The sequence below is a fragment of the Streptomyces sp. NPDC057950 genome (genome assembly GCF_042887295.1).
In the GTDB taxonomy this organism is placed as follows: Bacteria; Actinomycetota; Actinomycetes; order Streptomycetales; family Streptomycetaceae; genus Streptomyces; species Streptomyces kaempferi.
In genome coordinates, this window is the sequence record NZ_JBHVPP010000019.1 from 168,837 (window position 1) to 212,847 (window position 44,011).

The following is a 44,011-nucleotide window of genomic DNA, read 5'->3' on the forward strand; positions in this document are numbered from 1 at the left end:
GGTGCCGGGCCGGCGCGTCCGTCAGGATCTCCGGGAGCCGGTCCACGACCGAGGGCTCCCCCACCGCCCCGCGCCCCACGGCCGAAGCCGTGGACGCGGACGGGGATGTGGATGAGGACGGGGATGTGGACGAGGATGAGGACGGGGAATCGGACGATCCTTGCGAGTCGCCTCCCTCACCCTCACCCGCACCGGAGCCCGCGCGGGGCGCCCGCATACCCCCGCGTCGCGCCAGCTCCGCCCGCAGGATGTCGATACGGCCCTGGAGCAGCCGTCGCACGTAGCTGAGGTCGGCCTCGTCGCGCTGGGCGTCGCGCCGCAGGGTCCGCAGTTCGGGCAGTCGCGGCAGGGTCAGATCGGGCTGGGGCGGGTCCGGGCGCAGCGGACTGTCGGTGCGCTGCGCGGGAGGGCGATGGGCTCCCGCACGACCGCCTCCCGTCCGTGGATTCGTCCGGGTCAATGACACGACTCCGGGCGGCTGCCCGGTACTCGGTGTGCTCATGTGCCTCTTCCGTCCCCTCAACCGGCGCGGTCCACCCCACGGTTGCACCGCAACACACGCATCGTGCCACCCCAAGTGGACGCTATGTGACCGAGTGCCCCTGATCGGACCTAGATGGGGGGTTAAGGATAAAAAAAGAAACCCCAAAGGGCACCCCGGGCACCTTCGGAGGACTTCGCGGGACCCTCCGGAGCGGTCTTCGCCGCGCACGGCATGATGGTCTCCATGCGTGCGGTGGTGCAGAGGGTGGACGGCGCGAGCGTCGTCGTGGACGGCGAGACGGTCGGGGCGATCGACGGCGAGGGCCTGTGCGTGCTCGTCGGCGTCACGCACGACGACACCAAGGAGAAGGCGGCCCAACTGGCCCGCAAACTCTGGTCGATCCGCATGCTGGACGACGAGAAGTCGTGCAGCGACGTCGACGCGCCGCTGCTCGTGATCAGCCAGTTCACGCTGTACGGCGACGCGCGCAAGGGCCGCCGCCCCACCTGGAACGCGGCGGCCCCGGGCGACGTCGCCGAGCCCCTCGTGGACGAGGTCGTCGCCCAGCTCCGCGCACTGGGCGCGACGGTGGCGACGGGCCGTTTCGGCGCCCGGATGCGCGTGTCCCTCACCAACGACGGCCCGTTCACCGTCGTCGTCGACATGTGACGACTGCCGGCGGATGACGGCCGTCGACGGGTGACGAGCGTCCGCCGGCGGGTGACGAGCGTCGACGGGTCACGAACGTCCGCCGGCGGGTCACGAACGTCCGCCGGCGGGTGACGGCCGTCGACGGGTGACGAGTGCCGGCTGACGAGTGCCGGCTACGGCTCGACGACGACCTCCTGCGCCGCGGCCGTGGTGTCCGCGAGCAGCGGCGCATCGAGCGGTACGTTCCGCTTCACCAGCGCCAGCGCGATCGGGCCGAGCTCGTGATGCCGTACGGCGGTGGTGATGAACCCGATCTTCCGGCCGTCGGGGCCGTCGCCCGCCAGGCGGAGTTCGGCGCCGTGCGGCGGAAGGTGGACCTCGCTGCCGTCCAGGTGCAGGAAGACCAGCCGGCGCGGGGGCTTGCCCAGGTTATGCACCCGGGCCACCGTCTCCTGGCCCCGGTAGCAGCCCTTCTGCAGATGCACGGCGCTGCCGATCCAGCCCAGCTCGTGCGGGATGGTGCGGTGGTCGGTCTCGAAGCCGAGGCGCGGGCGGTGGTGTTCGACGCGCAGCGCCTCGTACGCGAGCAGCCCGGCAGCCGGACCGGCCTTCTCCGCGTACGACTCCAGGTCCGTGCGCGGCAGGAGGAGGTCACGCCCGTACGGCGTCTCGCGGACGACGACGCCCTCGGGGACCTCGGCGATCGAACCCGCGGGCAGGTGCACGACCGCGAAGTCACCGGTGCGGTCGGCGACTTCGACTCGGTAGAAGAACTTCATGGACTCCAGGTACGCGAGCAGCGCGTCCTGGGTGCCGGGCTCCACGTGGGCCCAGGTCGTGGTGCCGTCGTCCACGAGGTACAGCGCGTGTTCGATATGGCCGTGCGCGGAGAGGATCAGCGCCTCGGTGGCACGCCCCACCGGGAGGTCCGTGACGTGCTGGGTGAGCAGCAGGTGCAGCCAGCTCAGCCGGTCCTCGCCGGTGACGGCGACGACGCCGCGGTGCGAGAGATCCACGAAGCCGGTGCCGTCGGCGAGGGCGCGCTGTTCACGGAACAGGTCGCCGTAGTGGGCGGCGACGTCTTCGTCCACGCCTTCGGCGGGGACCGCGCCGGGCAGGGCCAGGAGGGGGCTCTTCATATCCACACAGCCTACGACCCGGCAGCAGCCGAATTTATTTCTCATTTCCCGGAAGCAGTGCTTCCGGCCCCCGGCCGGCCACCGCGCCCGGCCCCTACTTCTTGGCCGCGCAGTCCTCGCAGCGGCCGAAGATCGCGAAGTGCTTCATGTCCGTCTCGAAACCGAAGGTGTCGCGGAGCTTCGCGGTGAACTCCGCGGCGACCGAGATGTCGGCCTCGATGACGTTCGTGCAGTCCCGGCACACCAGGTGGATGTGGTGGTGGCGGTCGGCCAGGTGGTACGTCGGCGCGCCGTGCCCGAGGTGTGCGTGGCTGACCAGGTCCAGCTCCTCGAGCAGCTCCAGCGTCCTGTAGACCGTCGAGATGTTGACACCGGAAGCCGTTTTGCGCACCTCGACCAGGATGTCGTCCGGGGTCGCGTGCTCCAGGGTGTCCACGGCTTCGAGCACAAGCTGCCGCTGCGGAGTCAGCCGGTAACCGCGCTGCCGCAGATCGCTCTTCCAGTCGGTGCCTACCACGCCGCCCAGTCTAGGCGGCCAGGATCTCCCTGACGCGTGTCACGACGTTCTCCAGGCTGAAGGGCTTGGGGAGGAGGACCACCGGGACCTCGCGGCCGGCGTCGCGCAGGATGCGGGCGACGTCCGCGCCGTCGAAGTCCGGGAGGCGTACGTCGAGCACCACGAGGTCGGGGGTGTCGGCGTACGCGGTGTTCAGCGCGGCGACGCCGGTGCCGACCGCGGTGACGGCGAAGCCCGCCAGCCGGAAGGTCTCGGTGAGCAGCTCGCGGACGTCCTGCTCGTCGTCGACGACGAGCACCCGGGCGGGAGCGGCCGCGGGTACCGGAGCCGGTACGGGAGCAGGCGCGACGGCACGCGCGGATACGGGTGCGGCTGGGTTCGGGGGTACTTCGGGAACGAGAGCGGGGCCGGTCACCCTCGTAGAGTTACCGGCCCCACATCAGAGAAGCGTGAACTTTCCCTGTACATCGCTTGAGAGAGTCGCGACCGGCGCCGCGACCGGCGACGGGCCTACTTGAAGAACGCGATCCCGTCGTCCGGCATGTCGTCCGGGAGGGCCTTGGCCCAGCGCTCGACGTCCTCCGGGGTGACGACCTTCTTCAGGTGCGCGGACATGTAGGGGCGCAGCTCGACCTCGGGGGTCTGCTTCTCGCCGACCCACATCAGGTCGCTCTTCACATAGCCGTACAGACGCTTGCCGCCGGTGTACGGACCGGACGCGGCCGTTCGCGCCACCGCGTCCGTGACCAGGTCGATCTGCGGCTTCTTGTCGGCCAGGTCGCCGTACCAGATCTCGACGACACCGTCGTCGCGGGTCATGACGACCTCGACCTTGCGGCGGGCGTCGATGCGCCAGAAGCCCGACTCGGACTCCAGCGGCCGGACCTTGTTCCCGTCGGCGTCGAGCACCCAGGTGTGCGAGTGGTACTCGAGGAAGTCGCGCCCGTCGTGGCTGAAGGTGACCTCCTGCCCGAAGTTGCACTTCTCGGAGCCGGGGAAGTCGTGGACACCCGCGCCGGCCCAGTTGCCGAGCAGGAAGGCAAGGGGGAGCAGGTCCTTGTGGAGGTCGGACGGGATCTCGATCATGAGCAGCTTTTCGTCGTCGACGTCAGAGGCGGGGTCAGCGCTGGCCCTGGTACAGCTTCTTCACGGTCAGCCCGGCGAAGGCCAGAACGCCGACGCAGACCAGAACCAGCAGGGCTTCGAAGAATGCCTCAAGCACGGGGTGCTCCTCGGGTGACGCGGTGGTGGGCGGTGACAGGCGGTACAAGAACCGGACCCCACTCTAGTCGTGCGGGGCCCGGCTCTCTCTGCGAGGTACACCCTGGCGGCTCAGCCGAGCAGCTGGCTCTGCAGGACCACCGTCTGCTGGAACGGGACGGCCTTCGCGACGCCCTCGCGGGACTGCACGATCACGGCGAGGGTGTCCCCTGCCGTGAGGTACGCCTCGCGGACGTGCTCGGCGCCGTACGGCTTGGTCTCGACGTACGCCATCCGCACGACGTCGTCGACCCCGGCGCGGTCGGGGTACTCGTCGTCCCTGGACATCGCCGCGGCGCCGCCCATCGCGTATTTCGGGCTGTTGTAGGAGGTCAGATCGACGGTGCCGAGTTCGTCCACGACGGCCGCGGTGCCGAAGTGCAGCAGATAGATCCGCGTGTGCGTGCCGTCCGGTGTCCGCCAGCCGCGCGCGGCGATGTTCCGCAGCCCGTCGTCGGTCAGCAACTGTCCGAGGGTCTCCCGGTCGTCCTTGGAGGCGTACTCCGCCAGGAAGGTCTTCGTCGCCAGCCAGCCGTCCTCGCCGCGCAGCGCCGCGTCGGGCTTCGCGCCCCTCGGAGCGGGCAGTACGAGTCTGCGCAGGTCCGCGTAGTGGGTGCCGGCCTTGTTCGCGTCGTCGAACGGTCGTGGGCTGCCCTCGGGCAGCGGCGGCATGGTGATCTCCGGGTAGTCCCAGCGACCGTCCGACTCCGTCGCCAGACCCGGGACGTCGGTCCGCTCCATCCGGGTGATGCCGTACGCGGCCGAGGTGCCGACCGCGGCGAACACCACGGCGGCGGCCGTCCAGCGCAGGACGGCGCGCAGGACGCGGCGGTCCTTCTTCACCTTCACCGGCGGTTCGGCGGGCGTGACGACCGGCGGTTCGGCGGGCGGCTCAACCGGCGACTCGGCCGCCGGATCGACGGACGGGTCGGCGGGCGACTCGGCCGCCGGACCGACGGACGGGTCGGCGAGGGGCTTGTCCGTCGGTCGAGGTGCGGGCGGCAAGGGAGCCTGCTCCTCGACGGAAGTCGTCTGCTCGGTCATACCGCCTCCCCCGGCTCGGCGATGCGGTCGAGCTGCTCGCGCAGCAGCATCGCGACGCCCTTGGTGTTCAGTGGCTTGGCTCCGTACGCGGTGGCGCTGACCAGTACGTCGCCCTGATAGGCGGAGCAGACCATCGCGTCGAGCTTCTCCTTCTTGTCCTTGGGCGGCAGGAAGCACTTGGCGTTCTTGTGGCCCTCGATCTTCGGACCCGCGCGGAAGATCTTGAGGGCGTCGAGGAACTCGTTCTGGAACGTCGACATGTTCCGGACCGCCGACCTGTCCTCGATCTGGGCCAGCTCGATGCTCACGGTGAAGGCCCTGTCCGCGTAGAGCGTGGAGTCCGTCGCGTTGTCGGTGCTGAGGTAGCTGCGCATCGCGATGCCCTTGGTGTGCTGCTTGTCGATGCGCTTCTCCATCTGCCGCCGCTGGGTGCGGGGCAGCTCGCGCAGCGACTCCTTGCGCAGGGCGGCGGCCTCGGGACCGCTGAGCGAGGCCTCGTTGCCGAACTCGGCGATGTCGGGTCCCCGGCTCCAGCCGTCGGTGCCGTACGGCACGAGCATGGCGGCGAGCCCCGCGGGCGCCTTCGCCGTTCTGGCGTCGTCGTGCGCGGCCTTGGGGAAGGTCCAGGTGGGCGCCCCGGGGTCCCGGTCGGCGTCCTGGACGGTCACCACCGTGAAGGCGCCGCCCGCGACGACGGCCCCGACGAGCAGGACGGCACCGGCGACGGCGGCGATACGTCCACGGCGTACGGGCTTCTTGGCCGGAGCGGGCTCCGGGTGCGCGGCCGGCTCGGTCACGGAGGGCTGCTCCGGCACCACCGGCTCGGGCGTGGCGGTCGGCTCGGGTGCCTCGGACGCCGGGACGGCCCCCGTGTCCGACGGGTTCGCCGGTTGCTCGTTCACAGCCGCTCCATCTGCCGCTTGGCCAGGTCCATGATCGTCGCCTTCGGGATCGGCTTGCTGTCGTAGATCCAGATCTCCATGGCGATGTCGCCGCGCCATGCCTGCGCTTCCGCCCCGTAGATCGGCACGTAGCCGGGTTTCGTGTCCGGCTTGCTGTGGACGTACACCATGCCGTTCCCCGTGCCGGGAATGGCCCAGCTGCGCGTGCCACTCTCCTCGTCCGCCCAGTACTGGCCGTTGTCGGACGCGTCGCCGGCGGCGAGTTTCTCCTCCTGGCGGTACTGGAGGAGCCTGACTTCCACAGTGCCGGCGCTGCGCTGCTTCCAGCCCGTCACGGCCGCGCGCCGGAACTCGTCGGCGACCAGGTCCCTGAAGGCGCCGGCGGGCTTCGTGAACGACTCCGCGTACTCGCCGACGTCCATCCAGCCGTCGCTGCCGATCCAGTCGGCCTCCCGCGCGCCCTTGGGCCGCTTCAGCAGGAGCTTGCGCAGGTCTCCGTCGGTCTTCACCTGGCGGTCCTGCGCGGCCGAGAGAGGCTCGGGGGCCGCTCCGTGCGCCTGGGCCACCACGGGCTGCGAGAGCGACGGCAGCTCGGTGGGCTCACGGTCGGCCTGGACCAGATAGCCGGCGCAGGTACCGGCGACCAGCCCCAGCACGGCGGCCGTGGCGATCAGAAGGGTCGTACGCCCACGCCGACGCGCGCCCGGTACGCCGGAGCCGTCAGGTGCGTCCGGTCGCTGCTCGGACGACTGCTCGGGCGACTGCTCGGACGACTGCCCGGACTTCTCTCCGGGCGGCTGCGGCGCTCGGAGTCCTTCCCCAGGTGCGTCGGCCGCTTCGGGTGTCTCAGGTACTGCCTCGACTTCCAACCGTCCCCCACAGAACGCGAAGCACGGATTCCGTATCCGCGCGCACAGGAGACCCATGCGCAAGCCACGGGGTTGTAAGGGCCTTGATCACGATTCGGACTCCGCCGACTACGATGCATCCATGGCGAAGAAGCTCCTGATCAAGGTGACGGCCGGATCCGACGCCCCGGAGCGCTGCTCACAGGCGTTCACGGTGGCTGCGGTGGCCGTGGCCAGTGGCGTCGATGTCTCCCTCTGGCTGACCGGGGAGTCCGCGTGGTTCGCCCTGCCGGGCCGGGCCGCCGAGTTCGAGCTTCCGCACGCGGCTCCGCTGCCCGGTCTGATCGACTCGATCCTCGCGGCGGGCCGGATCACGCTGTGCACGCAGTGCGCGGCCCGCCGGGACATCGCGGAGAACGACGTGCTGGAGGGCGTGCGCATCGCGGGCGCCCAGGTGTTCGTCCAGGAGGCCATGGCCGACGAGACGCAGGCGCTCGTCTACTGACACCGCGCCGGGCGGAGAAGGGCGCGGGACCGCTACGGCCGCCGCTTCTTCCCGTCCAGTTCGTCCCACCACTCGTCCGACTTGGGATCCCCCGACGGGTCGTCCCACCAGCGGTCCTCGGGGCCACGCCGGTTGGCCACCATCGCGGCGAGCGGCGGAATCACCATCGCCACCACGCACATCCCCACGGCCGCGGGAATCGACCAGATCCGCACGACTCCCCAGGCCAGGACGAAGAGACCGATGCACGTCCCCATCATGGCGAAGTACACGTGCCGCCGTCGTGCGTACATACGTCCAGAGTAGGTCCACGGAAGCGGTCCGGCGCGGGACCGTACGGACATGCCGAAGGGCCGCGCCCCGAGCGTTCGGCCCGGGGTGCGGCCCTTCGGCCGTTCAAGGTCCTGCGGGTGCCGTCAGACGGCGATGGCGACCTCGGCGAGGCCGCCTGTCTGGGCGACGACCGTGCGGTCCGCGGTGCCGCCGGGCACCAGGGCGCGTACGGTCCACGTGCCCTCGGCCGCGTAGAAGCGGAACTGGCCCGTCGCGGAGGTGGGGACCTCCGCGGTGAACTCGCCGGTCGAGTCCAGCAGACGCACGTAACCGGTGACGGGCTCGCCGTCGCGGGTCACCTGGCCCTGGATGGTGGTCTCACCGGGCTTGATCGTCGAGGCGTCGGGGCCGCCGGCCTTCGCTCCACACATATTTCGATTCCGTCCTTCTGGCCTTGGGGGTTACTTGTTGGCGCCGAGCTCGATCGGGACGCCGACCAGGGAGCCGTACTCGGTCCAGGAGCCGTCGTAGTTCTTGACGTTCTCCACGCCGAGCAGCTCGTGCAGCACGAACCAGGTGAGCGCGGAACGCTCACCGATGCGGCAGTACGCGATCGTGTCCTTGGCGAGGTCGACCTGCTCGTCGGCGTAGAGCTCCTTGAGCTCGTCGTCCGACTTGAAGGTGCCGTCGTCGTTGGCGTTCTTCGACCAGGGGATGTTGCGGGCGCTCGGGACGTGGCCCGGACGCTGCGACTGCTCCTGCGGAAGGTGCGCCGGGGCGAGCAGCTTGCCGCTGAACTCGTCGGGCGAACGGACGTCCACCAGGTTCTGCGAGCCGATCGCGGCGATCACGTCGTCACGGAAGGCGCGGATCGCCGTGTTCTGGGCCTTGGCCTTGTAGTCGGTCGCGGCACGCTCGGGCACCTCGTCGACCAGGTCGCGGGAGTCGAGCTCCCACTTCTTGCGGCCTCCGTCGAGGAGCTTCACGTTCTCGTGGCCGTAGAGCTTGAAGTACCAGTAGGCGTAGGACGCGAACCAGTTGTTGTTGCCGCCGTAGAGGACGACCAGCGTGTCGTTGGCGATGCCCTTCGACGACAGGAGCTTCTCGAAGCCCTCCTGATCGATGAAGTCACGGCGTACCGGGTCCTGGAGGTCCTTGGTCCAGTCGATCCGGATCGCGTTGGTGATGTGGTTCTTCTCGTACGCGGACGTGTCCTCGTCGACCTCGACGATGGCCACGCTCGGGTCGTCCAGGTGTGCCTGGACCCAGTCGGCGTCTACCAGGACGTCGCTGCGGCTCATGCTCTTTCTCCTCCGGGGCAGTTGCGGCGCGGGGCGGTGCGTTAGGGAGAGGGTGCGCGGTCGGGCCTGTCTCGGCTGCGCGGCGCGCACGGGGGTCCCTGGCGAAGAAGGGCCAGGGCAGGGCGGATGGGCGAACGCCCCCGCTAGAAGGTGCGACAGAGCATGGCGGCGACGCGGCACAGGTCTACTGCCCGCCGCTTCGTGAGGTCCGCCTGTCGCTTCATGGGTCCGATCGTAGGGACGGACAGCCGGACATGTCACCGGTGTGTCGCATCATGAGATGGGATCGTCCGGGATGTGGGATGAGTTGACCATCAGAACCACTCCCGCCCGTTCACCGGGCCCCGGCGTCCCGCATCGTGTCCGCCGCGCATCTGCCGTACGGACGGGCCCGTCTCGCCTTTCGGACACGCGCGCTCCGACCGCCGCCGGGACCGCGACCCCGGCGGGGGCCGTCGACCGTCCTACCCGACCAGCTTGACGTCCGAACCCTTCACCGAGATGTCCACGCCGTTCGCGGCCGCCTCGATCCTGTCGAGCTTGATGCCGCCCGGCAGCCCGTCGATCCTCTGCTCGAAGTCGGTGACCGTGCGGATCCGGCCCTCGACGAGATCCACTCCCAGCTTGGGCACCCCGTCCGCGCGCACCTTGACCGTGTTGCCCCCGACGACGGTGGCGGAGCTCAGCACGGAGACCGGCCGCAGTTTCTTGCCGAGGACGGTGGCCGCGATCTCGACCTTGATCTTGCCGTTCCCGCCGTCGGAGAGCCCGACGACCTGCGCCGTGACCGCGGGGGCGACCTCCGTGGGCCGGCTCTTGGCGGCCTTGAGCAGCTCGGCGTAGGACACGGTCGCGGAGCCGGAGGCGCTGTTCGCGGTGGCGGAGCTGTAGTCGCCGTCGAAGCGGACGCCGTGCATCTCGGCGTTCAGGGTGTCGATGCGGATGGTGCCGCCCGCGGCGCCCTTGGCGCCCTTGGCCGACGCCTCGTAGTCCTTGATGCCGATCTTCACGTCGTCGAGCTCGCCGCCGACCACCTGGGTGAGGAAGGGGAAGCCCTCGATGGACACGTCGGGGGTGCCGGCGAGTCCCTCGGAGCTCCTGATCCGGTCCGCCGCCTTGTTCTCCGCGAAGCCGACCGCCACGCGGTCCGCGATCACGAACAGCCCGCCGAGGATGACGGTGACGACCAGAATTATTCGCAGTGCGCGCATGCTCGGGGTTCCCCCACCTTGACCGGGTCCGGGCGGCCGACAATGGCCGTCCAGCGCGAACCTAACTCCGAAGGGCCCCGCGCAGGGGCCCTTCGAAGCGGTTGTCGATCACCTGTGACGAACGGCGCGGCCCGGCGCCGCCGGCGGGACCCGGACCACGCCCTGGCCCAGCGCCCGGCCCGGCACGCCCTAGCCCAGCGCCCGGCCCAGCAGATAGACCGCCGGGGCGGCCGCCGCCAGCGGGAGAGCCACGCCGGCCGTGAAGTGCACGAAACGCGACGGGTAGTCGTAACTGGCGACCCGGTGGCCGATCAGCGCGCAGACACCGGCGCCGAGACCGAGGACGGCGCCCTGGCCGCCCAGGTCCGTCATCCCGCCGACCACGAATCCCGCTCCGGTGGCGGTCAGCAGGGCCACCGCCACGGAGGCGGCGGTGGGCAGCGGCAGCGCGCGGGCCAGGATCGCCACCGCGACCGCGGCGGCGCCCACCGTGACGGCGTCCGGCTCGGCCGCGAGGTGGCCGGCCGCGATGATCGACAGAGCCGCCGAGACGACGGTCGCCATCAGGCCGTACATCCGGGTGTCCGGGTCGGCGTGGCTGCGCAGTTGCAGGACGAGCGTGAGGAGGACCCACACGCCGAGGGTGCCGAGGATCGCGGCGGGCGCGTTCTCCCGGCCGGCCGCGAGCAGCGCCACGTCGGCGGTCACCGCGCCCAGGAACGCCAGCGCGATGCCCTGCCGGGCGGGCCACATCCCGTTCAGCCGGAACCAGCCCGCCGCGGTGACGGCCTGCAGCAGCACCAGCGGGACGACGAGGGCGTACTCGCCGATCGCCGCCGTGCCGGAGAGCAGCAGCGCGAGCACGGCGGTGAGCGCGGCCGGCTGGATGCCGGGTTCGATGACGGGCGAGCGGCCCTCGGCGCGGGCGCGTTGGGCGTCGGTGACACGGGCGTTGCCGGTGACGGTCGCGGGACCGTAGCCGGGCGCGGCCTCGGCGCCCGATGCGTTGGCGGCGGCGGGGGCGGCCGCCGGCACGGGCGCGGGTGCCTCGGGGTGCTGCTCCGGCCGGGCGTGGTCCCAGCCCTGCGCGGCGGGTTCCTGGGGCAGCGGCCGGGCCGCGGCACCGTACCCGTACGCCTGGGCGCGCGCGCCGCCCTGCGAGTGCCCGGAGTCCTGCGGATGCCCTGTGCCGCCCTGCGGCTCCGCGTACCCCTGGTGGGCCTGCTGGTGGCCCTGCGGCGCCTGCCGGCCCTCAGGGGTCCGGGGTGTCCGGGGCGGCGCGTAGGCCGGGTCGGCGGCGGGCGTCGTGGGCTGCACCTGGGTCTCCCAGGTCCGGCCCTCCCACTGCTGGGTCTGCTGCTGCCAGTCGGCCTGCTGCTGAGGCTGCTGGTACGGGTCGTGCCCCTCGTGCGGGGGCTCGAACTGGGGCTCGTACGGCTGCTGGTTGCTCATCGTCTCGCTCACCCTCCTGCGAACGGCGGGAGCACCTCGACCGTGCCGCCCTCGGCCAGCGGTACCGTCTCATGTCCGCGGGTACCCACGGGGTCACCGTCGATGAGGAACGAGCATCGCCGCAGGACGCGGACGAGTTCGCCGGGGTGTCGCTCACGGGCCCCGTCGAGTGCCTCGGCGAGCGTGCCCGCGTCGTACGGCTCCTCGGCGACACCTGCCGCGGCCTTGGCGGCGGCCCAGTAACGCACCGTGCCCTTTGCCATGTCGTTCCTCAATCGGTGGACCAGCGGATCCAGTGGACCAGCGGATCGGTGGGTACGTGCCATCAGTGAATACGTGCGTCGATCGACGCGTGCGTCAGCGGACACACGCGTCGGTGGTTCCTGTGAACACGGTCAGGCTAGCCCGCGGCCGAACCGGCCCACGCACCGATGCGGGCCAGCAGCTCGTCGCGGGCCGCGTGCTCGGCGTGGCCCATCCCGTGCTCCACCCAGAGTTCGGCGTGGCCGCCGGATGCCTCGGCGAGCATCCGCGGGTGGTCCAGGGGGAAGTAGCCGTCCTGGTCGCCGTGGACGATCAGCAGGGGGGTGGGCGCGATGAGCGGGACCGACTCGACCGGCGAGGCCGGCACCGGGTCCCAGTCGCGGGAGTGGATGCGGGTCCGCAGTCCGTAACGGCCGACCACCCGTCCCGCCGGCCGGGTGACCAGCCAGTGCAGACGCCGCATGGGCGCCGTACCCCGGTAGTACCAGCGGGCCGGCGCGCTCACCGAAACCACCGCGTCCGTACGCGCCTCCGTGCGCCCCTCGTGCTCCCGGCCGGCTTCCCCGCGCATCGCCGCGTGCCGGAGCACCACCGACCCGCCCATCGAGAAGCCGACGGTGGCCACGCGCGCGTGGCCCAGCTCGCGGGCCCATTCCACGGCGGCGCCGAGATCGTGCACCTCGCGGTCGCCGACGGTGGAACGGCCGCCTGAACCGCCGTGGCCGCGGAAGGAGAAGGTGACCACCGCCGCGTCCCGGCCGAGGACACCGGCCACCCGGCGCACGTGCGGACGGTCGAGACCGCCCGTGAAACCGTGCGCCACGACGATCGCCAGGCTCCCGCCCACGTCGTCGCGGGCGCCCCTCGCGGGGTCGTACGCCGCCTCGATCGTCACCCCGTCGACGGTGCGCAGAAACCTCCGCAAAGGGGCGCGCGGGGCCGTCTCAAGGGGTGGACGGAGGGAAGATCCCGTCACTTGACCTGCCGGACCTGAGCTCATGTGGGCTATTCTGCTGGGCAGAGGACTCGGGCAGTGAAGCCCCCGGGTCCTTTTGTGCTTTCTGAAGCGTTGTATACGAAACGGGAAACCGCCGGTGTACGAAGCCTCCGAAGGCACGGCGGTTCCCCAGGACGCGGGAGCCGCGCCGCAGGACGACGAAGAAGCAAGGAAGCAGTGCCGCAAACTCCCCCACCGCCTTGTGGGCGTGGGAGGTACCCCCATACAGGGACCGAGGAGGAACCAGACGTTATGGGCGAGCGAACCGTGCACGATCGTAGGACGACCCGGGCAGGTGGGGCGCGATGAGTTCTCTGCTGCTCCTGACCAATGCCCTTCAGCCGTCGACGGAGGTGCTTCCCGCTCTCGGCCTGCTCCTGCACAACGTGCGAGTGGCTCCGGCGGAAGGACCCGCCCTCGTCGACACTCCTGGTGCCGACGTCATCCTGATCGACGGCAGGCGTGATCTCCCGCAGGTGCGCAGCCTGTGCCAGCTGCTGCGCTCGACGGGACCCGGCTGTCCCCTCGTCCTCGTCGTGACGGAGGGCGGCCTCGCGGCCGTCACGGCCGACTGGGGCATCGACGACGTACTCCTCGACACCGCGGGTCCGGCCGAGGTCGAGGCCCGGCTGCGGCTCGCCATGGGCCGCCAGCAGATCGTCAACGACGACTCCCCCATGGAGATCCGCAACGGCGACCTCTCCGTGGACGAGGCGACGTACAGCGCCAAGCTCAAGGGCCGGGTCCTCGACCTGACCTTCAAGGAGTTCGAGCTCCTCAAGTACCTGGCACAGCACCCGGGCCGGGTCTTCACCCGCGCACAGCTGCTCCAGGAGGTCTGGGGCTACGACTACTTCGGCGGCACGCGGACGGTCGACGTCCACGTACGCCGGCTGCGCGCCAAGCTCGGCCCCGAGCACGAGTCGCTGATCGGAACCGTGCGGAACGTCGGTTATCGATTCGTTACACCCGAGAAGGTGGAGCGGGCCGCGGACGAGGCGAAGGCCAAGGCCGCACAGCCAAAGGCGGCGGATGCGGACGAGACGGCGCACCTCGGTGCCGCGCGCGCGGCCGAGGCCGGGGCCGAGGCCCGGTAAGCCTCCGTACGCCCTGCCCAGAGGCGGGTCCATCCGCGTAGACTCCGCGCGTGGCCAAGGTGACAAGGGACGATGTGGCGCGACTGGCGGGTACTTCGACCGCCGTCGTCAGCTATGTCATCAACAACGGACCGAGGCCGGTTGCCCCGGCCACGCGCGAGCGCGTTCTCGCCGCGATCAAGGAGCTGGGGTACCGGCCCGACCGGGTCGCCCAGGCCATGGCGTCGCGGCGGACCGAGCTCATAGGCCTGATCGTGCCGGACGCGCGCCAGCCGTTCTTCGGCGAGATGGCGCACGCGGTCGAGCAGGCCGCCGCCGAGCGCGGGAAAATGGTCCTGGTCGGCAACTCCGACTACATCGCCGAGCGCGAGGTCCACTATCTGCGCGCCTTCCTCGGCATGCGGGTCTCCGGCCTGATCCTCGTCAGCCACGCGCTCAATGACAACGCTGCCGCGGAGATCGACGCCTGGGACGCCCGCGTGGTCCTGCTGCACGAACGCCCCGAGGCGATCGACGACGTGGCCGTCGTCACCGACGACATCGGCGGCGCCCAGCTCGCCACCCGCCACCTGCTCGAACACGGTTACGACTACGTGGCCTGTCTCGGCGGCATCGCGGAGACCCCCGTCGTCGGCGACCCGGTCTCCGACCACGTCGAGGGCTGGCGGCGGGCCATGCAGGAGGCCGGGATCCCCACCGAGGGCCGTCTCTTCGAGGCGCCGTACAACCGCTACGACGCGTACCAGGTCGGCCTGCAGCTGCTCGCCGGACCCCACCGGCCGCCCGCCATCTTCTGCTCCACCGACGACCAGGCGATCGGCGTGCTGCGCGCCGCCCGTGAGCTGCGCATCGACGTGCCGGGTGAGCTGGCCGTGGCCGGCTTCGACGACGTCAAGGAAGCCGCCCTGACGGATCCGCCGTTGACGACGATCGCCTCCGACCGGTCGGCGATGGCCCGCGCGGCGGTGGATCTCGTACTGGACGACGGGCTGCGGGTCGCCGGGTCGCGGCGCGAGCGACTGAAGGTGTTCCCGTCCCGGCTGGTGGTGCGGCGGTCCTGCGGCTGCGCGTGAGACCGCCGGCCCGGCTCCGGCCGGCCGCCCGCCGCCCCCCTGGAACGCACGTCGGCCCCGCGGATCGCGGGGCCGACGCGTTTGCCGTACCGGCTGGAACAGCAGGTGGTGCTGCTAGAACAGCAGGTTGTACTGGTTGAAGCCGGAGCCCAGGCCGACCGGCGAGCCGAAGAGGCTGCTGGAGGCCTTGTTGGTGCCGGGGTAGAGCCAGAGCTTGCCCGCCGAGTCGCGGGTGATGACATCGGCGATGCCGTCGCCCGTGACGTCGCCGTTGGAGACGTACGAGGTGAAGTTCCAGCCCGTACGCGCCTGGATCCGCGCCGACCACGGGGTGTGCTCGACCTGCGTGCCCCGGTAGAGGTACAGGACGCCCGAGCTGTTGCGGACCAGCAGGTCGGCACGGCCGTCGCCGGACAGGTCGCCGTGGCCGAAGATCTTGACGTTCTTCCACGCCTTGTCGACGACCTTGACGCGGCCGTAGAACTCGCCGTTGCCCTTGCCCGGGTAGAGGTAGACCGAGCCGTCGGCGTCCACCGCGACCAGGTCGGGGCGGGCGTCACCGGTCATGTCGCCGGGGATGGCGTACGACTTGTAGCCGCCCCACACCGAGGTGATCTGCATCCACTCGAACTCGTTCGAGCTGTGGTTCAGGTAGCTGCGGTACAGCTTGCCGTCACCCTTGTCGCGGATGATCAGGTCCTGGAAGAAGTCCCGGTCCAGGTCGGCCTGCAGGCCCCAGCTGGCGTTCTGCCAGCCGCTGCTCTGGAAGGCGCGGGTGGCGAGCGAGGTGCCCTTGCTGTCCTGCTCGAAGAGGCCCCCGGAAGGGGTGCGCTCGAGCAGGTCGGCCTTGCCGTCGAAGGTCAGGTCCGCGTCGTCGATACGCGGCTGCGCGGCCCAGGTGTACGAGGACACCTTGGTGAAGACCGGGTAGGCGCCCTTCGCGGTGCAGCCCGCGACACCCCACGAGACGATGCCGACGACCTTGCCGCCGACGATCACCGGACCGCCGGAGTCACCGTTGCAGGGGCTCTTGGTGCCCTCGTCGGTGCCGGTCGCCGGGGTGCCCGCGCAGAACATCGAGCCCTCGACGAAGTCGTCCTCGTCGAGGACCGACTGCATCGCGCTGTTGCAGGTGGAGTCCGCGACCACGGGCAGGGTCACCTTGCGCAGCGTGGCCGACAGGTCGGCACCGTCGGCGCCGGAGGTCAGGCCCCAGCCGTAGACGGTGGCGGAGCCGCCCGCCTTGTAGGAGGCGCTGTCACCGGCGGCCACCAGCCGCTGCCACTGCTGCTCCAGCGGGCGGTCCAGGGTGAGGACCGCGATGTCGTTCTGGACGGTGTCGCTGTTGTAGTGCGGGTGGTTCCACTGGCGGTAGACGCCCGCGACCGTGCCGGTCGTGTCGTCCAGCAGACCGGTGGCGCCGGCCACCACGGCGCCGTTCTTGACCCAGTTCAGGCCGGCGACGCAGTGGGCGGCCGTCAGGACCTTGTTCGGGGCGACGAGGGTGCCGCCGCAGAAGTAGCCGGTGTCGGCCGCGCTGTCGTAGTAGGAGAGCTGGACCATCCACGGCGCGGAGGAGATGGTCGTCGGGCTGCCGCCGATGATGAACGGCGTCTTCTTGGGACTCGTCGCCGGGGTCGCCTGGTCCTTGACGGCCTCGGCGACCCGGTGGCGCAGTTCCTTGTCGGAGACGGTCGGCTTCGCGGGCTGGGCCTGGCCGACGGCCGGCAGCGACGGTCCGTCCGCCGCCTGGGCGGGCTGCGCCGCGAGGGCGCCGGCGCAGGTCAGCGCCAGCGCGAGGGCGGCCGTGGGCAACGCCGTGACGGGGCGTCTCCAGCGGTCGCGCAGAGCACGTATCACTCAGGGCTCCTGGAATGGGTGCGGGTGGGTCATGACGTGAGTGGCCCGAGAAGGGGCGTACGACGCACCGGCCCGACCGACGTCGGCGGTCTCCGGCCATGACCGGCCGACCGCACGCATCGATTCAGGCACCACCGCGGAGCCCCCCTCCGGCGCGGTGATCGTAGGCACCACCCGCCCCAGAACACATGTACTACACAGCGGATATTCAAGTATTCGTCCGTCGCATTCCGTGACATCACCCCGGCGCAACCCTTTGTTCGCACGACCCGAGCGGAGTCCGGGCGCCTTTATATCGGGCATACGAGGTTCTGTCGGGCTTCTCAGCGGGGACTCAGGGAGCTCTCATGATCGCGCGGGAGTCTCATTTCATGACCGAGAGCTTCCGCCGCAGCGGCGAGTACCCCCAGGGCGACGACCACCAGTCCCCGTACCTCCAGCAGCAGCCTGCCTCCGCCCCCTCCCCCGTGAACCCCGAGTGGCCGCCCCCGCCGGCGTACGCGCCGGCCCCGCCGGTCGCCGTCGAACCGGGCACCACGGTGTGGCCGGGCTCCGGTCAGGTCGGCAACGGCGCGGCCGGCGGTCATGGCGGCGGAAGCGGTGCCCACCCGGGACACCCGGGCCCGCCGGACGGCTCCACCGCGGTGCGGTCCGCGGCTCCCGTGCCGCCCGGGACCGCGCGGAAGAAGCCCGCGAGGGGCCCACTGGCCCTGATCGCCGCGGTCGCGATCGTCGCCGCCGTCATCGGGGGTGGCACGGCGTACGGCATCCAGGAGCTGACCGGCAAGGACACCGTGTCCAGCAGCACCAGCACCACCGTGGTGCCCACGGCCAAGAGGGGCACCGTCGCCGGCGTCGCCCAGGCGGTCAGCCCCAGCATCGTCGAGGTCAGCGCGACCTCGAACGCCGGTTCGTCGACCGGTTCGGGCGTGATCATCACGTCCGGCGGCGAGATCGTCACCAACAACCACGTCGTCTCGGGCGCCTCCGCGATCAAGGTGCGGCTGAACGACGGGAAGTCCTACACCGCGAAGGTCGTCGGCACCGACAGCAAGAAGGACCTCGCGCTCATCGAGATGGCGGACGCGCCCTCCGGTCTGAAGGTCGCCACGCTCGGCAACTCCGACGGTGTCCAGGTCGGCGACGACGTCGTCGCGATCGGCTCCCCCGAGGGCCTGACCGGAACCGTCACCAGCGGCATCGTCTCGGCCCTCGACCGGGACGTGACCGTCTCCACCGACGAGAGCCAGGGCCGGCAGCAACAGCAGGGCGGCGACAGCGGCCAGTGGCCGTTCTCGTTCGGCGGCCGTCAGTTCAACGGCGACACCGGCTCCTCGACCACCACGTACAAGGCGATCCAGACCGACGCGTCCCTGAACCCCGGCAACTCCGGCGGCGCGCTGATCGACATGAACGGCAACATCGTCGGCATCAACTCCGCGATGTACTCGGCGGCTTCGGACTCCTCGTCCGGCTCGTCGGGGGCGGGCAGCGTGGGCCTCGGCTTCGCCATCCCGGTCAACACCGTCAAGGCCGACCTCGCGAACCTGCGGGCCGGCGGCTCCGACAGCTGACGAGAGCACACACCGGCGAGAGCACAGCACAGCACACCAGGAGGTCGACATGATCAGGAAGCGGATCTCTCGGATTTCCCCGGTCACGCACTCCCGCGAGGGCGGCGACCCGGCCGGGCTCGACCTGGCCCTCGCCGTGGCCCGTGAACTGCACCTGCCGGTGCCACGGGCGCCCGAGGTGGCGCTCCCGGCCGCCGTCCCGCAGCTGATGGGCCTGCGTACCCCCGCCACCCGCCCGCACCGCCGCAAGGTCCCGCTGAACAGGCTCACCGCACTGTCGGGCTGAACGTTTCACGGCGGTACATGACGTTTCCGCCCCATCCGATCCCTTTACTCACCGACTCGGACGTTTCTTCACCCGCTGATGCTTTCCGCCCCCGCCCGGAAACGTGCGACGCTGAAGGCCGTAGGACCCACCACCCCACCGCACCCGAGGACTCCCGCCCATGAGCCCCGCCGAAGGCGACCGTGAACCCCAGCGCATCCTGATCGTCGACGACGAGCCCGCGGTGCGCGAGGCCCTCCAGCGCAGCCTCGCCTTCGAGGGATACGACACCGAGGTCGCGGTCGACGGCGCGGACGCGCTGGAGAAGGCGACCGCCTACCGTCCCGAGCTGGTCGTCCTGGACATCCAGATGCCCCGGATGGACGGCCTGACGGCCGCCCGCCGGATGCGCGGAGCCGGCACGACGACCCCCATCCTCATGCTCACGGCCCGTGACACGGTCGGGGACCGGGTGACCGGCCTCGACGCGGGCGCCGACGACTACCTCGTCAAGCCCTTCGAGCTGGACGAGCTGTTCGCCCGGGTCCGGGCCCTGCTGCGGCGCAGTTCGTACGCGGCGACGGCGGGTGCCGCCCCGGACGAGGACGCGCTCACCTTCGGCGACCTGCGGATGGACCTCGCGACACGCGAGGTCACCCGGTCGGGCCGGGCCGTGGAACTGACCCGCACCGAGTTCACCCTCCTGGAGATGTTCCTCGCGCACCCCCGCCAGGTCCTCACCCGCGAGCAGATCCTGAAGGCCGTCTGGGGCTTCGACTTCGAACCGTCCTCCAACTCCCTCGACGTCTACGTCATGTACCTGCGCCGCAAGACCGAGGCGGGCGGTGAGCCGCGGCTCGTGCACACGGTGCGAGGGGTCGGGTACGTGCTCCGCTCGGGCGGCGCGGAGTGATCAGGCGGTTCAGATCCCTGCCGATCCGTTCCCGGCTGGCGCTGCTGGTGGCGGCCGCGGTGGCCTTCGGGGTGGCGGCGGTCTCGGTGACCTGTTGGTTCATCGTGCGCGGGAAGCTGTACGACGAGATCGACAAGAACCTCCAGGACCAGCGGCCGGCCCAGCAGTACGCCTTGGTCCAGGCCGTCCTCAACGACTGCCACAAGGAACCGCGCAACGACAACGGCTTCCAAGGACGCTTCGACGACTACGCCCAGGTGATCGGCTCGGACGGAACCGTCTGCGTCTTCGACTTCTCGGCGGGCACGGTGCAGGTGACCGACGGCGACAAGGCCGTGGCCAAGCACCCGCAGCCGCAGCTCCACCAGGGCACGCCGCGGAACGGGACCGACAACAAGGGCAACGACGTACGGGTCCTGACGATGCCGCTCCTCGTCAGGAACGTTCCCGGCGAACTCCCCGACACCCGGGTGCTGTACAGCGACCGCGCCTACCTCGTGGCCGTTCCCCTCAAGAGCACCCAGTCCACCCTCAACGACCTGGCCCTCGTCCTGCTGCTGGTCTCCGGGATCGGTGTGGTCGGCGCCGGCGCGGCGGGCCTCGCGGTCGCGCGGGCGGGCCTGCGTCCCGTCGACAAGCTCACCGAGGCCGTCGAGCACGTGGCCCGCACGGAGGACCTCTCGATCCGCATCCCGGTCGAGGCGGACAACGAGGACGAGATCGCCCGCCTCTCCCGCTCCTTCAACTCGATGACGTCCGCGCTGGCCAGCTCCCGCGAGCTGCAGCAGCAGCTCATCGCGGACGCCGGCCACGAACTCCGTACACCGCTCACGTCGCTGCGTACGAACATAGAGCTCCTCACCCGAAGCGAGGAGACGGGCCGTCCGATCCCCCCGGCCGACCGCAGGGCACTCCTCGCCTCCGTCAAGGCCCAGATGACCGAGCTGGCCTCGCTCATCGGCGACCTGCAGGAACTCTCGCGTTCGGACGCGGGCCAGCAGGCGAACACCGTGCCGACGGTCCCGCTCCAGGACACGGTCGAGGCGGCCCTGCGCCGCGCCCGCCTGCGCGGACCCGAACTGACCATCACGGCGGACCTCCAGCCCTGGTACGTCCGGGCGGAGCCCACCGCGCTGGAGCGGGCCGTCGTCAACATCCTCGACAACGCGGTGAAGTTCAGCCCCGAGGGCGAGGCCATCGACGTCACCCTCAAGGCCGGCGAACTCACCGTCCGCGACCACGGACCCGGCATCCCCGCCGAGGAACTCCCGCACGTCTTCGACCGCTTCTGGCGCTCCCCGTCCGCCCGTGCGCTCCCCGGCTCGGGTCTGGGGCTGTCGATAGTGGCGCGGACGGTGCAGCAGGCGGGCGGCGAGGTCTTCCTGCGGCCGGCCGAGGGCGGCGGCACCGCGGTGACCGTCCGGCTCCCGGGAGTGCCCACACCGCCGCCGGAGACCGCCCTCGACCAGGAGTGACCGCGGCGGCCCGCTCACGGACCCACCCCCGGGCCGGCCCGGCGAGACGCCGTTCGGCACGGGCCGGCCCGTGAGCGCGTCCAGGAGGACACGGTCGCCGTTTGCACGAACGGCGCGGCGCGGGGTTCTCGTCAACGCCCGACCGACAGTCCCGTCCCCGTCACGTCGACCCGTATCCCGTCCCGCCCCACCCGTACGTCCCGCAGCCGGATCCGTCCGTCCGCCGGACGCGGCAGGCGGAAGCCGAGCGAGAGCCGGTCGACGAGGACGGGGCGGGTCAGGCGGGAGAGGCCGTCGAGCAGAGCCGGGTCCAGCCCCAGCCGCTTCAGCAGCTCGGGGTGGGCCGCCGCCACGTCGAGGAGGTTCAGGCGCATCGCCTGCCGGACGAAGGTCCGCGACCCCGTCAGGGAGGCGAGTTCGGTGTCGTCGCGCAGCGCCCGGCGCACCGCCGTGTCCGGGACCCCGAGCCTGTGGACGACCGACGGGACGGACAGCAGCGCCCTCGCCCTGGCGGTCTGGCCGGCGAGGCGGGCCGCCGAGCGCGGGGTGAGGTGGAGGCCCTCGGAAGCGCGGGCGCCGGGGCGGTACGTCGCCAGGTCACCGATGTCCAGCCGCATTCCGTCGATGTGGGTGGAGATGCCGCGCGTCCCGTCGCGGCGGATGCGCGCGTCGGCCCTCAGTCCCAGGTCGTGCCCGGCGACCGGCAGGGTGCCGCGCGCACGCACCCGGTCGCGGCCGTGTCCGGTGAACGTCACTTGGGAGGAGCCGAGTTCGCGGTTCAGGTCGTCGAAGGAGAGCAGTGCCTCGCCGTGCAGCTCGGGGATGCGGGCGCCGTGCACGTCGGCCGGTCCGTCGCTGTCCAGCCGTACCCGTGTCGCGGTCGCCGACACCTTCGCCAGGGAGACCCGGTCGGCGGCCACGTCCGGCACGGTCACCCGCACCGAGTCCAGCCGGTCGTCGGCGAGTTGGGTCAGGAAGGGGAAGCCCCCGATCTCGACCTCGGGCGCGGCGGTCAGGTGCAGCTGGTCCTCGAGTGTCCGCGAGGCCCTGTGTTCGGCGTACAGCAGCGCCCAGCGGTCGGCGAGCGTGAGGAACGCGGCGAGGGTCACGACGAGGACGGCCGCCTTCATCACGAACGGCGCTCCCGCGAGGTGCCCGCGGCGGCGCCGGCTGCCCCGACGGTGGTTGGGCGGGGCCCACGCCTCGTCCGGCTCCTCGTAGGGCGGGCCGTCGGGCCCGTTCTCCGGCCCGTCCTCGTGGAGGAAGTCCTCCAGCGGGCCCGCGCCACCGAGGGCGCCCAGTTCGTCGTACGGGTTCGGGTGGCGGTCCGGCGGGTCGTCCCGGAGGTCGTACGAGTGGTCGTACGGGTTGGGCCGGTGGTCGTCCGGAAAGGGCTGTGCTGTCATGCGGTGGGGGGTACGCATCGTCTCATCCGACCATGCGTACCGCCCCCGACCGCAACCGCAACCGTCCGGATGCGATCTACTTCACGATCTTCGCCGGTGCCGGTGTCCGGCCCCGGCGGCTACCGGACGACCGTGACACGGTCCGCCGAGGGCACCGGATACGGCGCCGTGGCGGAGGAGTTGGCCGTCAGGTAGGTCTCGAAGGCGGCCAGGTCGTCGCCGCCGACCAGGACGTTCGTGCCCTTGCCGAGTTCGGCGAAGCCGTCACCGCCGCCAGCGAGGAAGGAGTTCATCGCGACGCGGTAGCCGGCCGCCGGGTCGATCGCCGTGCCGTCGAGCTTGACCGAGCCGGCCACCACGCGGGCGGCGCCCGTCCTGGTGAGGTCCAGCGTGTAGGTCAGGCCCTTGGAGATCTGCAGGATCTTCGGCGCGGCCTCGTTGGCTCCGCTGACCTGCTGCTGGAGTGCGGTGATCAGCTGGGCGCCGGTGAGGCTCACCAGGTTGACGGTGTTGGCGAACGGCTGCACCGTGTACGCCTCCCCGTACGTCACCACTCCGTCGCCCTCGCCGCCGCTCGCGGTGTAGGTGAGCCCGGCGCGGATGCCGCCCGGGTTCATCAGCGCGATGTCGGCCTCCGGGTCGACCGACCTGGCGTACGCGAGCTGCGCGTCGGCGATCATGTCGCCGAGCGGGGACTCGGTGCCGGCGTTGCCGATCTCGCCCGCGATGTAACCGATGGGGCGCGAGGCGATGGGGGCGGCGAGGGTGTTCCATTTCGCGATCAGGCCAGTCATGTCGGCGGCCTTCGCGACGTCACGGGTGACCACGTGGTTCGCGGACTTCACGGCCGTACGCGCGATGTCGCCCGTCCAGCGGTCGTACGTCAGCGTGGTGTCCGTGTAGAGACGGCCGAAGGAGGAGGCCGACGTCACCATCCGGGGGTTGCCCGCCGGGTCCGGGATCGTGCACGCGTACGCCTGGTGGGTGTGGCCGGTGACCAGCGCGTCCACGGCCGGCGTGACGTTCTTCGCGATGTCGACGATCGGGCCGGAGATGCCGTCACCCGCGCCGGGGCTGTCGCAGTCGTAGTTGTACGCCGTGGAGGCGGGCGCACCGCCCTCGTGGATCAGCGCGACGATCGACTTCACGCCCTGGCGCTGGAGCACCTTGGCGTACTTGTTGATCGTCTCGACCTCGTCACCGAACTTGAGACCCTTGACGCCCTCCGCCGACACGATGTTCGGGGTGCCTTCGAGGGTCACCCCGATGAAGCCGACCTTGACGCCGTTCTTCTTCCACACCCAGTAGGGCTTGAGGATCGGCTTGCCGGTCTTCTCGCCGGTGACGTTCGCGGCGAGGTAGGGGAAGTCGGCGCCCTTGAACCTCGCCTTCTTGTCGTAACAGCCGTCCGTGGGGTGGCAGCCGCCGTTCTGCAGGCGGGCCAGCTCCTTGGCACCCTCGTCGAACTCGTGGTTGCCGACGCTCGTCACGTCCAGGTCGAGCTTGTTCAGCGCGTCGATCGTCGGCTCGTCGTGGAAGAGCCCGGAGAGCAGCGGGGAGGCGCCGACCATGTCACCCGCGGCGGCCGTGATCGAGTACTTCTCGCCCTTGCGGGCGTCGCGCAGGTGCGTGGCGAGGTACTCGACACCGCCCGCGTCGATCGACTTCGCCGACCCGTCCGCCTGCAGCTCCGTGACCCGGCCGGAGGAACCGGACGGCGGCTCCAGGTTGCCGTGCAGGTCGTTGAAGGACAGCAGTTGTACGTCCTGGTAGCGGCCGCTGCCGTGGTGGTGCCGGGCGGTCGCCCTGTCCTGCCCCGCGCTCGCCGGCAGCGCGGCGGCCAGGGCGGCGACGGTGGCCAGGCCCGCGGCGCCCGCGAGGAGGCGATGAGTACGTCTGTTCCGGAACGTCGGCGGCATGGGGTCCCCCCTGGAGAAACGGTGAGAGCTACGAGTGCCACGATCACTGTGCGACGGCTGTGGCTTTGCACGCACTTTAGAATCAACGCGCGTAGCACACCAGGGGGTTCGGGGTTACGGACTGGTTGCCATCGCCGCACCGGCGGACGCACGCGCGTGGACGCCCGGGGGGACACCCGACTGCTCGCCGTGTCGCGCCGCGCCGTCCGGGATGCCGTCCGCCCCGCCACGATCCACATCCACCCCGCCCAACTCCTTGTCCGGAAATGACCGCGCCGTACCCTCGTATCCATGACCAGCGACGACTCCGCACCTCCCGCGCTCTCCCGCTCCATCGAGACCTCCGCCGCGCTCTCCCCGGCGCGGGCCGAGGATGTGCTCCGGCTCCTCTCGGAGGCCGCCCTGGCCGACGGACAGCAGGCGGTCTCCGAGCAGGGTCGGCTCCAGCTGAAGGGCGGCGCGCGCGAGGGCGTACGGCACCTGCTGCTGACCCTCGGCGACGTGCTGGTCGGGTACGCCCAGTTGGAGGACACCGATCCGGTGGAGGCCCCGGCCGCCGAGCTGGTCGTGCACCCGGCGTACCGCGGGCACGGCCACGGACGGGCGCTGGGTTCGGCGCTGCTCGCCGAGTCCGGCAAGCGGCTGCGGGTGTGGGCGCACGGCGGGCACTCCGCGGCCCGGCATCTCGCCCAGGTCCTCGGACTCACCCTCTTCCGTGAACTGCGCCAGCTGCGAAGGCCGTTGACCGACCTCGACCTGCCCGAGCCGAAGCTCCCGGACGGAGTGCGCGTCCGTGCCTTCGTGCCGGGCCGGGACGACGCCGCCTGGCTCGCCCTGAACGCCGAGGCCTTCGCCCACCATCCCGAGCAGGGCGCCCTCACCCAGCGCGACCTGGACGACCGCATGGCCGAGCCGTGGTTCGACCCGGCCGGGTTCTTCCTCGCCCTGCGCGGCGACGAACTCGTCGGCTTCCACTGGACGAAGGTCCACGCCACGGAGGGCCTCGGCGAGGTCTACGTCCTCGGGGTCAGCCCGGCCGCCCAGGGCGGCGGGCTCGGCAAGGCCCTCACCACGATCGGGCTCCGCCATCTCGCGGCGCAGGCCCTGCCGACCGCCATGCTCTACGTCGACGCCGACAACAGCGCGGCGGTGGCCGTGTACGAGCGGCTCGGTTTCGTCACCCACGAGACGGACCTGATGTACCGCAGCGAGTCCTGACGGAGCTGGGCGGAGACCACGTACCCGGGGCGGGACCGGCCCTACCGAGTCCGGGCGGACCTGTGCGGGGCCGACACGCCCGGGGCGAATCCCCACGCACCCGGGCGGACCGGCGCACCCCGAGCGGGACCGGCGCACCCCGGGTGGGGCAGGCCGCACCCCGGGCACGGACCGGCGCACCCGAGGGTGGGGACCGGCCGCCGTGCGAGCCGACTCACCAGGCGGCAGGGCCCGGCGTTCACCGGGCGGAGCTCCACTTACCGGGGTTGCTGCGCCGGCGTACCTGGGCCGGGGCCGGGAGGCCGGGGCCGGGAGGCCGGGGCCGGGAGGCCGGAGCCGGGAGGCCGGAGGCCCGGGGCCGAGGGGCCGGGAGGCCGGGGGGCCGGGGGCCGAGAGGCCGACGCTCCTGGGCCGGGGGCCCGGGGCCGAGGGGCCGGGAGCCGAGGGGCCGGGGGCCGAGGCCGAGAGGCCGGGGGCAGAGGGCCGGGGGCCGAGGGGCCGGGGGCCGAGGCCGAGAGGCCGGGGGCAGAGGGCCGGGGGCCGAGGGGCCGGGGGCCGAGGCCGAGAGGCCGGGGGCCGAGGTACCTGGGCCAGGGGCCGAGGTACCTGGGCCAGGGGCCGAGGGGACCGGGGCCGAGGGCCCGGGGCCGGGGCCGTCAGCGTGGGGCGAGGGATGCCGGGCGCCACGTCCGTGCCGGTTCGGTGCAGCACACCGCGCAGAGCAGTGCCGCCACGGCCAGGATCGCCGCCCACCGCTCGTGCGCGGCGTACCAGTGCGGGTCGTTCACGGACACGACCAGCGCCCACCGCTCGGGCAGCAGCAGGGTCGGCACCGTCATGGCGACGACCAGCAGCCCCGTCGCGACGGCCGGCCCCGGCTCGGCCCGCTCCGTGAACCGCACGGCGGCGGACGCGGCGGCCAGGGCGGTCACGGCGATCGCGGCCGCCTCCAGCGTGAGGGCGCCGGCCGGGGGCCGCGCCCGCCCCGGTACGAGGAGCAGCGCGACCGTCCACCAGAGCGCGGCGGCCGGGGCCACCAGCGCCATCCGCAGGCCGCTGCGCAGCGGCCTGCGGGCCGGTACCGCCGCGGTGGTGTGCCGCGCCGGGTCGTCCAGCAGGAACGCCAGGCCCACACCGAGGACGAGCGCGGCTCCCCGCAGCAGATTGAGACACAGCCACGGATCCGGCTGACCGGACAGCAGGCGCGGGATCCCTGCCAGCAGGAGCCCGAGACCGCCGCAGGCCGCGAGGGCCCTCCGGGGCAGAGTGCGCCAGACGGGCCGCAGAAGGGCGCGGACCATGTCCGGCGTGGTCATCCCTCGCACGGGTCACCGACCGGATCCGTGTCCGCCCCCGTCCTGGCCGGCACCCCCAGCAGCTCCGCTACCCGGGCCGTCGAGGTCTTGGGGGAGGTCAGCTGCGACCAGTGGGCCTTCACCTTGGCGGTGACGCCGTAGCGCGGCATCTTCAGCAACTCCCGCACGATCCGGGTCTGTTCGCTGGTCATGGAGAGCGGTTCCGTGGGGGCCAGGACGACGGCGGAGCCCGTGACGCTGTCGTCGAGGCGGACGTCGCGGAAGAGGGTCATCGGGTCGGACTCCGCGCCCAGCGCCAGCCACATGATGGTCACCATGCGGGCGTCGCACACCGCGCTGCCCGCCTTCTCGTCCCCCGCGACCAGGACGGACGCGACGGCGACCGCGAACTCCGTGACCCGGTTGCCGCCCCAGGCGGTGCCCACGGTCACCTGGCCGGGCACGGTGGACGCGTCGAGAGCGGGGTCGTCCGCCAACCCGGAGCGGGCGTCGACGCGCTGGCGCACGGTCAGCCGCTCTCCCCACGCGGCGCCCCCCGCGAGGCCCCGGACCCGGTCGACGACCGCGGCCCAGTCGGCCGTGCGTCCCTTCCATTCAGGAAAGGCGCAGTACATCGAGGTGCCGTGCTCCAGACACGTCTGGACCTTCTCGGGGGTGAGCGAGGCCCGTTCGCGGGCCGCGACCGTCGCGGCCGGGGTACCGCCGGACTGTGCGACAGCGCCCACCAGCGTCAGGGCGAGCGCCCCCGCGAGGACCCCCTGGACGGCCCTCGTGCGTCCGCCGCCGACCAGCACGGCGAGAGCGGCCACGAACAGGGCGAGCCCGAGGAGGTACAGCGCGTGCCAGGCGGCGGGGCGGCCCAGCAGGTCGGAGGGGAAGGGCCTGGCGCCGGTCTCGATGACGACCGGGGACAGCCAGTCCGTCCAGCCGGTCCCGCCGGAGACGCTCCCGCCGAGCGCCTGGGTGAAGAGCAGGAAGACGAGGAGGACCGGCGCGGCGACGGCGGAAGGGACCAGACGGCCGAGGAGGACACCGAGCGCGCCGAACAGCAGGACCGTCAGCGGGCCGACGGCCAGTTCGGCCGGTGAGCCGTGCCCGACGGCACCGGGCTTCAGCGCCTCCCAGGTGAACTGGACGGTGACGCAGACCGCGACGAACAGGGCCGCCGGGACGACGGACAGGACGTGGGCGACGGTACGCCGCCACGGCTCGACGACCAGCACCGCGAAGTGGCGGTCCGTGTCGTCGCGGTGGGAGCGCCGGACGGCGCGGTTGACGCACAGCATCACCGAGAGGCCGACGAGTATCGGCATGCTCTGGGTGGCCCGGTCGACGTCCTGGAGCACGGGGTAGTCGCCCGTCCGGCTCACGCACTGCCACACGATCCAGGCGACGTACAGCAGCGCGACACCGAGGAAGGACAGATAGAGGCGCAGCTCACGTGCCTCGAAGCGGGCGAGAGCGGCCACGGCCGCCCAGGGGTGCGGCTCCCGCGCCGGCCCGACGGCCTTGGCGGGGGTCTCCAGTACGGTGCTCATCCCGCCGTCACCTCCGCGGGCACGCCGTCGAGGGTGAGCAAGTATCCGTCCTCCAGGGTCGGTTCGAGGAGTGCGGCGCCCGGCGGCGGGTCGCCGACGTTGCGGAAGGTACCCGTGCCCGTACGCCATCCGGCGTGTGCCGCCGGGTCGCGCTCGGCGCTGCTCCACACATGGCCGGCGGCGCGCGCGGCCAGGTCGGCGGGGGTGCCCTCGAAGAGGACGCGTCCACTGGCCATCACGATGACGCGGTGGCAGAGCATCGCGACGTCCTCGGTCTGGTGGGTGGAGAGGAGAACGGTGCGTTTCTCTCCCGCCTGGGCGATCATCTCCCTGAAGCGCATGCGCTGTTCGGGGTCGAGGCCGACGGTGGGTTCGTCGAGGACGAGGAATCCGGGGTCGCAGACGAGGGCCGCGGCCAGTGCGACCCGCTGGCGCATGCCGCCGGACAGCTTCTTGATCCGCTTGCCGCGTACGTCGGTGAGGTCGACGGACTCCAGGACCCGGCGCACCTCGCCGTGCCGGGCCGTACGGTCCGTCTGCTCCTTCAGGATCGCCACGTAGTCGACGAACTCGAAGGCCGTGAAGTCCGGGTGGAATCCGGGGGCCTGCGGCAGATAGCCGAGCGTGCGCCGGACGTTCTGGCGGCCGGCCGTCGTGGCCGGGTCGTGTCCGAGCACGGTGAAGGCTCCCCGGTCGGCGGGCACGGCGGTGGCGAGCACCCGCAACAGGGTGGTCTTTCCGGCCCCGTTGGGACCGATGAGTCCGGTGACCCCTTCCTGGAGCCGCACCGACACGTCATCGAGGGCGGGTGTCCTGCCGTAGCGGAGGCTCAGCCCGGAGGCGGAGACGGTGGGGGTCATACGGCGCTCCTGCGGGAGTGGTCGAAGAACAGGACGGAGGAACGGAAAGAGGCGAAGGGGGAGGCGGAAAGCCCGGAAGGGGCCGAGAGGGCCGAGAGGGCCAAGAGGGCCAAGGAGGGGTGGGCCAAGGAGGGGTGGGCCAAGGAGGCGGCCGCGGGCGTCCTCATCCGTCGCCCCCGCCGTCACCGCTTCCCGAGTCCCAGCCGATGTCCGCTCCGGACAACCGTCGGCGGTGGCGGCCGGGGGCGCAGAGGAGCAGGTGGAGCAGCTCGGCCGCGAACGCCGCGAGGGAGAGGGCCATCAGCAGCACGGCCTTCAGGAGGCGCAGCCGCCGCTCCCTCCGGGTGACCGCCGCGACGGGCGCGACGGGCGCGACCGGCGCGGTCTGGGCGGGTGGTGTGCGGTCCGTCATCCCGTGCCTCCTCGGGTGAACCCCCGGAACGGCTTCCAGGGGGACGACGCGTCGAACCCGTCGCGCGCCAGGTACAGCAGCCCGGCGGCCAGCACGGCCACCGCGGCGGCGACGCCCTGCCCGGCCGGTGTGAACGGCGCGAGTGCCCCGTGGTGGGGCCCGGCCGACGACGCCGTCGCCGCGAGCAGCGTCACCCACACCGTGCCGACCAGGCCGGGCGCGAGCACCGGGCCCAGCCGGGGCGTCAGCGCGAGCCCGGTCCCGGTGAGGGCCAGCGCGGGCAGCAGCCAGGCCAGGGCGCGCAGCCCGTACGAGGGCAGGGCGAGGGTGGCGATTCCGTTCAGGCCGAGGACGACGGTCAGCACGGCGAGCGTGCGGATCATCAGCAACCGGAATCCGTGTGTCGGTGAGACGACCGCCATCTCGTACGTCGGGTCGAGCACGGGCCCGTACGACAGGGCGACCCCGGCGAGCGGGAGCAGCGGTGCGAGGGCCAGGAACACGTTGGGCGCGCCGGCGGACTGCGCCGAGTCGGCCGCCGCCACGGTCATGACCAGGACGGCGGCGACCGCTCCCAGCCAGGAGCGGCGCAGTACGGGTGCGGCCGCCAGCAGGCGCGCGGTGTGGTCGGCGACGCCGATGCGCAGCAGCAGTGACTCGAACAGGCGCGGCCGGGGCGCGTCCAGTTCGGCGTCGAGCCGCTCCCACCCGGCGTCCAGCGCGACCGGGTCGGCCGCCGCGGCGAGCGTCTCGCGGCAGTGCGCGCACGTGGCGAGGTGGGTGTCCGCGGACCAGAGCCGGGGCGGGTCGAGTTCACCTCGCGCGTAGGCCCGGATGTCCTCCTCCGGCACGTGCCAGGCGGTGCCGGTGTCCTTGTCGATGCCGCTCATGCCAGCGCCTCCCGCAGCTGCTTGCGCGCCCGCAGGGCCCGCGTCTTGACCGTGCCGGGCGGAATGCCGAGCAGGACGGCCGCCTCCCTGGTGGTGAGGCCGTCGATCACCGTGGCCTGGAGCACCGCACGCAGTTCGGGCGAGAGCCGGACCAGGGCGCCCGCGAGGTCTCCGTGCTCCACCCCCGCGAGCACGCGTTCCTCGGCGGACGCCTCGTCCCGGTGGCGCAGGCGGGCCAGGGCCTGCCGCATCCGGCCGCGTGCGCCGTCGCCGCGCAGGGTGTCGATCAGCCGCCGGGAACCGACGCGCCAGAGCCAGCCGGCCGCGTCGCCCTCCTCCCGGTAGCGCGCGGTGCCGCGCCAGACGGCGAGGAACGTCTCCTGTACGACGTCGTCGACCACCCCGGCGTCCGCGCACCTGCCGCGCAGGCGCGCGGTCAGCCACGGCGCGTATCGCCGGTACAGCTCCTCGAAGGCGCGACGGTCCCCGTCCGCCGCGATGGCCCGCAGCAGCTCCCCGTCGCTTCTCGTTTCCCTCACGTCACCTCATCGGACGAGCCCCGGCGATCGGTTCACGTTCTCGCCGACGGATTTCGCACTTGACTCAGGGCACCCTCCTGCACCACCCTTTCACTACTCAATTAGTGAAAGGGTGGTTGCGAGTGGTTGAGTACCGCATCGACCGGCGCAGCGGTGTCGCCACGTACGTCCAGATTGTCCAGCAGACCAAGCAGGCCCTCCGCCTGGGCCTGCTCGAACCCGGTGACAAGCTCCCCACCGCCCGCGAGGTCGTGGAAGCCACCGCGATCAATCCGAACACCGTCCTCAAGGCCTACCGCGAGCTCGAGCGGGAGGGACTGGTCGAGGCCAGACGCGGCCTCGGCACCTTCGTACGCCGCTCGCTCGGCATCACCGCCCCGGCCGACTCGCCCCTGCGCGCCGAACTGGACGCCTGGGTGACACGGGCCCGCGAGGCGGGGCTCGGCCGGGACGACATGGCGGCGCTCTTCGCCTCCGCACTAGACGACCGCTTCATTCAGGAACACACCAAGGGAGATCAGGAATGAGCAACACCGCCATCGAGGCGGCCGGGCTCGGCAAGCGCTTCGGGCGACGCGGGAGCTGGGCACTGCGCGCGTGCTCCTTCCGGCTCCCCGCGGGACGCGTCTGCGCCGTCGTCGGTCCCAACGGCGCGGGCAAGTCGACCCTGCTGTCCCAAACGGCCGGTCTGCTCGCCCCGACCGAGGGCGCCCTCACGGTGCTCGGCACCCACCCGGCCGCCGCCCGCGAGCGCGTCGCGTACGTCGCCCAGGACAAGCCGCTGTACCCGCAGCTCACCGTGGCCCAGACACTGCGCCTGGGCCGGGAGCTCAACCCCGCCCGCTGGGACGACCGGGTCGCCGGACGGATCGCGTACGAGGTCGGCGGCCTGGACCCGGAGAAGAGGATCCGCGCGCTCTCCGGCGGCCAGCGCACCCGGGTGGCCCTCGCCCTCGCACTCGGCAAACGGCCCGAACTCCTGCTCCTGGACGAGCCGATGGCCGACCTCGACCCGCTCGCCCGGCACGAGCTGATGGGCACCCTGATGGCCGAGGCCGCCGAGTACGGGACGACGGTCGTGATGTCCTCGCACGTCGTCGCCGAACTGGAGGGTTCCTGCGACTACCTGCTGCTGATAGGCGACGGCCGGGTACGGCTCGCGGGCGATCTGGACGACCTGCTGGCCGCGCACTCCCTGACCACCGGCCCGGTCCGCGACCTCGCCCCGCACACCGTCGTCGAGTCCCGCACCACGGGTCGCCAGCAGACCGCCCTGATCCGCCCGCAGGGCCCGTACCCCGCCGACGCCGGAGCCACCACGCCCTCGTTGGAGGAGCTGGTCCTCGCACACCTGCGCAACCCCGCGGCCCCCGCGCTGATCCTCACTCCCGCCCGCGCCCAGGAGCCCGCCGTATGACCGCGCACGCCACCACCGGCACCCCGGCGGCACCCGTCCGCCGCCCGTCCGCCTCGCTCGGCCTGGTCCGGACGGTGCTGCGGCTGCACCGCCCGGCCCTGTACGCCGGGGCGGGCCTGTTCGCCGTCCTCACCGGCCTGCTGCTGTGGCTGCACGGCCCGGCGATGGACGCGGCGGCCACCGCCTGGCGGCAGTACAACCACTGCCAGAAGGCCACCTGCGCCTACGACCAGGACTCGCTCCTCGTCTACAAGTCCTTCTCCCAGTACGCCACCATCGCGGTGACCTGCGTGCCGTTCCTCGTCGCCGCCTGGGCGGGCGCGTCGCTGTTCGGCCGTGAACTGGAGACCGGCACCGCACGGCTCTCCTGGACCCAGTCGGTCTCCCCGGCCCGCTGGCTCGCGGTCAAGCTGGCCCTCCCGGCCGCACTCGTCACCGCCGGGACGAGCCTGCTGGTCCTGCTGCACCAGCGGACCTGGCGCAGGAGCCAGAGCCGGATCGACACCGCCAAGGACTGGACCGACGCCCTCACCTTCCACGCCAACGGCCCGACCACCGTCGCCCTCGCCCTGTTCGGTCTGGCCGCCGGCGCGCTGACCGGCCTCGCACTGCGCCGCTCGCTGGCCGCGCTCGCCCTGTCGGTGCTCTGCACGGCCGCCGTCGGTCTCGGCACCGGTCTGGCCCTGCCGCACCTGTGGCCGACGGTGCGGACCGTCACCGACCTGCACCACAACGGCCCCACGGGCCTCGGCATCACCGTCGACGAAGGTCTCCTCACCTCCACCGGGGGCCGCCTCGCCGACCCGCACTGCGGCAGCGACCTCAGCACCCCGTGCCGCGAGCTGTACGCGAAACTGCGCGCCGTCGGCTTCTACCGCGACTCCCACCCGTACTCCCACTACTGGCCCCTCCAGTGGGTGGCGGCCGGGATCGTCCTGGCCCTCGCCGCGCTCGCCGTCCTCGTCGCCTTCCGACTGCTGACCCGGCAGGTCGGCGCCGCCCCGAAGGAGGCCCGCCGGTGAACACCGTCAGCGGACTCCCGTGGACCGTCCTGCGCGTGCACCGCCCGGCACTCGTCCTGTGGGGCGCCTTCGTGGCCGTCGTCGCCGGGCGCCTGGTGTGGGCCGTCGGGATCGAGGCCGACAGGGCCCGCGCGGAGCTGGCCCGCTGCGCGCACCACGACACCTGCTCCCTCACCGCCACCCTCTTCTACGGCGACACCATCCGCTGGGGCGGCCTCGCGCTGTGCTTCTCCTTCTGCGCCGTGGCCGCCTGGGCGGGTGCCTCCCTGGTCGCCCGGGAACTGGAGTCGGGCACCGCACAGCTCGCCTGGACCCAGTCGGTGTCGCCGGTGCGCTGGCTGACCGCCAAGCTCGCCGTACCCGCGCTGGCCCTCACGCTCGGCGGCACGGTGCTCGTAGCGCTGTTCCGCTGGGTCTGGTCGAACAACCCGGACCGGATGGACAACGGCTGGAGCGGCTTCAGCACCTTCGTCGCCCTCGGCCCCGCGACCATCGCGTACGCCCTGTGCGCCCTGGCCGTGGGCGCGCTCGCCGGCCTGCTGCTGGGACGCGCGCTGCCCGCCCTCGGCGTCACCCTCGCCGCGATGCTGCTGCTCAACCAGATCCTGGGGACCTTCCGCGCCGACCTGTGGCCCAAGGTCACCCGGACCGGCGTCACCTCGGCCGGCCTCCCCCACCGGGCCTGGCAGCTGGAGAACGGGGTGCTCGTCCACGGCCACCGGGTCGCGAACCCCGAGTACGGGCACTGCGTCGGTACGGCCGCGCGGATCCGACTCTGCGCGGCCGACCACGGGATCACCGGTCACTACTCGGTCTACCACCCGGTCTCCCACTTCTGGCCCCTCCACCTGGCGGAGACCGGCATCGTCCTCGCCGTCGCCACCGCGGCCACCGCCACCGCCTTCCGGCTGCTGCGCCGCCGCACCGCGTAGACCCCGCCCCCGGCGCTGCGGGGCGGGGGCGGAATCAGCCGCCGCGACCTGTCCGTACGCCCTCCACGGGGGTGGGGACGTACGCGGCCCCCGGACCACTGGACGTCCGGGGGCCGCTCCCCGATATCCCGCACGTCATGTCGCCGTAACCATCGATTCAGACGGGCTTGCGACGCTCAGCCAATGAAGCCCGCCGCGCCAGAGCCTTCGCCTCCACCGGAGAACGAGCCCCAGCCGTCGACGGCGGACGAACCCGTGTCCGTGCCCCGCCAGGGACACTCCCGGTCGGACGAAACCGTGAGCCGGGGAGCCGTCATCCGTCTCGCCGCGCTGCCGCCCGCCCGCTCCGACGCGCCGGTCTCACGTCCGGCGCGGAAGAATGGGTCCATGAACCAGCCCAGCGCCCAGGCCCAGGTCCAGCACCCGCAGCCGTCCGTCGGTTCCATCGCCGCGCACCGGCCGCACACCGTCGCCGCCAACGTCTCCGACCTGGAGCCCGACCTCGACGCCGACCTCGACGCGTACGAGGACACGGTGCAGGACGGCATCCAGCTCCCGCAGGGGCGGTTCCTGGACCGGGAACGCAGCTGGCTGGCGTTCAACGAACGCGTCCTGGAGCTCGCCGAGGACCCGAGCACGCCCCTCCTCGAACGGGCGAAGTTCCTGGCGATCTTCGCCAGCAACCTGGACGAGTTCTTCATGGTCCGGGTGGCCGGCCTCAAGCGCCGCATCGCGACCGGCGTCGCCACCAAGTCGGCCTCCGGCCTGCAGCCGCGTGAGGTCCTGGAGATGATCTGGGCCCGCTCACGCGAGCTCATGGCCCGGCACGCGGCCTGCTACCAGGAGGACGTCGCCCCCGCGCTCGCCGAGGAGGGCATCCACCTGGTCCGCTGGAGCGAGCTCACCGAGAAGGAGCAGGCCCGCCTCTTCACGCTCTTCCGGCACCAGATCTTCCCGGTCCTGACCCCGCTGGCGGTCGACCCCGCGCACCCCTTCCCGTACATCTCCGGCCTGTCCCTGAACCTCGCCGTGGTCGTGCGGAACCCGGTCAGCGGCCACCGGCACTTCGCGCGCGTCAAGGTCCCGCCGCTGCTCTCCCGCTTCCTGGAGGCCTCCCCCGACCGCTACGTCCCCATCGAGGACGTGATCGCGGCCCATCTGGAGGAGCTCTTCCCGGGCATGGAGGTGCTCGAGCACCACACCTTCCGCCTCACCCGCAACGAGGACCTCGAGGTCGAGGAGGACGACACCGAGAACCTGCTCCAGGCACTGGAGAAGGAGCTCATGCGGCGCCGCTTCGGGCCGCCGGTGCGCCTGGAGGTCGAGGAGTCCATCGACCGGTACGTCCTCGACCTGCTGGTACGGGAACTGAAGATCTCCGAGGCCGAGGTGTACCCGCTGCCGGGCCCGCTGGACCTCACCGGCCTGTTCGGCATCGGCGCCCTCGACCGGCCCGAGCTGAAGTACCCGAAGTTCATCGCGGGCACCCACCGCGACCTCGCGGAGGTCGAGTCGGCGTCCGCGCCCGACATCTTCGCCGCCCTGCGCGAGCGCGACGTCCTGCTGCACCACCCGTACGACTCCTTCTCCACCTCCGTACAGGCATTCCTGGAGCAGGCGGCGAGCGACCCGGACGTCCTGGCGATCAAGCAGACGCTCTACCGGACGTCGGGCGACTCCCCCATCGTCGACGCGCTGATAGACGCCGCCGAGTCCGGCAAGCAGGTCCTCGTCCTCGTGGAGATCAAGGCACGCTTCGACGAACAGGCCAACATCAAGTGGGCCAGGAAGCTGGAGGAGTCCGGCTGCCACGTCGTGTACGGGCTCGTCGGGCTGAAGACCCACTGCAAGCTGTCGCTGGTGGTACGGCAGGAGGGCGACACCCTGCGCCGCTACAGCCACGTCGGCACGGGCAACTACCACCCCAAGACCGCCCGGCTGTACGAGGACCTCGGACTGCTCACCGCCGACCCGCAGGTCGGCGCCGACCTCTCCGACCTCTTCAACCGGCTCTCCGGCTACTCGCGCCGCGAGACCTACCGCCGGCTCCTGGTCGCCCCCAAGTCACTGCGCGACGGCCTGATCGCGCGGATCAACAAGGAAGTCCAGCACCACAACGCGGGACGCCCCGCCTACGTCCGCATCAAGTGCAACTCGATGGTGGACGAGGCGATCATCGACGCGCTGTACCGCGCGTCCCAGGCCGGAGTCCCCGTCGACGTGTGGGTGCGCGGCATCTGCGCGGTCCGGCCCGGGGTCACGGGCCTGTCCGAAAACATACGGGTCCGGTCCGTGCTCGGCCGCTTCCTGGAACACTCACGGGTCTTCGCGTTCGGCAACGGCGGCGAGCCCGAGGTGTGGATCGGCAGCGCCGACATGATGCACCGCAACCTCGACCGGCGGATCGAGGCCCTGGTCAGGATCACCGACCCGGCCCACCGGGCAGCCCTCAGCCGGCTGTTCGAGACCGGGATGTCGGACACCACCGCTTCGTGGCACCTGGGCCCGGACGGCGAATGGACCCGGCATGCGACCGACCAGGATGGCCAACCGCTGCGGAACGTCCAGGAGATGCTCATAGACGCCCGGAGGCGCCGGCGTGGCACAGCAACACCTTGACCCCACCGACCCCACGGCCGGGTCCTCACCCCGGCTGGCGGTCCCGCCCGACCGGCGGGACCCCCGCGTGCAGGGCGGTACGCCCGTCGGCGAGGTCCTCGCGGACTATCTGCGGGACCAGGCCACGGAGTTCCTCCGTTCGCTGCGGCAGCACCGGGAGACCGGCGCCGCGGCGGGCGGCTCGGCTGATTCGGTCGACGCGGCGCGCGCCCTGCGCCGCTCGGCCCGCCGCATCAGCGGCACCCTGCACACCTTCCGGCCCCTCCTCGACACGGACTGGTCGGAGGGCATGCGCCCCGAACTCGCCTGGCTGTCGGGCACCTTGGCGCGCGAGCACGCCTACGCGGCCCGGCTCGAGCGGCTGCTCGGCGCGCTGAACCGGCTGTCGGGCCCGACCGGCTTCCCCACGCAGACCGCGGGGGGCTCCGACATTCCCGCCAAGGGCCACCTGACCATCGGGGCGGCGAAGGCGGGCGCCCTGCTCGACCGGCAGCTGACCCTCGCCCGCACCCGGGCGCACTCGGCGGCACTCCAGGCACTGGGTTCCTCCCGCTTCCACGCGGTCGCGGACAGCGTCGCCGTCCTCGCGAGCGAGGTACCGCTCACCACGGCGGCCACCGCGGCCGACCTGCGCCCGCTGGCGGCCGCCGCACAGGACCGGCTCATCGACGCGGTCGCCGCGCTGCCGCTGCTCACCGCGGGTCACCCGTACAACGCGGAGGCCCTGGTGCACGGTCTGTCCGCGGACGCCGCTCCCCACCCCCAGGACGCGCCCTGGCACCAGGTCCGGCTGCTGCTGCGGCTGCACCGCTACGCGCGCGAGTGCCTCTACCAGGAGGGCGTCCCCTCCGACGTACGGCTGCTCGGCGCCGGTCAGGCCCTCGACCGGCACCGGGACGCCGCCGAGGCGGCCGCGGCCGCGGCGTCGGCGGCCCGCACCCCGCGGATCGCGCCCGCGACCGCGTACGCGCTCGGCGTGCTCCACGCGGACCAGCGGCACGAGGTGGAGGCGGCGCGCTTCGCGTTCCAGCAGAGCTGGCAGAAGGAAGCCGCACGCACCCCCTGAGGGAGACCCCATGACCGACGGCACCGACATCATCCGGGCGGCGGGCTGCGTCCTGTGGCGCCGCTCGCCCGTCGACGGCGAGCTGGAGGTCTGTCTGGTCCACCGTCCGAAGTACGACGACTGGTCGCATCCGAAGGGCAAGCTCAAGCGCGCCGAGGACGCCCTGGCGGGGGCGCTGCGGGAGGTCGAGGAGGAGACGGGGTACTCCGCGATGCCGGGCGCCACCCTGCCGACGCTCGGATATCTCGTCGGCGGACGCACCAAGGAGGTCCGTTACTGGGCGGCCGAGGCGGCGGACGGCTGCTTCCGCCCGAACAGCGAGGTCGACCGGGTCCTGTGGCTCCCGCCGCCCGCGGCCCGGCACCGCCTGACCCAACCCAGGGACCGCGACCTGGTCGACGCGCTGCTGCACTCGCTGCATCTCGCGTAGGCCGTACGGGCCATGAGGTACGGACCGGTACGGGCCATGAGGTACGGACCGGTACGAACCCTGAGGCCGGCGCACGCCGTCGCACCCCGTCGGGACGCCGCGCCCGCACGAGGGGCCGTGCGCCCGATGTGCCCGCACAGCACCCCATCCGGCCCCGTCACACCTCCCGCGCCGAAACCTGAACGATTGCGTCTGGTTGCCTAGAGTTACCCATGCGACCCGAGTTGTCGGAAACCGCCCCGTGTCCTCGACGTAAGCGTTCCGTGACCTCACCGCACCGACCGCAGGGGTTCACCCTCCGTTCACTTATGGCCATCGACGCCTTCACCTCTTCTGCCTAATTTCGGCCTTACGCGGTGCGGACCGCGTCCCGGGCAAGCCCTGGGACACGGCTTCCGTCTACCACCGACTTCGCACGCCGCCACTCGACGGCGGCTCCTGGAAGGAACTCCCGAAAAGTGAAGCTTCAGCGCAAGAACCGGCTTCGCGCCCTCTCGCTCGGTGCCGTCGCCGTCTCCGGCGCCCTGGCCCTCACGGCGTGCGGCTCGGACGACACCGGCAGCAAGAGCAACAGTGGCGACAAGGCGACCTCTGCCGCGACGAGCGCCAGCGCCATCAAGTGCGACGACGCCAAGGGCCAGCTCCAGGCCTCCGGGTCCTCCGCGCAGAAGAACGCCATAGACGCCTGGGTGAAGGAGTTCACCCAGGCCTGCTCCGGCGTCCAGATCAACTACAACCCGACGGGTTCGGGTGCCGGTGTGACGGCGTTCACGCAGGGCCAGACCGCGTTCGCCGGTTCGGACTCCCCGCTGAAGCCCGAAGAGGTCACCGCGGCCGCGAAGGCCTGTGGCGGCAACCCGGCCATCGACCTCCCGATGGTCGGCGGCCCGATCGCGATCGGTTACAACCTGCCGGGCGTGGACGGCCTCGTCCTCGACGCGTCGACCATCGCCAAGATCTTCGACGGCAAGATCACGAAGTGGAACGACGCCGCGATCGCGAAGCTCAACCCCACCGCGAAGCTGCCCAGCACCAAGATCCAGGCGTTCCACCGCTCGGACGAGTCCGGCACCACGGACAACTTCACCAAGTACCTGAAGGCCGTCGCCCCGTCCGACTGGAACTACTCCGGTGGCAAGGCGTGGCAGGCCAAGGGCGGCCAGTCCGCGCAGGGCTCCGCCGGTCTCGCCCAGCAGGTCAAGCAGACCGCCGGCGCGATCTCCTACTTCGAGCTCTCCTACGCCGCTGACGGCATCAGCACCGTCGACCTCAAGACGGACGCCGCCACCCCGGTGAAGGCCAGCGTCGAGAACGCCACCAAGGCGATCGCCAGCGCCGAGGTCAAGGGCAGCGGCAACGACCTGGCCCTCGGCCTGAACTACAAGCCGACCACCGAGGGCGCCTACCCGCTCACCCTGGTCACCTACGAGATCGTCTGCGAGAAGGGCAACAAGGCCGACACCCTGGCCGCCACGAAGTCCTTCCTCAACTACATCGCGAGCGAGGACGGTCAGAAGCTTCTGACCGACGCCAAGTACGCGCCCATCCCCGCCGAGATCATCACCAAGGTTCGCGCCGCCGTCTCGAGCCTGAGCTGACCTGAGTGTGCGGCCCGCCTCACCGAGGCGGGCCGCACCGTCCGGTGCACCGCCGCCTGGAGCCGCCACCCCTTACGGTTCCGCAGACCGGAGAATCCTCATGGACATAACGACACAGAACACTGAAGCCCCACCTCCCACCCCACAGACTTCCGCGCGCGGCACGAAGATCGCCGACCGCGGCGCCTCCCCCGTCGGAGACCGCGTCTTCCTCGGCCTCTCCCGCGGGTCCGGCATCTTCCTTCTGGTGATCATGGCCGCCATCGCGGCCTTCCTCACCTATCGCGCGGCCAACGCGATCAGCGAGGACCACGGGAACTTCCTCACGACGTTCGAGTGGAACACCAACCTGCTGCCGCCGAGCTTCGGCATCGCGGTGCTGGCCTTCGGCACGGTGGTCTCCTCGATCATCGCCATGGCCCTCGCGGTCCCCGTCGCCGTCGGCATCGCGCTGTTCATCACGCACTACGCGCCGCGCAAGCTCGGCGGCCCCATCGGGTTCGTGATCGACCTGCTCGCCGCCGTCCCGTCCATCGTGTACGGCCTCTGGGGCGCCCTCGTCCTGGTCCCGCACATGGACGGCCTGTTCGGCTGGCTCGACCACTACTTCGGCTGGACCGGCATCTTCGAGTGGCAGGGCGGCGCCCCCCGCTCGATGCTCACCGTCGGCGTCCTGCTCGCGATCATGATCCTGCCGATCATCACCAACGTGAGCCGCGAGGTCTTCCGCCAGGCTCCGCTGATGATCCAGGAGGCCGCGCTCGCGCTCGGCGCCACGCGCTGGGAGGTCATCCGCATGTCGGTGCTGCCCTTCGGCCGCTCCGGCGTGATCTCCGCCTCGATGCTGGGCCTCGGCCGCGCGCTCGGCGAGACGATGGCCGTCGCCACGGTCCTCTCGCCCACCTTCGAGATCAACGCCAGCCTGCTCGACCCGGGCGGCGGCACCTTCGCGCAGAACATCGCGAGCAAGTTCAGCGAGGCCACCCCGCTCGGCCAGGACGCGCTGATCGCCTCCGGTCTCGTCCTGTTCGTCATCACTCTGCTGGTCAACGGCGGCGCGCGGATGATCATCAACCGCCGCAAGGAGTACTCGGGGGCCAACGCATGAGCCACGCATCCGTCACCGAGAGGCGCCCCAGCGGCCTGCGCGGCGCCAGCCTCCCCTCGTGGTCCCCGTGGGGGATCGCCGTGGGCTCGCTCGTCCTCGCCGTGGTCATCGGACTGGTGGGCGGCCTCGACAGCAAGGTCCAGTGGGGCCTGATCGCCGCGATCCTCTTCATCCTCGGCACCTACGGCATCTCGGCCCGCGTCGAGGGCCGCCGCCAGGCCAAGGACCGGGTCGCGACCAGCCTCGTCTGGGTCTGCTTCCTCGTCGCCATCGTCCCGCTGGCCTCCCTGATCTGGGAGACCGCCAAGCGTGGCGTGAAGGTCTTCGACATCTACTTCCTGACCCACTCCATGGGTGTGGTGGCCGACACCGAGACCGGTGGCGGCATCTACCACGCGATCATCGGCACCCTGGAGCAGGTCGGCATCGCCACCCTGATCGCCGTGCCGATCGGCGTGCTCACCGCCGTCTACCTGGTGGAGTACGGGCGGGGCAAGCTCGCCAAGGCCGTCACCTTCTTCGTCGACGTCATGACGGGCATCCCGTCGATCGTCGCCGGCCTGTTCATCCTCAGCTTCTGGATCCTGATCCTGGACATGGGCTACTCCGGCTTCGCCGGCTCGCTCGCCCTGTCCATCCTGATGATGCCCGTCGTGGTCCGCTCCACGGAGGAGATGCTCAAGCTCGTACCGAACGAGCTGCGCGAGGCCTCCCTCGCGCTGGGTGTCCCGAAGTGGCGCACCATTCTCAAGGTGGTCCTGCCGACGTCCATCGGCGGTATCACCACGGGTGTGATGCTCGCGGTCGCCCGCATCACGGGCGAGACCGCCCCGGTGCTGCTCCTGGTCTGGGGCACGAACTTCATCAACACCAACCCGTTCTCGGACCCACAGGCCTCGCTGCCGCTGTACATCTACCAGCAGTACGCGAACAGCGCCGGCTCCGGCGCGGCCTACGACAGGGCCTGGGCGGCGGCACTCGCGCTCATCGCCTTCGTCATGATCCTGAACCTGGCGGCCCGCGGCATCGCCCGCTGGAAGGCCCCGAAGACGGGCCGCTGACGCGGCCAATCAGCGACCCGAATCTCTCGAAAGAAGCAGTGACTGACATGGCCAAGCGAATCGACGTAAGCGGTCTGACCGCTTACTACAGCGCCCACAAGGCGATCGAAGACATCTCGATGACGGTCGAGCCGCGCTCGGTGACGGCCTTCATCGGACCCTCCGGCTGCGGCAAGTCGACCTTCCTGCGCACCCTCAACCGGATGCACGAGGTCACCCCCGGCGGCCGTGTCGAGGGCAAGGTCCTCCTGGACGACGAGGACCTGTACGGCCAGGGCGTCGACCCCGTCGCCGTGCGCCGCACGATCGGCATGGTCTTCCAGCGTCCCAACCCCTTCCCCACCATGTCGATCTTCGACAACGTGGCGGCGGGCCTCAAGCTCAACGGCTCCTACCGGAAGTCCGAGCTCGGCGACATCGTCGAGAAGTCCCTCAAGGGCGCGAACCTCTGGAACGAGGTCAAGGACCGCCTGAACAAGCCCGGCTCGGGCCTGTCCGGCGGCCAGCAGCAGCGACTGTGCATCGCGCGGGCGATCGCGGTGGAGCCGCAGGTCCTGCTCATGGACGAGCCGTGCTCGGCCCTGGACCCGATCTCCACCCTCGCCATCGAGGACCTCATCGGTGAGCTGAAGGAGCGCTTCACGATCGTCATCGTGACGCACAACATGCAGCAGGCCGCCCGCGTCTCCGACCGCACGGCGTTCTTCAACCTGTCCGCGGTCGGCCAGCCCGGCCGCCTCATCGAGATAGACGACACGGAGCGGATCTTCTCCAACCCGTCGGTCCAGGCCACCGAGGACTACATCTCGGGCCGCTTCGGCTGAGTCGCCCCCCACAAACCCCTCGCGGTGCTGCATGGCGGTGCCACCGCGAGGACGAGAAGGGCCCGCCCCCGGCTCCCGGGGGCGGGCCCGCTCCCGTCTCCGGGCCCTGCCGCCCCACCCCGAAACCACGGCCGCACACCTGAGACGGGACCTGCACCGCGGACTCGCGCGGAAGACGGAGGCCCACGCCGGAGACGGGGCCTACCTCAGAGACGCCGGCCCACGCTGAGGCCGGGGTGCGCTGTCGGCGCGGGCTCACGCGGCGGATCTCGAACGTGCGCGGGGGCCTCCGGCCGAGGCCATACCCCCAGCCCGCCCGGCGTTCTAGAACGAGCCCTTCGGGCGACCGCCGGAGCCAGGAGCCTGCGCCGAACATGCAGACCCACGCTGGACATGGGGACCACTGCCGGAAACCGAGCCGCGCTGGAGGACCGGACTCGCGCCGAAGATCTCAGACGTGCGCGGGGCCTCCCGCCGAGGCCATACCCCCAGCCCGTCCGGCGTTTGAGGACGAGCCCTTCGGGCGATGCGGGGGTCCAGAGACCTGCGCTGGACATGGGACCACTGCCGGAAACCGAGCGGCGCTGGACATGGGGACCACTGCCGGAAACCGAGCGGCCCTGGACATGGAACCGCTGCCGGAAACCGAGCCGCGCTGGAGGACCGGACTCGCGCCGAAGATCTCAGACGTGCGCGGGGCCTCCCGCCGAGGCCATACCCCCAGCCCGTCC

Annotated in this window: 45 protein-coding genes (1 of these 45 running past the window's edge); 20 read left to right on the forward strand and 25 right to left on the reverse strand. The window is 71.7% G+C overall.

Annotated features, from left to right (window positions below):
* A protein-coding gene (locus ACFVTC_RS29130) for an AmfC protein (protein WP_390131463.1) crosses the window boundary here: on the reverse strand, window positions 1-502 show its 5' portion. Its footprint begins 269 nt before the window's first position; 502 of the gene's 771 nt are visible here — the first part of the coding sequence; its start codon is at window positions 500-502; its stop codon lies off the left edge, out of view.
* Between the two features lie 225 nt (window positions 503-727).
* Between ACFVTC_RS29130 and dtd the strand changes: the two genes are divergently transcribed.
* Window positions 728-1,153: a D-aminoacyl-tRNA deacylase gene (dtd, locus tag ACFVTC_RS29135; RefSeq protein ID WP_168528800.1), complete on the forward strand. Its 426-nt coding sequence runs from the start codon at window positions 728-730 to the stop codon at window positions 1,151-1,153.
* A gap of 155 nt (window positions 1,154-1,308) precedes the next feature.
* Here dtd and ACFVTC_RS29140 read toward each other — a convergent pair whose 3' ends face one another.
* From ACFVTC_RS29140 to ACFVTC_RS29170, 7 genes are all read right to left on the reverse strand, one after another.
* Window positions 1,309-2,274, reverse strand: coding sequence for a YgfZ/GcvT domain-containing protein (locus ACFVTC_RS29140; protein WP_390131464.1), 966 nt, complete (start codon window positions 2,272-2,274; stop codon window positions 1,309-1,311).
* Between the two features lie 94 nt (window positions 2,275-2,368).
* Complete coding sequence (locus ACFVTC_RS29145) at window positions 2,369-2,791, reverse strand: Fur family transcriptional regulator (protein WP_153289849.1); 423 nt, start codon at window positions 2,789-2,791, stop codon at window positions 2,369-2,371.
* A gap of 10 nt (window positions 2,792-2,801) precedes the next feature.
* Window positions 2,802-3,206, reverse strand: a complete 405-nt coding sequence (locus ACFVTC_RS29150) for a response regulator transcription factor (protein WP_390131465.1) — start codon at window positions 3,204-3,206, stop codon at window positions 2,802-2,804.
* A gap of 95 nt (window positions 3,207-3,301) precedes the next feature.
* Entirely contained in the window at window positions 3,302-3,877 is a 576-nt protein-coding gene (locus tag ACFVTC_RS29155; RefSeq protein ID WP_390131466.1) for an FABP family protein, read from the reverse strand.
* Between the two features lie 246 nt (window positions 3,878-4,123).
* Window positions 4,124-5,095: a hypothetical protein gene (locus ACFVTC_RS29160; protein WP_390131467.1), complete on the reverse strand. Its 972-nt coding sequence runs from the start codon at window positions 5,093-5,095 to the stop codon at window positions 4,124-4,126.
* On the reverse strand, window positions 5,092-5,997 hold the full coding sequence (locus ACFVTC_RS29165; RefSeq protein WP_390131468.1) for a hypothetical protein: 906 nt from the start codon (window positions 5,995-5,997) through the stop codon (window positions 5,092-5,094). The genes ACFVTC_RS29160 and ACFVTC_RS29165 overlap by 4 nt, the downstream gene beginning before the upstream one ends.
* Window positions 5,994-6,866, reverse strand: coding sequence for a hypothetical protein (locus ACFVTC_RS29170; protein ID WP_390131469.1), 873 nt, complete (start codon window positions 6,864-6,866; stop codon window positions 5,994-5,996). The genes ACFVTC_RS29165 and ACFVTC_RS29170 overlap by 4 nt, the downstream gene beginning before the upstream one ends.
* A gap of 121 nt (window positions 6,867-6,987) precedes the next feature.
* On the opposite strand from ACFVTC_RS29170, the gene ACFVTC_RS29175 reads away from it, so the two are divergent.
* Window positions 6,988-7,350 carry a DsrE family protein gene (locus ACFVTC_RS29175; RefSeq protein ID WP_390131470.1) on the forward strand — a complete coding sequence of 121 codons (363 nt, stop codon included), beginning with the start codon at window positions 6,988-6,990 and terminating at the stop codon, window positions 7,348-7,350.
* A 32-nt stretch (window positions 7,351-7,382) separates the two neighbouring features.
* On the opposite strand, the gene ACFVTC_RS29180 is transcribed toward ACFVTC_RS29175, so the two are convergent.
* The 8 genes from ACFVTC_RS29180 to ACFVTC_RS29215 all read right to left on the reverse strand — a co-directional run bounded on the left by ACFVTC_RS29180 (window position 7,383) and on the right by ACFVTC_RS29215 (window position 12,851).
* The gene (locus ACFVTC_RS29180; RefSeq protein ID WP_153289844.1) at window positions 7,383-7,643 is read right to left on the reverse strand and encodes a DUF3099 domain-containing protein; all 261 of its coding nucleotides are present in this window, start codon (window positions 7,641-7,643) and stop codon (window positions 7,383-7,385) included.
* Between the two features lie 123 nt (window positions 7,644-7,766).
* Window positions 7,767-8,054, reverse strand: coding sequence for a DUF1416 domain-containing protein (locus ACFVTC_RS29185; protein WP_054232391.1), 288 nt, complete (start codon window positions 8,052-8,054; stop codon window positions 7,767-7,769).
* A 30-nt stretch (window positions 8,055-8,084) separates the two neighbouring features.
* Complete coding sequence (locus ACFVTC_RS29190) at window positions 8,085-8,924, reverse strand: sulfurtransferase (RefSeq protein WP_390131471.1); 840 nt, start codon at window positions 8,922-8,924, stop codon at window positions 8,085-8,087.
* Window positions 8,925-9,067: 143 nt separating this feature from the next.
* On the reverse strand, window positions 9,068-9,148 hold the full coding sequence (locus tag ACFVTC_RS29195) for a putative leader peptide (RefSeq protein WP_350310325.1): 81 nt from the start codon (window positions 9,146-9,148) through the stop codon (window positions 9,068-9,070).
* Window positions 9,149-9,388: 240 nt separating this feature from the next.
* On the reverse strand, window positions 9,389-10,135 hold the full coding sequence (locus ACFVTC_RS29200) for a DUF2993 domain-containing protein (RefSeq protein WP_390131472.1): 747 nt from the start codon (window positions 10,133-10,135) through the stop codon (window positions 9,389-9,391).
* A 189-nt stretch (window positions 10,136-10,324) separates the two neighbouring features.
* Window positions 10,325-11,587, reverse strand: coding sequence for a hypothetical protein (locus tag ACFVTC_RS29205; RefSeq protein WP_390131473.1), 1,263 nt, complete (start codon window positions 11,585-11,587; stop codon window positions 10,325-10,327).
* A gap of 8 nt (window positions 11,588-11,595) precedes the next feature.
* Window positions 11,596-11,850, reverse strand: coding sequence for a MoaD/ThiS family protein (locus ACFVTC_RS29210; RefSeq protein WP_168528809.1), 255 nt, complete (start codon window positions 11,848-11,850; stop codon window positions 11,596-11,598).
* A 137-nt stretch (window positions 11,851-11,987) separates the two neighbouring features.
* Window positions 11,988-12,851 (reverse strand): alpha/beta hydrolase family protein, encoded by an 864-nt coding sequence (locus ACFVTC_RS29215; RefSeq protein WP_390131474.1) that lies wholly within the window; start codon window positions 12,849-12,851, stop codon window positions 11,988-11,990.
* A 302-nt stretch (window positions 12,852-13,153) separates the two neighbouring features.
* On the opposite strand from ACFVTC_RS29215, the gene ACFVTC_RS29220 reads away from it, so the two are divergent.
* Window positions 13,154-13,945, forward strand: coding sequence for a response regulator transcription factor (locus ACFVTC_RS29220; RefSeq protein WP_390131475.1), 792 nt, complete (start codon window positions 13,154-13,156; stop codon window positions 13,943-13,945).
* A 50-nt stretch (window positions 13,946-13,995) separates the two neighbouring features.
* Window positions 13,996-15,018: a LacI family DNA-binding transcriptional regulator gene (locus ACFVTC_RS29225; RefSeq protein ID WP_390131476.1), complete on the forward strand. Its 1,023-nt coding sequence runs from the start codon at window positions 13,996-13,998 to the stop codon at window positions 15,016-15,018.
* Between the two features lie 114 nt (window positions 15,019-15,132).
* Here the strand turns inward: ACFVTC_RS29225 and ACFVTC_RS29230 are convergent, their stop codons facing one another.
* A complete protein-coding gene (locus ACFVTC_RS29230) occupies window positions 15,133-16,878 on the reverse strand; it encodes a trypsin-like serine protease (protein WP_390131477.1) in 1,746 nt (581 codons plus the stop codon).
* A gap of 371 nt (window positions 16,879-17,249) precedes the next feature.
* Here ACFVTC_RS29230 and ACFVTC_RS29235 point away from each other — a divergent pair, with 371 nt between their 5' ends.
* The 4 genes from ACFVTC_RS29235 to ACFVTC_RS29250 all read left to right on the forward strand — a co-directional run bounded on the left by ACFVTC_RS29235 (window position 17,250) and on the right by ACFVTC_RS29250 (window position 21,105).
* Window positions 17,250-18,452, forward strand: a complete 1,203-nt coding sequence (locus tag ACFVTC_RS29235; protein ID WP_390131478.1) for a S1C family serine protease — start codon at window positions 17,250-17,252, stop codon at window positions 18,450-18,452.
* A 49-nt stretch (window positions 18,453-18,501) separates the two neighbouring features.
* Window positions 18,502-18,738, forward strand: a complete 237-nt coding sequence (locus ACFVTC_RS29240; RefSeq protein ID WP_168528815.1) for a hypothetical protein — start codon at window positions 18,502-18,504, stop codon at window positions 18,736-18,738.
* Window positions 18,739-18,898: 160 nt separating this feature from the next.
* Window positions 18,899-19,630, forward strand: coding sequence for a response regulator transcription factor (locus ACFVTC_RS29245; RefSeq protein ID WP_390131479.1), 732 nt, complete (start codon window positions 18,899-18,901; stop codon window positions 19,628-19,630).
* The gene (locus tag ACFVTC_RS29250) at window positions 19,627-21,105 is read left to right on the forward strand and encodes a sensor histidine kinase (RefSeq protein ID WP_390131480.1); all 1,479 of its coding nucleotides are present in this window, start codon (window positions 19,627-19,629) and stop codon (window positions 21,103-21,105) included. The genes ACFVTC_RS29245 and ACFVTC_RS29250 overlap by 4 nt, the downstream gene beginning before the upstream one ends.
* A 131-nt stretch (window positions 21,106-21,236) precedes the next feature.
* Here ACFVTC_RS29250 and ACFVTC_RS29255 read toward each other — a convergent pair whose 3' ends face one another.
* Window positions 21,237-22,529 carry a DUF2993 domain-containing protein gene (locus tag ACFVTC_RS29255; RefSeq protein WP_390131481.1) on the reverse strand — a complete coding sequence of 431 codons (1,293 nt, stop codon included), beginning with the start codon at window positions 22,527-22,529 and terminating at the stop codon, window positions 21,237-21,239.
* A gap of 101 nt (window positions 22,530-22,630) precedes the next feature.
* Entirely contained in the window at window positions 22,631-24,430 is a 1,800-nt protein-coding gene (locus ACFVTC_RS29260; protein ID WP_390131482.1) for a bifunctional metallophosphatase/5'-nucleotidase, read from the reverse strand.
* 291 nt (window positions 24,431-24,721) lie between these two features.
* Here ACFVTC_RS29260 and mshD point away from each other — a divergent pair, with 291 nt between their 5' ends.
* Window positions 24,722-25,648, forward strand: a complete 927-nt coding sequence (mshD, locus tag ACFVTC_RS29265; RefSeq protein WP_390131483.1) for a mycothiol synthase — start codon at window positions 24,722-24,724, stop codon at window positions 25,646-25,648.
* Between the two features lie 656 nt (window positions 25,649-26,304).
* Here the strand turns inward: mshD and ACFVTC_RS29270 are convergent.
* The 6 genes from ACFVTC_RS29270 to ACFVTC_RS29295 all read right to left on the reverse strand — a co-directional run bounded on the left by ACFVTC_RS29270 (window position 26,305) and on the right by ACFVTC_RS29295 (window position 31,203).
* Window positions 26,305-26,964, reverse strand: coding sequence for an ABC transporter (locus ACFVTC_RS29270; protein ID WP_390131484.1), 660 nt, complete (start codon window positions 26,962-26,964; stop codon window positions 26,305-26,307).
* Window positions 26,961-28,502 carry an ABC transporter permease gene (locus ACFVTC_RS29275; RefSeq protein WP_390131485.1) on the reverse strand — a complete coding sequence of 514 codons (1,542 nt, stop codon included), beginning with the start codon at window positions 28,500-28,502 and terminating at the stop codon, window positions 26,961-26,963. Before ACFVTC_RS29275 ends, ACFVTC_RS29270 begins: the two co-directional genes overlap by 4 nt.
* Window positions 28,499-29,362 carry an ABC transporter ATP-binding protein gene (locus ACFVTC_RS29280; protein WP_390131486.1) on the reverse strand — a complete coding sequence of 288 codons (864 nt, stop codon included), beginning with the start codon at window positions 29,360-29,362 and terminating at the stop codon, window positions 28,499-28,501. Before ACFVTC_RS29280 ends, ACFVTC_RS29275 begins: the two co-directional genes overlap by 4 nt.
* A 163-nt stretch (window positions 29,363-29,525) precedes the next feature.
* The gene (locus ACFVTC_RS29285; RefSeq protein ID WP_390131487.1) at window positions 29,526-29,774 is read right to left on the reverse strand and encodes a hypothetical protein; all 249 of its coding nucleotides are present in this window, start codon (window positions 29,772-29,774) and stop codon (window positions 29,526-29,528) included.
* A complete protein-coding gene (locus tag ACFVTC_RS29290; protein WP_390131488.1) occupies window positions 29,771-30,664 on the reverse strand; it encodes an anti-sigma factor family protein in 894 nt (297 codons plus the stop codon). Before ACFVTC_RS29290 ends, ACFVTC_RS29285 begins: the two co-directional genes overlap by 4 nt.
* Window positions 30,661-31,203, reverse strand: a complete 543-nt coding sequence (locus tag ACFVTC_RS29295) for an RNA polymerase sigma factor (RefSeq protein ID WP_329288737.1) — start codon at window positions 31,201-31,203, stop codon at window positions 30,661-30,663. The genes ACFVTC_RS29290 and ACFVTC_RS29295 overlap by 4 nt, the downstream gene beginning before the upstream one ends.
* Window positions 31,204-31,325: 122 nt before the next feature.
* On the opposite strand from ACFVTC_RS29295, the gene ACFVTC_RS29300 reads away from it, so the two are divergent.
* The 11 genes from ACFVTC_RS29300 (at window position 31,326) to pstB (ending at window position 43,280) form a co-directional block, all read left to right on the forward strand.
* Window positions 31,326-31,730 (forward strand): GntR family transcriptional regulator, encoded by a 405-nt coding sequence (locus ACFVTC_RS29300; RefSeq protein WP_390131489.1) that lies wholly within the window; start codon window positions 31,326-31,328, stop codon window positions 31,728-31,730.
* On the forward strand, window positions 31,727-32,620 hold the full coding sequence (locus tag ACFVTC_RS29305; RefSeq protein ID WP_390131490.1) for an ABC transporter ATP-binding protein: 894 nt from the start codon (window positions 31,727-31,729) through the stop codon (window positions 32,618-32,620). Before ACFVTC_RS29300 ends, ACFVTC_RS29305 begins: the two co-directional genes overlap by 4 nt.
* Complete coding sequence (locus tag ACFVTC_RS29310) at window positions 32,617-33,642, forward strand: ABC transporter permease (RefSeq protein WP_390131491.1); 1,026 nt, start codon at window positions 32,617-32,619, stop codon at window positions 33,640-33,642. The genes ACFVTC_RS29305 and ACFVTC_RS29310 overlap by 4 nt, the downstream gene beginning before the upstream one ends.
* On the forward strand, window positions 33,639-34,574 hold the full coding sequence (locus ACFVTC_RS29315; RefSeq protein ID WP_390131492.1) for a hypothetical protein: 936 nt from the start codon (window positions 33,639-33,641) through the stop codon (window positions 34,572-34,574). The genes ACFVTC_RS29310 and ACFVTC_RS29315 overlap by 4 nt, the downstream gene beginning before the upstream one ends.
* Window positions 34,575-34,961: 387 nt before the next feature.
* The gene (locus ACFVTC_RS29320; protein WP_187285603.1) at window positions 34,962-37,193 is read left to right on the forward strand and encodes an RNA degradosome polyphosphate kinase; all 2,232 of its coding nucleotides are present in this window, start codon (window positions 34,962-34,964) and stop codon (window positions 37,191-37,193) included.
* A complete protein-coding gene (locus ACFVTC_RS29325; protein ID WP_390131493.1) occupies window positions 37,174-38,259 on the forward strand; it encodes a CHAD domain-containing protein in 1,086 nt (361 codons plus the stop codon). The genes ACFVTC_RS29320 and ACFVTC_RS29325 overlap by 20 nt, the downstream gene beginning before the upstream one ends.
* 10 nt (window positions 38,260-38,269) lie before the next feature.
* Window positions 38,270-38,689, forward strand: coding sequence for an NUDIX hydrolase (locus ACFVTC_RS29330; RefSeq protein ID WP_390131494.1), 420 nt, complete (start codon window positions 38,270-38,272; stop codon window positions 38,687-38,689).
* 458 nt (window positions 38,690-39,147) lie between these two features.
* Entirely contained in the window at window positions 39,148-40,287 is a 1,140-nt protein-coding gene (pstS, locus tag ACFVTC_RS29335; RefSeq protein WP_390131495.1) for a phosphate ABC transporter substrate-binding protein PstS, read from the forward strand.
* 100 nt (window positions 40,288-40,387) lie between these two features.
* Window positions 40,388-41,395, forward strand: a complete 1,008-nt coding sequence (gene pstC / locus ACFVTC_RS29340; protein WP_390131496.1) for a phosphate ABC transporter permease subunit PstC — start codon at window positions 40,388-40,390, stop codon at window positions 41,393-41,395.
* Window positions 41,392-42,456 carry a phosphate ABC transporter permease PstA gene (gene pstA, locus ACFVTC_RS29345; protein ID WP_390131497.1) on the forward strand — a complete coding sequence of 355 codons (1,065 nt, stop codon included), beginning with the start codon at window positions 41,392-41,394 and terminating at the stop codon, window positions 42,454-42,456. The genes pstC and pstA overlap by 4 nt, the downstream gene beginning before the upstream one ends.
* A 47-nt stretch (window positions 42,457-42,503) precedes the next feature.
* Window positions 42,504-43,280, forward strand: coding sequence for a phosphate ABC transporter ATP-binding protein PstB (pstB, locus tag ACFVTC_RS29350; protein ID WP_390131498.1), 777 nt, complete (start codon window positions 42,504-42,506; stop codon window positions 43,278-43,280).
* Window positions 43,281-44,011: the final 731 nt, after the last annotated feature.

Excerpts from the sequence above, each read along its gene's own strand:
- ACFVTC_RS29215 (WP_390131474.1), bottom strand. The coding sequence starts at position 12,851 with ATGAGCTCAGGTCCGGCAGGTCAAGTGACGGGATCTTCCCTCCGTCCA.
- ACFVTC_RS29205 (WP_390131473.1), bottom strand. The coding sequence starts at position 11,587 with ATGAGCAACCAGCAGCCGTACGAGCCCCAGTTCGAGCCCCCGCACGAG.
- ACFVTC_RS29190 (WP_390131471.1), bottom strand. The coding sequence starts at position 8,924 with ATGAGCCGCAGCGACGTCCTGGTAGACGCCGACTGGGTCCAGGCACAC.
- ACFVTC_RS29320 (WP_187285603.1), top strand. The coding sequence starts at position 34,962 with ATGAACCAGCCCAGCGCCCAGGCCCAGGTCCAGCACCCGCAGCCGTCC.
- ACFVTC_RS29330 (WP_390131494.1), top strand. The coding sequence starts at position 38,270 with ATGACCGACGGCACCGACATCATCCGGGCGGCGGGCTGCGTCCTGTGG.
- ACFVTC_RS29235 (WP_390131478.1), top strand. The coding sequence starts at position 17,250 with ATGACCGAGAGCTTCCGCCGCAGCGGCGAGTACCCCCAGGGCGACGAC.
- ACFVTC_RS29185 (WP_054232391.1), bottom strand. The coding sequence starts at position 8,054 with ATGTGTGGAGCGAAGGCCGGCGGCCCCGACGCCTCGACGATCAAGCCC.
- ACFVTC_RS29270 (WP_390131484.1), bottom strand. The coding sequence starts at position 26,964 with ATGACCACGCCGGACATGGTCCGCGCCCTTCTGCGGCCCGTCTGGCGC.
- ACFVTC_RS29200 (WP_390131472.1), bottom strand. The coding sequence starts at position 10,135 with ATGCGCGCACTGCGAATAATTCTGGTCGTCACCGTCATCCTCGGCGGG.
- ACFVTC_RS29210 (WP_168528809.1), bottom strand. The coding sequence starts at position 11,850 with ATGGCAAAGGGCACGGTGCGTTACTGGGCCGCCGCCAAGGCCGCGGCA.
- ACFVTC_RS29310 (WP_390131491.1), top strand. The coding sequence starts at position 32,617 with ATGACCGCGCACGCCACCACCGGCACCCCGGCGGCACCCGTCCGCCGC.
- ACFVTC_RS29220 (WP_390131475.1), top strand. The coding sequence starts at position 13,154 with ATGAGTTCTCTGCTGCTCCTGACCAATGCCCTTCAGCCGTCGACGGAG.
- ACFVTC_RS29195 (WP_350310325.1), bottom strand. The coding sequence starts at position 9,148 with ATGAAGCGACAGGCGGACCTCACGAAGCGGCGGGCAGTAGACCTGTGC.
- dtd (WP_168528800.1), top strand. The coding sequence starts at position 728 with ATGCGTGCGGTGGTGCAGAGGGTGGACGGCGCGAGCGTCGTCGTGGAC.
- ACFVTC_RS29260 (WP_390131482.1), bottom strand. The coding sequence starts at position 24,430 with ATGCCGCCGACGTTCCGGAACAGACGTACTCATCGCCTCCTCGCGGGC.
- mshD (WP_390131483.1), top strand. The coding sequence starts at position 24,722 with ATGACCAGCGACGACTCCGCACCTCCCGCGCTCTCCCGCTCCATCGAG.
- pstC (WP_390131496.1), top strand. The coding sequence starts at position 40,388 with ATGGACATAACGACACAGAACACTGAAGCCCCACCTCCCACCCCACAG.
- pstA (WP_390131497.1), top strand. The coding sequence starts at position 41,392 with ATGAGCCACGCATCCGTCACCGAGAGGCGCCCCAGCGGCCTGCGCGGC.
- ACFVTC_RS29305 (WP_390131490.1), top strand. The coding sequence starts at position 31,727 with ATGAGCAACACCGCCATCGAGGCGGCCGGGCTCGGCAAGCGCTTCGGG.
- ACFVTC_RS29280 (WP_390131486.1), bottom strand. The coding sequence starts at position 29,362 with ATGACCCCCACCGTCTCCGCCTCCGGGCTGAGCCTCCGCTACGGCAGG.
- pstB (WP_390131498.1), top strand. The coding sequence starts at position 42,504 with ATGGCCAAGCGAATCGACGTAAGCGGTCTGACCGCTTACTACAGCGCC.
- ACFVTC_RS29285 (WP_390131487.1), bottom strand. The coding sequence starts at position 29,774 with ATGACGGACCGCACACCACCCGCCCAGACCGCGCCGGTCGCGCCCGTC.
- ACFVTC_RS29245 (WP_390131479.1), top strand. The coding sequence starts at position 18,899 with ATGAGCCCCGCCGAAGGCGACCGTGAACCCCAGCGCATCCTGATCGTC.
- ACFVTC_RS29175 (WP_390131470.1), top strand. The coding sequence starts at position 6,988 with ATGGCGAAGAAGCTCCTGATCAAGGTGACGGCCGGATCCGACGCCCCG.
- ACFVTC_RS29255 (WP_390131481.1), bottom strand. The coding sequence starts at position 22,529 with ATGCGTACCCCCCACCGCATGACAGCACAGCCCTTTCCGGACGACCAC.
- ACFVTC_RS29240 (WP_168528815.1), top strand. The coding sequence starts at position 18,502 with ATGATCAGGAAGCGGATCTCTCGGATTTCCCCGGTCACGCACTCCCGC.
- ACFVTC_RS29290 (WP_390131488.1), bottom strand. The coding sequence starts at position 30,664 with ATGAGCGGCATCGACAAGGACACCGGCACCGCCTGGCACGTGCCGGAG.
- ACFVTC_RS29155 (WP_390131466.1), bottom strand. The coding sequence starts at position 3,877 with ATGATCGAGATCCCGTCCGACCTCCACAAGGACCTGCTCCCCCTTGCC.
- ACFVTC_RS29140 (WP_390131464.1), bottom strand. The coding sequence starts at position 2,274 with ATGAAGAGCCCCCTCCTGGCCCTGCCCGGCGCGGTCCCCGCCGAAGGC.
- ACFVTC_RS29275 (WP_390131485.1), bottom strand. The coding sequence starts at position 28,502 with ATGAGCACCGTACTGGAGACCCCCGCCAAGGCCGTCGGGCCGGCGCGG.
- ACFVTC_RS29180 (WP_153289844.1), bottom strand. The coding sequence starts at position 7,643 with ATGTACGCACGACGGCGGCACGTGTACTTCGCCATGATGGGGACGTGC.
- ACFVTC_RS29160 (WP_390131467.1), bottom strand. The coding sequence starts at position 5,095 with ATGACCGAGCAGACGACTTCCGTCGAGGAGCAGGCTCCCTTGCCGCCC.